The following is a 44,061-nucleotide window of genomic DNA, read 5'->3' as shown; positions in this document are numbered from 1 at the left end:
GTAGAAATTGCAGAATTGGAGCGGTTGCAGCTGGCATATATCGAAAAAACAAAGTCAATCCGTGTCGCGGTGCGACGCGCCTATCGTGAGGTGGCAAATGCCAGAGAACGGGCGGAAATCGAAGAAACACGCGTGAGAATCTTTGAGCAAAGGTTACGAACCATAGAACGCGTGCTGGATGAAGTCACGGTTGAAATACCGGGGTATCAAAATATGACTTATAACGATGCGTTTCAAACACAAGCGCAATTTACAGAAGCACAACGTGTCTTTTACCAAGCACGTCGAGATTATGCCAAGGCAAAGGAACAACTTCGAGAAACAATGCAATGGATCGAATAACAATCAGCAGTCAGTCGTCAGGGGTATTTGATAGGGGTATTTCTGCGTATTTCCCCAGGTTTTCTACGTATTCCACGAAAAGCCTCTTCACCGACAGCCATAAACAAGGAGAAAAATATGAGAAGTGCTTTAACAATACACGCTGAACTCGACAATTTCGATGAGCAGGAACTTGTTGCGCGTGCCCAGAACGGCGATACAGAGGCGTTTAACCCACTCGTGTACAAATATCAGCAAAAAATCTATAATCTGATTTACCGCAAGGTTCGTGACCGTGAGACAGCAAAAGACCTCTGCCAAGAGGTGTTCTTGAAGGCGTGGCAGGCACTGCCCAACTTCAAGGGGCAATCCGTATTTTACAGTTGGCTTTACCAGATTGCTATCAATCGTAGCATTGATTTTCTCCGTAAACGTAATAGACAACGTGTTATAGGATTCGAGGAATTACCTCAGAACGCAGATGATACACTCCAAATGACCGAGGTGCAACCTCCGCCTTGTGTACTTCTCGAAAAGAAAGAACTCGAACACATTATCCGTAAAGCTACCGACCAGCTGCCTCTTAGTCAACGCACCGCTTTTTGCCTGCGTTACTGGGACGGACTTCCGATAAAAGAGATTGCATCACGTTTGGGTAAGTCGGAGAACACCGTTAAAACATACCTATACCACGCACGTCGGAAACTCCAGCACCTGCTGCTTCCCTATCTGCAAAACGAACCTCTTGCATGGTACACGAAAACTTGAACCCAAAGGTGTCTACTAAAGCTAAATCTCTTGGAGACAACGTCTGATGTAAGGCACATCGTCCACCCATAAACCATCAACACCACCCGCTTTCTGCGGCGAGACTGCCCAAGCGACATCTTTCGCCGTCTGAATGAATCCAGCATCCACAAAAATACCGTTTGCCCGGAGTTCCTTGACTTGGCGCGCAACAGTCTGCGTGAACGTGTTATAAAGCCCGAAGTGATTAATCCCGCTCCAACCTAAGATGATGCGGTCTACATCAATAGCAGCCGCTGCCTTGCGGAAGTTCGCTGCTGGATTAATGAGAATCGCGCTTGTCTGCAACCTCGACTCTAAACGTTTCGCCTCTACAAGCAGATGCTTTCGGAAGTAAAATGTGAGAATATTGACAAGATGAACGACCTCAAAGTGGCGGATCCGTTCTATGATGATTGGAAGTAGTTCTGGTGTGTCCGTCTTCGGCTCAACGAAACACGGCATTTGGTTTTCTCGTGCGAAACGGAGTGCGTCGTCAAGGTGGGCAACAGGTTCATTAGATGCCTCCATCGTGAGTTGCTGTACCTCTTGCCAAGTGAGATCACTCAGGGATCTGGAACACCCTGTAGCTTCCCGAATACTGTGTCGGTTGAAGCCAACGTGAATTAGGACAGGTTGCTTATCTTGGGTAAGACAGACATCACACTCATATCCATCAGCACCATCCGCCAATGCCTGCCTGAAGGAAGCAAGGGTGTTTTCGGGTGCACGCCCCATGCCGCCTCGATGTGCGAAAAGCCGAATGTCCATTTTTTAATTTTTCCCTGCGGTTCGGTCAGATGGATTGGATATTGATGTCCTATTCCGTTTTATGCCACATTCGCTCAAAATTATCTTGGGGGGCAAAACCTAAGATGCGTTTTGTTTTGACATTCGAGAACTGCTGATGCGGTAAATCTGCGAAGATATTGAAAATCTCGCAGCGTGACGGGAGATCTTCCAAATCAATCTCTAAACCCAGTCGGAAGGCTTCTCCTGCATCCCGCCAACTGACAGAAAACGGATTGAGATCGGTGCCTTCCGCTGAATCTTCGTGTTCCCGGAAACTAAGGAACAGATAACAGAGAACATAGATGTCGTAATGTTCAGTGAAGACTTTACAGATTTCCTGTCCTAACCCCTTAGTCAACGGATAGAGTCCGGTGCTTGTGTGTGGTGGAACATCCGGATTAATCTCGTAATCGTAGGTGGTATAGTCATCGCCTTGGATAGTGAAATGGGGTCCCGTGTTAATAACGCGACGGATACCATGTTCGACAGCGGCGCGCATCGTATTGTAACATCCACGCGTGCTCACATCGAAAGCCAGCTGCCGATCGTGTCGTAGGACGGAGCAATTGAGAATCGCGTCCATCCCTTCAGCTGCTCGCAGAACCTGATCCAGTGAACCGACATCGATGTGCATCGATTCATGCTTCGTTTCAATGTCGTTGATGTCTGTGACGCGCAAAGTATAGTAAGGCTCCAACGCCTTGACGACATGCGGTCCAAGATACCCGTTACCCCCTAAAATAAGAACTTTCATTTTTTAATTTTTCCTTGCGGTTCGCTCAGATAGGATTTCGGATTGACGTTCCTTTGCGTAGAGTCGCCCTCCAAATGTAAAGCAAAGACAAATTATGCCATTTAAGGCATAATTTCATTACGGGCTACAATTTCGGTTCAGGAACGGCATGGAAGACTACCTATCGGCTATGGTACGAATTGCGGATTGAACTGCAGATGCCCTTTGGCTTTCCCGATGGAAAAACGGGAGCCAGGAAACTCTGACTGGATGTGAAAGATTCGCCACGGCGAGGAAGATTCAAGTGCTCCTTGAAAGGCGGTGACAGCATCGTTCATCTCAAGCCACATTGAATCCGGTTCGGCGGTTACGGCAGCATCTACAGTACCGAGATTACCGAGGCGAAGGCACGTCACATTGAGCTTGCCCTCGCGACCGAATTCTCTACACGTGAACTCGCCAAGATGCTTTGAAAGCACGAAACTATCGACAGATGGACGAGGTCGCCAACTCTCTGTAACCGTCCAGTCTTCACCATGTTGCTCAAAAAGGCGGAGTGTGCTTGCGTAAATGGCATGTTTTACGCCTTCTTCCGATGCTGCCATCAGTAGGTTATAAGTGCAACGCGTCTGATAATCGATAGCGTAATTGTCGGGTTGGTCAGCTTCGGAAACCAGGAGATCAGACGGTATCTCGGCGATGTGGATAATGGTATCTATGCCGCGCACCAGTTCGTTGGTTGACTCGTCGTGTCCAAGTTCGCTTTGCACGAACGTTCCTTCAACAGTGTCAACGGGATACAACTCTGTCAAGCGGAGTGTGTGTTCTTCCGCCAATGCTCCCGCTACGTTGCGTGCCAGTTCAGAACCAGCGGAGGTAATCAAGATGTTCATATTTTTAATTCTTCCTTTCGGTTCTACAAAGCTTCTCGAATTTTTGCTGCAATGTTGCCGATTTCCTCCATATCCCCTTCACTCGGTCGCCAGGGTAACCGGAGCGGGTCGCCTTCCCATCGCGGGACGAGGTGGAGATGGAAATGAAAAACGGTCTGAAACCCTGCGGCTTCATTCGACTGAACGAGATTAAGCCCATCAGTGTTCAATGCCGCTCGGATCGCGTTTGCGAGCGGAATCGAGGCTTGCATAATTTTACTGCCTATTTCTACAGGGATATCATAGATATTTCGATAGTGTTGCTTTGGTATAATGAGGGTATGCCCCGGGTTTGCGGGGGCAATATCCATAAAAGCCAAGACGTGTTCATCTTCATACACTGTTGTTGCCGGAATGTTACCAGCAACAATGGAACAAAAGATACAATCCATTTTTTATTTCCTTACGTTTTTTTAATTATTCCTCGCAGTTAAACAATGTCGGTGTTTTGCTTGGGGGTTTCCCTAAGAACTTTAGCATGCCTTTCTTATATCCGCTCTCCAAATGTAAAGCAAAGACAAATTATGCCATTTAAGGCATAATTTCATTACGAACTACGCATTTTGAATTAAAAAATAGAAGCGTTGCAAAGAATGAGTCTCTTTATTATTTTAGCAAATTCGGCACAGAAAATCAATTGGAAACTTGTCCTCCAAAACGCAGAATTGTGATATACTGATTTACCAGAAAACGAGAAAAAACAGTCAAAGATAAAAACAAAGGAGAACCAAAATGAAACGGATTTTCGCCCTTCCAGTCATAACACTGCTCGGTATTTTTGCCAGTTTTCTCCTCTTCGGGTGTGCCAGTAGACATATCAAGACTGAGACATCCGAAATACGCTCTGAAGATGGCAACACTGCCCATCTGTCTACAGATAAAAATGTAAAGGCGCAGCCCACCAAAGAAGATTTCACTACCGGGTCCAATCCGTCCAAGAACCATCCAGATAACATTCGTCTGCATAACCGACTTATCAAGCAGTTTGGGGACATCCCGCAAGTCCACACTTATATCCGACTCAAGCAAAAACTGGAGCGTGGCATCGGGCTTAGCATTGATGAGGCAATAGAACTCTACACTGCAGAAGTCTACCTCTATCCTACGCCTGCCGCAAAGGAGATGTTAAAAGACCTGAAATCCGACAAAAAGCGATACGAAAGACTCGGAATCCCAGCAGATGTACCCGTATTGACAGACACCCCGCCAAAAGAAAACTTACCGCCGCCAGATTTTGTGCTCGTTAACCCTTTCACGGACAACCCAGATAATCCAAGTCCCCACAATCCATTGATAAGGAAATTCGGGGATATTCCAGAAGTTCGCACCTATATGCGACTCAAACAAAAATTTTACAGCGGCATTGGGTTTAACATTGATGAGGCAATAGAACTCTACACTGCAGAAGCATCCCTCTATCCGTCAGATGCCACAAAAGCAAACTTAAAAAGGTGGAAAAAGGACAAAGAGCGATACGAAAGACTGGGGATCTCAATGGACCGACCTGTATTGAGGTACACCGGGGAGACATCCTATAGCAACGGCAGAATAACAACTATTCTCCCTGATGGCAGCAAAACCATATACGATTTCCGTGCGGAAGGAGATCGTATAGAGGTCCCATCGCAAGCAGAATCCACTTACACAGACGATGCAAGCGATGAAAAATCCCGATAGATGCAAAATTTTGCTGGCGAGATTTTAAACCTCGCCAGCGGGAAAAAGGAATCTAATTTTACTTCAGCATCCTAACGATATGTCTTAAATCCAGCCTCCACACGCGTTTTACGATAGAGGTTTAGCACATCACCCTCAACGCGGGCAGTCGCTTGTCTGCCATCGCTGAAGGTCACCTGAAATTGTGTATCGGAGTCCTGTGAGATCGTCTCTGGTTTCGGTAAGGGAATATCCTTCTGTTCCGCCCACTCTTGAATCAATTTCGTGAGGGAATCTGCGTCACTCGGTGCGAATTTTGCGTCCTTCAATTCAATACTGAAAGCTGGCACACTCTTCTTGACATAATTAAACCAACGCGCCGTCCGTAGAAACGGCACGAGCGCCTGCAATGCTTCAGCAGTGCCAATCCGAGCCAATGCCTCCGAAGAGAATCCACGCACATACGCCGACTCGCTCATCAATGCCTCCCACAATGCCGGGATAGCTTCCGTCGCATCTGGTCCAATACGAGTCAACGCCTGCGCCGCAAAGAACGCTAAATCCGTGTCTTCGCGATCTTCCAGGACCTCTAACAACGCCGGGACTGTTTTCGACACTGGCACTTTAATCATCCCCAATGCCGAGGTTGCATGCCGTCGCACCTCTTCCGATTCATCCGTTAATAACGCAATAAGTCCATCAACCGCCTCTGCTGCGACAGGCCCCATCTCGCCTAATGCATACGCTGCTGAAGCGCGCACGTTCTCGCGTTTGTCCTGTAGAGCCGTTATGAGTTCAGACACAGCTGGCGTACCCGTTGCCGCGAGTCCATGCGCGGCATCACAGATATGGAGAATCGGCTCCATATCAAACGCCTCTTTCTCTGAATCAAGCGCATCAACGAGGGGTTTAACAGCCGGTTCACCGATCGCACCAAGCGCATAGATGGCGTTCCGACGGACAGGTTCATAACTATCTTTGAGGGCATCGACCAGTGCGGGGACAGCCTCCGCAGCAACTGTTCGCACTGTTTTAGAGCAAGTTTCGGCTTGCAAGGGACGCCAAAAACCCAATTCGTTGGCGGCTTTCATACGCTCGTTCGGATCATCTGCTTTCAATGCCGCAACCGCTGATGCTACATCTATCGTGGTATTTGGACGGTCAGTGTCATATAGATCGGTCTTGCCGGACATCCAATTCCAGATATACGTCCAGAGGATCTCCGCATCGTAAGGAACGTGGTTAACTTCAGGGGGTTGCCACAGAGAGGTTTCACTGTTCCATGAAGGTGCCGTCGGCTGCTCAGTGCGCATGAAGACGAATTTCATCCCGTAGCGATTCAGAGGAACATAGTTCTGCAGGAACGAATGCACCATATCAAAGTGCATAATCCACACCGTGCCGAGTTCACCGGACATCGGAACCAGATTACGATTCAGGAAACCCTCAGAAAGCAGTCGCGTCCCGTTTCCACCTTCTGCATGTATCTCGTGCCGTTGACGTTCGCCATCCAACATAAATTCTCGGATGTATTGCGTCCCCGGAATGATACAGGTCGGTCCTTGTTCAGCGAGACACGGTTGCGGATAATAGAAGAGAATCGCCCAGCGAGGTGTTCGATGCCGTGGTCGCTTCCCACCGGCGTGTCCATCTTTATGCAGCGGCATCATCAACCGCTCTTCGCCATCTTCCTTCCCGCTCGGTGCACTTCCTAAAAAATTGGGGTGGCAATGCCGATGCGGGTGCATGACATACCCGTTCCCCAAAATGCTGGTGAGCGCACCGCGCACCTCTGGAGATTCCAAGACTACCTGAAGTTCTGGCACCACCGGTAAAATGTTATTGAGTGGGTTGTGTTGCCTATCGCCTCGGAAATCCGTCGCTCCTTCAAAGAGTTCATCGGTTTTATCATAGATGGTCTCGTGGATGTGTGTCGGCACGTCAGCGGTAACGTTGACATACCCATTCACAATAAAGTGGCGAATCTGTTCATCATTTAGAAGCTTCTGATTTTTAATTTTTCCTTGCGGTTCGGTCAGCTGGATCTCGCTTATCAAGAGCCTTCCCGTATATCCGCCCTCCACTTCGTTACGGGCTGCGTATCAAGAACCTGCGCGTAATGGAGCGCAGTCAGATGCCCAAAAAATAAAAATTTTTAATACCACGCCGCCTTATTAACGACGTTCTGCAACGGTGCACCCTCGGCGAACCGACGTGCATTTTCCAAGAGAATTTCAAACCGTCGTGCTGGAAGGTTCTCCGCGTCTTTTACAGCGATGTGTGGCGTTATCAACACATTGGGCAGATGCCACAACGGACTTTCAGCAGGTAAAGGCTCAATTTCAAATACATCCAAGCCGCATCCGGCGATAATCTCCCGCTCAAGTGCCTCAACAAGGTCGGCGAGTTTCGTCGTCTTACCGCGTCCGATATTAATGAAGTAAGCCGTCTGTTTCATCCGCGCGAAGCGATCTTTGTGCCACATTCCCTCGGTTTCAGGTGTATGTGGGGTTGTGGTTATCACAAAATCGGCGAGCGGGAGGAGTGCGTCAAGTTCCACGGGTTCGTGCTTCTCTACAAAAGGCACTTCATATTCCCATCTCGGATCGACACCGACCACCTTCATCCGGAATTGATCGCAAAGTCGCGCGGTTTCATGCCCGATACCGCCAACCCCAACGATTAACGCCGTCGCTTGTGCGAGGTCGATGTATCCACTTTTGCGTGCATCTTTCTCCCAAACACCTTCATGTTGTGCATCCATATAATAAGGTAGCCCACGAGAAAGCGCAAGCACAAACATCATGATATGCTGCGCAATATGGTCATTGTAAATACCACGTGGGTTACAGGCGACGACGGGATGCTCGATCAACGCTGGATAATAATAGCCTGGAAAAGGACCTGCAGCAGGGTTCTGTAGCCATCGCAGGCTTTTCGCCAAGGGTAATTGTTCCGGTGACACCCACCCATAGACAGCATCTGCATCGGGGAGGTGTTCGTTCACTGCCTCGTCTGTCTCCGGTAAAACGATAGTGTACGCGGGCAATTCATTTTCGAGACGTTCAGCCCATTCGCGTAATTCCGCGTCCTGTGGTGGCATGATTATAAGCTTTGGCACGGGTTCTGTCCTTTCTGTAAATTTTATGTCTAAGATATGCCCATTTTAGCACAGTGGTATCAGAAAATCAAGACCTATTCTACTAAAAAACGCTTGAATGTCCATAGGATCTGAATATAATAGAGTCATTAGCAACCAATGAAAAATTATAAGTTAAAATACTGAGAAACCATTATGTCCTCGCCACTCAAAATCGACTTTGACAAAGGCACCCTCATCTTACAGAACGTTCCAGAGGTCCTCCAAACACGATTGCCAAACATCCGCTGGGACGAACGCACACTCACCTTCCGTGCGCCCGCCTACCGCTACCGGCATATCGTTTCGCAACTGCGCGCACACGACATCGCGTATCAGGACACAGCACGAGAGTTTACAGTCAGCCCCTTCACACATCAAAAATCAATGTCCCCTTATCCTTACCAGACCGAGGCAATAGACGCATGGCACGCCAACGGCAAACGCGGCGTAGTGACTCTCCCCACCGGTGCAGGTAAAACCTTTATCGCGATTCTGCTTATCGCTGACACGCAGCGTCCTACACTCGTACATGTGCCAACAATCGACTTAATGCACCAGTGGTGCTCCGTGTTGAAAGAACACTTCGGACAAGAGGTAGGACTTTATGGGGGTGGCTATCACGAACTGAAAGATCTCACTGTAACGACGTATCAATCCGCTGTCATGCACGCACCATATTACGGAAATCGATTCGGCTTCGCCATTTTCGACGAATGCCACCACCTACCGAGCGATCAATATCAGTATGCAGCAATCAGCAGCATTGCCCCTTTTCGATTGGGATTGACAGCCACACCGGAACGCGTTGATGGGAAAGAAAGCCGACTCTATGCGCTCGTTGGCGAACCCTGTTACGATATAAAGGTACAAGAACTCTCTGGGAAAACGCTCTCCGAGTATAGGGTTGTCACCATAGCCGTTGACATGGAAGACACAGAGCGGGTTCAGTACGAAGAAGCCCGTCGCACCTATTTAGACTTCCTCAAACAGGAGCGCATTAATATGGGGTCCCCGCGCGGCTGGCACCATTTTCTCTGGAAAACCTCTCAAACAGAGGAAGGACGTGCCGTCTTTAAAGCGTATCTCGCCCAAAAACAACTCAGTTTTGCTTCAACTACAAAACAGGAATGGGTCTGGAAACTCATTCAGAGGCACAGTGGCGATCGGATCCTCATTTTTACACAAGACAACCATACGGCGTATCAACTTGGCACGCGTTTCTTTCTACCGGTGCTAACACATCAGACGAAACCCAAGGAACGGAATGATTTTTTGAACAAGTTTCGCGATGGCACCTATTCCATCCTCGTCACCTCAAAAGTCCTAAACGAAGGTGTAGATGTCCCGGAAGCGAATGTTGGCATCATCGTCTCAGGAAGTGGAAGCGTTCGAGAACACGTTCAACGATTAGGGCGCATCCTCCGCAAGCAGGAAGGCAAACAGGCAGTGCTTTACGAACTCATCTCCAAACAGACCAGCGAACATTTTGTTAACAAGCGACGCAGACAACACCACGCTTACCAGCCTTCTAAAAGGTATAATTAAAAAATGCTCACCAAAGACCTACTCCGTTACAAAACTCAAAACGGGCAAATTCATCCACAATTCATAAAGCCTACCGATACGAAATTATTGGCAATTGCTGAGCAATTGATCGCAGTTTTTGAAGAATCACCAGATAAGCCACGCGCGACGCTTTTAGAGACCAGCAAGCACATCATTGATAGCACAGCGGGACCGCTCATAATCAAACGCGGATTTGAAAAACTCCTGTTAGATCGGACAGAGTTTGATACTACGCCCAACGAAGAACTCATTGCGTTTCGACAAAAATTCTTCACGGAGACGAGCCGCTTGCTTTCACAAGAACAGTTTGAAAATTACACAGATTATGCACAAGCCGCGTGCGCGCTTGCAGGAGAATGTAAAGTGTTAGGGACGACAGAAGAGTCGCGACCAGAGGTCGCTCCGATAGAAGTGGAGAATCTGACTGCTAAACTCTATGCAGACCTACCGAGTTGCCAACCCGTTTTGGCATTCAAGACGCTTTCTGCTGAACATTTGCTCCACCGTTATAACGCCGCACAGGTTCAAGGGTTGCTTCTCCACAGCAACAGTCTCACGCTAAAACTCGCTGACTCCCTGACAGCCGAACTTCGTCAACTGTTCAAGTATCTCAGATTCAACCAGCTCCTTTCCACAATCCAGAAAGAGAAAACCGAAAACAACGAAGTCTATCAGATTACGGTGGACGGACCGCTCAATCTCTTTTATAAAACAAAACGGTACGGCATGAATTTGGCGAATTTTTTCCTTGCGGTGCTGCATCAACCCAAATGGGAACTTACAGCGGAGATCCAGTTCCGAAATAAACAGGGTTATGGATTATCGCTCAACGAATCGTGTGGCGTTAAACCGATTTCACGACAGTTCCTCGCCTATATCCCTGAAGATATCCAACTCTTCCAGACGATGCTCTGTAACAAAACCGATGACTGGCAGATCCGTCCCGGAAGTCAGTTCATCCCTTTACCGGGGGACTTCTACTGCTTTCCAGACTATCAACTCGTTCACAAAAGCGGTGTAGAAACCGTCATTGAATTATTTCATCCATGGCATCAAGGACACCTCATTGCGCGACTTAACACCCTCGCTGAACAGACGGATGTGTCCCTTATCCTCGGTGTCTCAAAGGAGTTGGAAAAAAAACCACTTATCGCGGAAGCACTCGCAGCATCTACATATTTCTCGCAGTTCGGCTTCACATTTCGAGATGTCCCAACTATACGTACCTTGCTCCCGATCCTGAACGCACTTGTGTAACCCAACAAAGCATAGTGCCCAAAAAATGTGACATTCTATCACTGATGTGGTATCCTTAACGGGAGAAACTCGTAAATCCTTAGCACCAAAACTTTCCGCAAAAAGAAGAACGCATCATGGACACCGGAACACTAAATCCCAACCTTATCGCTGCACCCCATGAGGTCGAACTTTCAGCAAAACGGCTTGCATGTATTTCTACGACTTCGCAAAAGTTTATTGACGAAAAGGGACTCGCGGGTGCGGTCACGGTTGTAGCACGGCGTGGTAAAATCGCATACTTCGAGGCATTCGGCACGATGGACCTTGAAGCGGATAAGTCGATGCAAAGAGATACCATCTTCCGTATCTATTCAATGACCAAGCCGATCGCCGCTGCTGCAGTCATGATGCTCTGTGAGGCAGGAAAACTGCATTTGGATGCCCCAGTTTCAGTCTACCTACCAGAATTAGGTGGACTGAAAGTAGGAGCGGATACAGATGGAGAATTACTCACATGGGTTGAAGCGGATCGGGACATGACTGTTTGTGATCTGATGCGCCACACCGCCGGACTGCCCGGTGCTGCCCGATACATGGCAGGACAAACACCGATCGACAAACGCTATCGCGAGGCGGGGCTACACCTCCTGCATGAATGCGATCTGCAAGAAATGGTCGAGAGGCTTGGTAGGATTCCGTTGTTGTACCAACCCGGAACAAAATGGCACTATAGCATCGCCGCAGATGTTTTGGGAAGATTGATTGAAGTAACTTCCGGTCAGCCTTTTGATGCGTTTTTAGCAGAACGGATCTTTCAACCGTTAGGTATGCATGATACCGGTTTTTATGTGCCGAAGGAAAAAATAGAGCGTTTCGCAAGTATGTCCGGTCCAAAACCGGAGGGAGGTTTGCAAACCATTGATGCCCCGGAGGGTGGAACGGGTCATATATCCAAAAACAGTTTTACACAGAAACCGAAATTCTTATCTGCCGGTGGCGGCTTGGTCTCTACCGCTACTGATTTTGCTCGCTTTTGTCTGATGCTCTCAGACAAAGGTGTACTTGAAGGCGAACGGTTGATGACATCGGAATCTGTCGAATTGATGACGCGCAACCATTTACCAGAACATTTGATACCGCTCGATAAAAAACCGGATGAACGTTATGCTGGACTCGGTTTCGGATTAGGGGTCTCGGTTCGCGTCAAGCAAACCAACTGGATACCGGCTTCACAAATCGGTGAATACGGCTGGATTGGCGGTGCAAGCACCGAATTCTGGATTTCACCGCGAGATGAATTGGTGGTAATCACCCTTGCCCAGCATATCCCGTTTTCCGAATTGAGTCAAACCCTTAAGCCTCTCATCTACGCAGCGATCTCAAAGGAATAGTTTTTGGCAAAAATGAAACGCTCAAAGTGTCTTGGAATCCTTTTTTACTGATAACTAATATCTGATAACCTATACCTACAACATGATTATCAAAAATAACCCTGAACACGTCAGTACAAATCAGATAGTGCTGTTTCCGTTTGACGACTACAGCATCCCGTTTCAACACGGTGTCCGTTTACAACTTGTGCCTTATAGAGCTGGAGTCGATCGGACGCGAATTGTGGTGTCTCCGGGTCCGCCCGGCGCGCCAGACAGTGCCTGCGTCATCTACTACGGGTCTGTTCACCGCGTCGGCGACGAACTCTATATGTGGTATCTCGGACACGGAGACGACGAAAGTTGGCACCAAAGGGTGTGTTTCGCAAAAAGCCGTGATGGATACAACTGGGAGAAACCGGAACTCGGACTGGTAGCATATAACGGCTCCACTCAAAACAATCTCGTCGATATACAGGATGGACAATACCATATTCAGGCGTGTGTGGTGTATTATGAGCCAGACGACCCCGATCCGACACGTCGGTTCAAAGCTATTATTGAGACCTCGAAATATTCCCCAAAATTCGCAGTCATGTTCAGTGAAGACGGACTTCAATGGCGCGAAGCGGAACGGCACCCGAATCCACCCTCCTGTGAGATGTCCGGTGTTACGAAATTCAACGGATGCTACTATCTGAGCGCGCACGGTGGAAGCCATATCGGTCCCACACGGCAGATGGTGATGTATGCGTCCTACGATTTTGAACATTGGATCGAGGCATCGTGCTTAGGGTTCAGGAGGGGCAATATCCCACCAAGATCTGTAGTGTCCGGGGCACACCAAGGGGAACAGGTCCATCTCGGTGCGGCACTCTGGAATCGTGGGAATGTGATTCTCGGTTTTTATGGGCAGTGGCACGGACCGGAAAATAACGATCGTCGGCACGTGACGATGGATCTCGGTTTGGTTGTCAGCAACGACGCTCTGCATTATCGCGAACCGATTCCAGATTTTCAGATGGTAGAAGCGGCAGAAGACGATTTTGAGCATCTCCCAACACCGATGAATTTCAAACACGCCGCACTTATGCAGGGACAAGGCTTTGAGAACGTTGGTGATGAAACGCTTTTCTGGTATGCCCCGTGGCCAGAGCAACTGAGTAACGGTGTCCGGATCGCAACGTGGAAACGCGATCGGCTCGGCTATTTCCAAGCGGCAGATATGCGTCGAAAAACAGATGAACCTCACCACGTAATTTCGGCACCCATTGACCTTGAAGGACAGTCTTGCACGGTGGCACTGAATGTCGAAGGTTTATCGGAATACAGTCAGGTTACACTCGACATCTTAGACGAGCGTTTTCAACCCATCGAAGGGTATACCAGAGAAGACTGCCTCCCCCTCACATCGGGTTTTCATCAGACGGTGGCATGGAAAAACGGGAAACAGATTGACGGGAGGCATGGTCCAATCCGAATTAGGCTGAATTACGTCGGAATCCGTCCAGAAGACCCAAAAGTCTATGCCATCTACGTGGAAAAATCGGAGACCCCTTGATTCCAATCTTATCTTCTGCTAAAATTTAACGGAAAGATGGAGGAAAATTATGGCTCTTCTATATGGACTGAACAAACTACCCCTGAGTGGGTTAATGTTAATTACAGGTTTGATGCTTTGTTTCACTGCATGCGGTCCGAAAGCGATTCCTTATTCACAAAGCACAGACGCACCTGAACCGAACTCCGTTGCCGTCGCACACTATAATTGGGGCATGGCGTATGCCAACGATGGCGACTTTGGACAAGCCATCATGGAACTCAGCTTGGCAATCGAAAATGAACCCGGGTGGGTAATGCCATTTTTCACATTAGGCGTTGTCTATGGAAATTTAGGGGAACTCGACAAAGCGATTCAAGCATGGGAGCGCGCCACTCAGTTAGATGCTGACTTCGCGAAGGCACATTACAACCTCGCTGTTGCCTATTCACATAGGGCAGAGAAAGGTCTCTCAATTGCCTCGTTGCGTGAGGCAATTCGCGTGGACAAGGCAGCACTTTCCGCCGCGAAAACCGAACCTGCATTTGACCACATTCGTAACTCTCCAGAATTTCAAGAATTAGAGAAAGACACTGAATCCAATTAGCAAGACCTCAGCGACAAAATATGGCACGCTACACAACCCTTTCACCTACAGAACTCGACCGCATCGTTTCACAATATCTGATTGGCACGGCACTGAAACTCGAGGAGATTCCCGGCGGATTTGGGAACAGCAACTTTAAACTGACGACCACAGACGGGGAATTTCTGCTTAAAATCTGTGATGAAAAAGATTCGATAGAACTCAACATGCAAATTACGCTGTTGCAACATCTCCACCAACATGCGTATCCGACGGTATATCCCATTCCAACGAAAGACCAGAAACACCTCACACAGGAGACATTCGGCAGTGTGATGCTTTATCCGTTCCTGCAAGGGGAACAACCAGAATCCTCACCAGGGACGTTGGCACAACTCGGTGAGGCGTTGGCAAAACTGCATTGCACTCCACCAATCGCCGGGCTGCCCCGTTTCGCAATGGGGATTTCACAAATGATCCCCTTTTTCGAGGAGATCCACGGCACGCCATTCGCCACGCATCCTTTCGTTGAATCGTTGAAATCGCAATTGGAGTCGATGGAACCACAACTCAACGCGCCACTCCCGATGGGGCTTCTACACGGAGACCTTTTTTTGGATAATGCCCTTTTCGACGGCGATCAGATGGTTGCGATTCTCGATTTTGAGGAAGGATGTTATGACACATTACTGATCGATGTTGGAATGACGCTTATTGGTTGTTGTTACACACCAGAGAATCAACTAAATCTTGAAGCTGCCCAGCGATTTTTAGACGCTTACAATGCCTTGCGTCCGTTGACAGAAAATGAGCGGCAGTGTTTAGATTGTTTTGTTCACTATGCCGCCCTCTCCATAGCTTTCTGGCGATTCAGGCAATTTAATATCCGTCGTCCAGACCCACATCGCGCCAATACATATCAGGAAATGATTACCCGTAGTGCTCAATTTAAACTTCGTGATACCACCCACTACCTAAAGGTAGGAGCTTCGGCTTCATAGCAGTTGGTTATAGGTGTTAGAGATGCAATCCAAAACCGTAGCCCGTAATGAAATTAGGTCTCCTTAAATGGCATAATTTGTCTTTGCTTTACATTTGGAGGGTGGATTTGAGAAACGTGCTTCAAAGTCCTAACGCACCTCGTTTCTCCGCAAGGTAAAATTAAAACATGTCTTTAATACGATTAGAAAACGTCACCAAATTGTACGATCCAGACCTGATCCTCGACGATATTTCGGTTTCAATTGAGCATGGAGATCGACTCGGATTAATTGGCCGTAACGGAACCGGAAAAACAACGTTACTTAAAATTATAAACGGTTTGCTTGCTAATTTTAAAGGGAAAGTTATTTCCGCGAAGGGACTGCGTATCGGCTACCTCAGTCAAGAACCGGATCTCGCACGTGACTGCACTTTAAGACAAGAGATGCTCAAAGTTTTTGAAAAACGGCGGGCACTTGAAGACAAGATGCTTCTACTCGCAGAGGAGATGGAAACAGAAGAAGCACCAAACCTTTTAGCATCTTACGCTCGGATTCAAGAACAGCACGAACGACTTGGCGGTTACGATTATGAACACGAGATTAATCGTATCCTCGGCGGCTTAGGTTTTAGTGAACTGGACTTCAATCTCCCGATTGGTGTCCTCAGTGGTGGACAGAAAAGCCGAGCAACACTCGCGAAACTACTCCTCGAAAAGCCAGATATACTACTTTTTGACGAACCCACGAATCATCTTGACATCAACGGGATTGAGTGGCTCGAAAACTATCTCAACGTCGAATACAACGGAGCAGTCCTCGTTGTCTCACACGATCGGTACTTCTTAGATAAGGTCGTCCGCAAGGTTTGGGAACTCGAAGAACACCAGATAAAAATTTATCGTGGAAACTACTCCAAGTACGTCGAAACAAAAAGGGTTGAACAATTAGTCGCAGAACGATCATTCAAAAAACAACGGGCGTTCATTGAACACGAAGAGGACTTTATTCGCCGCAACATGGCGGGGCAACGCACACGAGAGGCACAAGGTAGACAGAAAAAACTGAACCGTTTGGAAAGGGTCGAAAAACCGAAATCCGATGCGGCCACTCTCAGCCTCAGTTTCACGCCGGAAACTCGTGGTGGAAATGACATCCTCCGATGCCAAAATGTTGGCAAAGCATTTGGTGACAAGGTCATTTTCGCGGATTTGAATTGTGAGGTATACCGTCGCGATGTTATCGGAATTATCGGGGCAAACGGCACCGGAAAAACAACGTTCTTCCGAATGATGTTAGGTGATGAAACACCAACCGAGGGGGAAATGTGGGTAGGTCCTACGCTCAAATTTGGGTACTATGCACAAGAATTAGAGGGACTTAACCCGGACAACGAAATTATTGACGAAATCTCTGCACTCCGACCAAAGCATACACAAGGCGAAATACGTAGTTTCTTGAGTAAGTTTCTATTTTCAGGTGATGATGTGTTCAAAAGGATCGGGAACCTAAGCGGAGGAGAGCAGAGTCGCGTACTACTCGCGAAGTTGCTATTAGCGAATGCGAATGTTCTACTTCTTGATGAACCAACGAACCATCTCGACATCCCAGCACGTGAGGCATTGGAAGCAGCACTGGCGGAATACCCAGCAACGCTTTTTATCATTTCTCATGATCGGTATTTGCTAAACAACCTCGCAACAAAATTGTTAATTTTTGACGGTAAACCCGGTGGGACTGCGGAACTTTTCAAAGGCAACTATGCCGAGTACGCGGCACAGCAGCAACTTCGGAAGTCACGCGATCACGATCATCGCGATGGCGTGCTTCCGACAGCATCTCAAGTGAATCAACCGACCCAAAATAACCAAGAAACGCAACACACCCAAACTAACGCACCGAAACCTAAGTCGAAATCGAAACGAAAGCGGAAAATGAAGGCACAGCGTCTCGTCGGCAGTAACTAAAACTGCTAATTTTGTGAAAAATGCAGAGAATTTTAGCAAAAATCCCGAGTTTAGATGAAAAAACACTGAAGTTTACTATTTCTTTGCGGTTTAACTTGACATCTGGAGAAAGTCGGTGTATAATTATTTCATCGCATACGACGGAAAATGTATCCAATATAGGATATAATAACTTTTTGTGATTTAACAGGGGCTTGAAAGCAACACCCTACACCGCCGACCTTCACTCAACAGTAAGTTTGGCTTGAAAGTACCGCCAAAAAATGTCTAAAGACCAGGAATTCCATAATGAAATTGATGTCGTGATGCGTGTGATGCGTCATGCACAAGCGGCCGTCAAATCCAGGTTTATTCAGGAAGTCGTCCCGAATCGGCTGACGATTGTCCAGTTTAACGCTCTCCAACATCTTCATTGGTATGGGCGTGAGGCTGGTATGTCAGTGAGTGAACTCGGCGAGCACTTGGGTCTTGCCCATAATACAACATCCGCCTTAGTCAGTCGTCTTGAACGGCACGGTTGGGTCGTCCGTCGTAAATGTGATGAGGATCGGAGACGTGCGCGGATTAGACTCACGCCACAGTCTGAACAACTTTTCCGAGAGGGTGTCGCACACGCGACAAACTTTTGGGAAAGCACTTTTGGACAATTATCCCCACAAGAGCAAGAAAACCTGATTGAAAGCCTAAAACGGTTGAAACAGGTGATGGCGAAGCCGGTGTGGCCAAGTTATTCACAGTTACACCCACGAGACGCAGACCATCTACAAAAACGGTTTGAAGCCGATCTGGATGAACTTGCACAAGCAAAACTCAAACTTGTCGGGATGCGTTTGATTCTCGCACAAATCGCCGAAAAACGCAATGAACATGAACTCGCAGCGTACTTGAACCAAGCTGCGTCTGAGGAGATACGCCATACGAACCAACTGTTGGCAATGCTTGGACATGGTGAGAATTTCGAGAGACTCCTCTCATCACTCATCCACGAAGATACCCTCGTCTATGAAGAATTGTTATCGTTGCTCGAGACGAATTCCAATACCGAAGAAGACGAGGACTTAATCGTCCTACAACAGATGGTTCAAGACAGTCAGAGATATAAACGTTGGTTTCGCAGTGTCCATAAACAAACGAATCAGTGATTTCCATTTTGTCAATGACCATTTGCGTTTCTGATGACGGTTTAGCGACGTTTGTATAGCAGACTTCGCTGAAAGCATAGAAACCACTTTCCCGGTCAATGACGCTCAGAGGAGAAAATGCAATCCCAAAGCCCAGAAAGCATCCCTCCAGAATGTAACGAGGATGTTGAACTAATTGAGCGATTTCAACAAGGCGACACCGCCGCATTTGATATGCTCTTTACCCGCTACCAAAAACGCACCTATCGTTTGGTACAACGCTTCGTCCCAAACCCTGAAGACGCATCGGACCTGACACAAGACGCTTTTATACGCGCATATCAAGGATTAGGCGATTTCAAGAGCCAGTGTCAGTTTTACAGTTGGCTTTACCGAATCACGGTGAATCTCTGTATCGATTTCCTACGGAAAAAAGCGAGATCGGAAGTACTCTTGTACGATATCGACGAATCCGAGGAACTGCCGATGTCCAATATCCCAGATCCGCGCTCAGAATCCCCAGCAAAAGCAATCGAAAATAAGGAGTTGAGAGCCCATATTCGGAAAGCAGTCCGTCGGCTACCGCCAAAACAGCGGCAAATCTTTATTTTACGACATTGGGACGGGTTATCGCTTAAAGATATTGCGGCTACCGTTGGACGATCCGATGGAACAGTCAAAGCCCACCTGCTCCATGCGCATCGTAATCTTCGAAAACACCTCAGTCCTTACCTGCGAGAAACAGACACCTAAGAACAAACAAAGGGATGCGCGCTTATCCAGCGTGCATACCTTTACGATGTAGGTAAGGCAAAAGGTTTCAAAACACCCTCATGTGGACGACAGTATTCGACATATTTTAAGCGTCTGCTGTTTCATCTGCGAAGAGTGCTTCAACGAAATCCGCACCTGCGAAATCCCGCAAATCGTCGAGTTTCTCACCAATACCGATGAGTTTGACAGGCGCGCCGATTTCCGAATTCACCGCAATGACGATCCCCCCTTTCGCAGTGCCATCAAGTTTTGTAACGACTACCCCTGTAATTGGCACCGCATCATTAAAAATTTTCGCCTGCATTAGGGCATTTTGACCAACCGTCCCATCAACGACAAGCAGTACCTCATGCGGGGCACCGATGTGCGCTCGTCCCATCACACGTCCAATCTTCGACAATTCATCCATCAGCGGTTTTTTGGTATGTAGTCTGCCAGCAGTGTCTACAATGAGTACATCCGCATCGCGATGCTTCGCCGCGTGAATTGCATCGAAAATGACAGAGGCGGGTTCAGCATTTTCGCCGCCTCGAATAAGTTCTGCACCAGCACGTTCACACCAAATACCAAGTTGATCTTCCGCTGCTGCACGGAACGTATCACCCGCGGCAACAAGCACGCTGTGCCCATTCGTAGTAAAGCGCCTGGCAAGTTTGCCAATCGTCGTCGTTTTGCCCGCACCGTTCACACCCAATACTAAAATCGTATACGGTTTCTCATCCTTAATTTCCAACGGTATATCCTCTCCAAGCAAATTGAGAATTTCCGATTTTAGGACGGATGCCAACTCTGAAGAATCGCTTAACCCCTCTGACTTCACCCTTTCTCTGACGTTATCCATTAAAGTCAAGGTGGTATCAACGCCTACATCTGACTGGATTAAAATCTCCTCGATTTCTTCCATCAAATCCTCGTCAATTCTTCTTCCAACCCGCAGGATTCCTGATAATTGGGACAGGAACTGGTCCCGGGTTTTCGTTAACCCCGATTTGAGCCGATCAAACCAGTTCCTCTGTTCATCTACCGCATCGGATTCATCGTGGCTTTTATCACTACCTTTGAACAAATTTCTGAGCATTATCTTTCTTTTTCTCTCCTTATTTTGTGTCTTTAACTTTCAGCAGAAACCTTGCCCGTCTCTTACCTATAATACAATAACGACAAGTAAAAAGGCAACCGAAAATTCGTATCAACACCCACAACAATAGAAAAAAAATATGCTGAGACATCATATCTTTTTAGGGGATAGGTTTCCAAAAAAGAGCGCGATGTGTCAGGGCGTGATGATTCCCTTGAACTTTCCATCATTTTCTTGTATACTAAATTGTATCGTTAAGATACGTTTTTCTTTCAACTATTAAAAACATAACCTTAAAAAATTAAGTTGGAAAAGGTGAGGTGTTTGATAGGGTGTCTCCTTAAGAGACCTCACCAACGAAATAAAAACGCATCTATACTTCATAAAAACTTCATAAAATGAGGAACTTATCATGAAAATGTACACACGAAACCTACTGGCTCTACTGGCGATAACACTACTCTTCACCGCCTGTGCCAGCGAAAAACAACTCGAAGAAATCATTGAACAATCCGAAGAAGAAACCACGAATTGGGAAGAATCTACCCACCCCGAAGAACCGGTAGTAGCACTCCCCGGTTTGCCCGATGATGTGGCAGGTTACACACAATGGCTTAAATTGAACGCAGAACCTATCCCTCCGCAGGGTGGCGGTGACCCACACAACGGGACAAAAAACGTTTACGTTAATCAAACACGAGACACCATTGCACCGAACGGGACCCAGCAGTTCCCATATCCGGATGGAAGTATCGTCGTAAAAGATGCAACTCGTCCAGGTAAGGATTATATCGGGCTTATCGCAATTATGCGGAAAAAGGCAGGCACTGACCCCGATCACAATGATTGGGAGTTCACTGAATACCTTCGAGACGCGCCAGACACTGAGTTCAGCCTCAAATTTCAAGGGCGTATCTGTTGGGGATGCCATGCCCAAGTCGAAGACATCGATTACGTTTTCACTGAACTTGAGTAAAAGATAAGGAGAATCTTTTGAATTCACACGACAACGACTGGGTGAGATATCTGAGTAATATCACTCCACTGCCAAGACCGTTGGATATATCCAGAGGGGCACCGTTGCTTCTATGGCTCGCGCTCATGGTTTCTGGTATCTCACTCAGTCTTTTTTTCCCAATCGTTGTAGAAGCACGCCCTGAGTTTGCAACCGAACTTGGGAAAGAGTGTAGCTTTTGTCATCTCGATCCGGCGGGTGGTGGACCCCGCAATCGGATCGGCGAAATTTTTGAAGAGAACTATTTTGAATTCCCCGAAGATTTCGATATGGAAGCCGTGACCGAAGAAGTCAAGGAGGTCGTCAAGCGACTCACAACTTCCCTTGACTTCCAGACCGCTTTTATCAAGACAACACATGTCAGTGAAGAAGGCAGCGAAGGGAGTGGGGCGATCGCTGGATGTAATTCATGCCACTCTTCGGTCGACAGATTTCTGCTCATGCAAGCAGAAGTAACATTCAACGCAGAAGCCTCTGAACATGTTCGGCTTACCCTTTCCAATAACGCAGGAACAACGATGAATGCATTTGCGACGGTAGATGCGATTCCAAAACACCTCTATGTCAAAATTGGACAATTTCGACTGCCATTCGCTATCAAACAGAAGGATCATAACATCGTTGTCCGAGAAGGATATGGGCTTGGTTCTAATAAACGGGATGTCGGCGTTGAAATCGGTGGAAGTGCTGGAAAGATTTTCTACAATGCAGCTTTCTTTAATGCCAGTACCTCCGTCGCGAAAGGCGGACTCGGAACCCTTGGTGCACAACTCGGACCGATTCGAGCGGGAGTGTCCGCAATACTTGAAAAACCGACCGAAGACTGGGAACGACTCATCGGTGCATTTCTCACAGCTTCCTACGCAGGTGTGAGTATCGAGGGTGAATTCAATTTTGGAAATAGCGGAGAGGTAGCCTCTTTCACACCGGATGCAGTTGATTCAAAAGGATACTACATCGGGGCAAAATATCGTATTCTTCCCCAATTCACCCTCGCCGGTCGATACGGTCTGTTTGACCCAGATCGAAGGGTTAAGGGAGATGCAAGCCAACGGGTCACACTCAGTGCACAGTACAATTTCATCGAAAACGGGGCAATTTCCCTCTTTTATTGGGTAAACCTTGCCAACGCTGACCGCAATGCCGACGACACCATTAAAGACAAAGGCACACTACGCCAACTCCAGGGGACAGACCAGATTATTTTGATGTCACGATTTTGGTTCTAAAGACGCCTACGTTGGCATCAAGATGCTCAATTCTATTCAGAACACGTTTTTGACTCAAACACCATCCAAAAATGCTTGACACATAGGGACGGATCCCTACATCCGTCCCTATGTGTTTATATTTACACATAAGGCCACCTAAAGACATCTTTTTCACCTTTCTCAGTAATGATCAAACTTGACTATTACACCTTAAACGGCTAACATAATAACTTAGACTGGATTGGCATAAAAATTGCTTGGAATTTAAGTATCTTTGCTCCTTTAATAAAGGTAAAATTAAAAAATGGCAGCCAAACTCTCCAAAAATCTTTCGGCGAAATTTGAAAGTCGAAATTTGCTCTTAAAAAGCTTAATCGGCGTGATCGGGCTGATGTCCTTACTCCTTGGTGCCTGTATCCTCTACATTGTACAGGGTAACGTGCGTGCCCAGACACGATACAGTGTCAAAACCTTTACGCCACAAGGTGAGGTTCCACAATGGGTCGATTTGTCGATTACGTTCTCGGAGGCGATTATTGATAAGTCGCGTGTCGGGACCGAAGTCCCAGCAGAAGCACTTCGGTTCACGCCAGCTGTCCAAGGGACTGCCCGTTGGATCGCACGCGATAGAGTCGGTTTCTTTTTAGATGCACCTTTAGCACCCTCCGCACAATACACCGTTCAACTCACACCAGAACTCAATCCATCTGAGACATTCCTCCTAACCGGACAAAAAGAATTTAAATTTGCTACCGATCCTTTCGCAGTGCAGCAAGCACGCATGGAATTTACCTCTGATGACACCCGTGAACACGCAACAGGTTTCGGTACGATAGCATTCAATTATCCCGTAACCATTGTCGATTTAAAAGCACACCTCTCTATTGAACTCGACGACGAAACAGAAATCCCCTATCAGATTGAAACCAATACAGCAACAGCGCGGACGGTAAGATTCGAGACAAAACGCATAAAACGTGGCAATGCAGACCGAGAGATAAAGATTAAAATTGAAAAAAGGTTCAAATGCACTGGCGGGAAAATAGGTTTAGAAAAAGCGAGTGTTACACCAGTAATACTCCGAGGGCGCGGGACACTCGGTGTAACATACTCCGACGTTTGGGAAAGTGATGGAACTCCCTATATCTCGGTGAGTTTCAGTGCACCGGTACTCAGTGATGCCATTGAGCCGTATATAGAACTGACTCCAACAGTAGCATATCAGGTGACATCCGATTACCGAAACGTGCAGATTCACGGCAACTTCAAACGGCGCACTACCTACACATTGAAGATCCGGCGGGGTCTAACAGCCCGAAACGATGCCGTTTTAAAACAAGATTACATGACGCGCCTCACAATCCCGGATATCCGACCCCAACTTCGGTTCCTCGGCGACGGTTTCTTCCTCGCGAGAAAAGGTCATCTGAACTTAGGCCTCGTAACAATTAATGTTAAACGCGTGAAACTCAACATCGAAAAAGTTTTCGCGAATAACCTTATCTATGTGTCGAAATTAGAACGATGGAGTCGTTGGAGCAGAAACTTAGGTAAACCCATTCATACAGAAGAACTTGATATCCCCTCGCAATTGAACGAGGAGGTAACAACACCTATTTCGTTGGAAGAATATCTCTCAGACGAACATGTTGGTATCTTCAAGGTTGTGGCACGAAACGCAGAGAGGGAGTGGGATAGCGCACATCAATGGGTGCTCATTACAGATTTGGGTATTACTGCCAAACGCATAGGGGATAGCCTATACGTTTGGGTGAAATCCCTCGCTACTGGATCGGCAATACCAACAGCGCGCGTCAAACTTATCAGCGATAATAACCAAACGCTACTCGAAGGAACAACCAACTGGGCAGGATATGTCGCGTTCACAGACATTGCGGAGAAAACTGAAGACTTCACACCCTTTATGGTCACCGTTGCGAAACAGGACGATCTCGCTTTCATTCAACTTAACCGACACGAAATTGCAACCGCAGATTTCAACATTGCAGGCTCTGCCTACTTGCAAAAAGGGTATGAAGCATTCCTCTACACAAGTCGGGGCGTCTATCGCCCCGGCGAAACCGTCCAACTTGCTGGAATTGTTCGAGGACCAAAGCAGGTAACACCACAACCGCTTCCCACGCGGATTGAAGTGATCTCCCCAAACGGCAGAATCATGCGAGAGTTAAGACTACAAACAAACAAAAGCGGTGCCTGCGATGTGCAAATTCCTATCCCTGATTACGCCTTGACTGGCAATTATATTGCCAAGATGCGGATCGCGGATCGGGTCGTTGGAAGAGTCCAATTCCAAGTTGAAGAATTTATGCCCGATCGGATAAAAGTCGCTGTAACAGCCGATAAGTCCACTTACAAACTTGGAGAGGAACTCGGCATTGAAGTGTCTGCTATTAATCTATTCGGTCCTCCAGCAGTAGGTCGCAAGGTGGAAGCCGCCTGTGAATTGGAAGCAGTTTCGTTTGTCAATTCAGCAGCCAGCGCAAGCGCAACACAATGGAACTCGTTTGTCTTTGGGAATACCCGCTCCAATTTTGAAAAACAAAGAATTGGGTTGGGAGAAGCTAAAACTGACGCATCAGGCAAAGCGTCCTATCAATTTACGATCCCTGAAACGTTGAAAGCACCTTCTCTCCTAAACGGTTCGCTGACAGCAACCGTCAGCGAACCCGGTGGCAGATCTGTCACCGCTTCTCACCGAGTTACGATTCACCCGTATTCGCATTACGTTGGGCTCCGACGAACAAAGACCGGGGATGTAAAAATTAACCAACCACTCCGATTCGACTACATCGCTGTTGACGATGCAATGGCAGTTGCCCCCGGAAGAGATTTAAAACTAAGTCTCCACAAAGTCCACTGGAACACAATACTCCGTCAGAACAATGCCGGGCGTTATGAGTACATATCTGAACCTCAAACAACGGAAGTGGAAACGGTCACATTAACTTCAGCAGAGACAGTGCAAACGGTGACCTTCACTCCCTCAGATTATGGTGAATACCGCGTCCGTCTCAAGGATATCGCCTCAACAGCGACTGCCGAACTCGGGTTTTACGTCAGCGGATGGGGAAACATCCCAGTTTCTATGGAACATCCGACTCGACTGGAATTAACGCTTAATAAGCCTGCTTATCGTCCGGGACAAACAGCAAAACTATATGTTAAAGCACCGTTTCCTGGCACACTCCTGCTGACTGTCGAACGGGAAAAGGTATTGAGTTACCGGACAATCGTGATGAAAAATAATACCACAACTTTATCAATCCCAGTCCGGTACGCCTATAGGCCAAACGTGTATCTCTCCGCGACGTTGACACGTGCCATTCCGATGGAAGGAACTGTGACTGATAAGAAATCGCCTCTTCCTGCGCGCGCGTTTGGGGTAATTCCACTAAAGATAGATGAAACTCGGAGGCGACTTTCAATCGAAATGTCGCTTAGTCAGACAAATGATGCTGGGGATATGCAGAAGATTCCACTTGTCAGTCGGCAAAGGAATATAGAGTCCGCAGAAGTCTCTCAGCCTGAAAATAGCGAAGTGACAGTACTACCGAATCGCGAAGCGACTATAGCGTTCCAAGTCCACGGTAGACGCTCTTGGCAAAAATATGATGTTTGTATCGCAGCTGTTGATGAAGGGATCCTCGCGTTAACCAACTTCAAAACACCTAACCCACACGACTACTTCTATCGACAGCGCGGGCTTAAGACGCGCTCCTTTGACTTGTATAGTGGGATCCTTCCCGAAATCGCAAATGTCACCGACAATTCAAGTACAGGCGGAGATGCGCTTACGGCACGGGACGCGGTACTACGGAAGCGATTGAGTACAGGCAGCATCCGGCGAGTAAAACCGATTTCACTCTGGTCCGGATTCGTGAAAACCGATCGAAACGGTCAAGGGTCTGTTCAATTCAAGATTCCACAGTTCAATGGGACCCTGAGGTTGATGGCAGTCGCATTCGCGGGCGGTGATTACGGCGGCACGGAAGCGCATCTAATTGTCCGTGAACCTATTGTCTTAACACCAACATTTCCACGATTCCTTGCAGGTGGTGATAAGGTTCGTGTACCGGTCACCCTCTATAACGGCACGGGCACTGAAGGAAAATTTACGGTCGATTTGCAAACATCAGGCGACGTTCGACTCCTTTCAGCAACGACTGTCAGCGATCAGCAATCAGGAATCAATGATCAGCAAGATCACCCCTCTACTGAAAGTCAACAGCCGCTGGTTTCCGATAGCCAATATGCAGTAGATAAACTCAGTATAGATCAGAAAGTCGACGCAGGCGCAGAAGCACAAGTTTTTTTCGATATTCTCGTTCAGGATGCAATCGGGGAAACCAATTTCAATCTTTCCGCGCACGGTAACACACAAACAACACAATTGGATGTAAAAATCCCACTGCGTTCCATCGCTCCACCTGTCACACAAAGTGGACAGGGAGTGGTCCGCGCAGGTGAACCTGTTGATTTTATTTTCCCGTCGAATTTCATACCAGATTCGTCAGAGTTTAGCCTCACGCTATCGCCGTTCCCAAACATCAGGTTCGCGGACAGTCTCCGCTACCTTATACGCTATCCACACGGTTGCTTGGAACAAACAACGAGCAAGGTTTTTTCACTGCTTTACTTTAGCGACTTGGCGCGAAGCGTCGAACCGATGCTGGCAGCAGAAGACGCAGTGGACCACTACATCACATCGGGCATCACGAAAATCGAAAGTATGTTGAAATCAGATGATCGTTTTGCTTATTGGCCCGGCGGCACTTACGTGAACCCATGGAGCAGTATCTATGCGTCCCACTTCCTCGTCGAGGCACGAAAGGCAGGCTATGAGGTATCAGACCGAGTTTACGACGCAATGGTGGAAGGTTTAAAAACAGAGGCGAAATTCTCACCAAACACGGAAGACGACTTCACAAGCTCGCTTGGGGAAGCACAAGAGATAAGAAAAAAGATTTCATTAGCCACCTATGCCGCTTACGTCTTAGCTGCTGCCGGACATCCCGATCGAGGCACGATGCACTATCTCAAAAACAGAGGCTTGAGCGGACTCAGTGATTATAGCCACTTTCAACTCGCAGGAGCGTTCGCTCTCAGCGGCGAACTGGAAACCGCTCTGTCAATGCTACCGGTGTCAGTATCACCTAATTTTAATAAGGGTAACGGACAACGCGAGACAGGCGGAACGCTTGATTCTCCCATTCGAGCCCAAGCCATCATGTTAGACGTTCTCGCTGAAGTTAACGAAAACCACCCGTCAATCCCAATGCTTGTCCAAAATCTAAGTGAGGCAGCATCTGCGGGGAACCGATGGGCAACAACACAAGAAAACGCTTTTGCGTTTCTGGCACTCGGCAAGATCCTGAAGAAACAGATGGATAAAAATTACACCGGTACCCTGACACTTAATGATGAACATTTCGTCGACTTTGACGCAACGGAGACCCGCTATACCGATAAAGCATGGGATGGGACGCGCGTTCAACTCTCTGTCAAAGGTGAGGGCAGTTGCTACTATTATTGGAGCGCGTTTGGTATCCAACGCGATTCCTTCATTGAAGAATATGAACACGAACTACAAGTCCGCAGACGCTATTTTAACAAAGACGGCGAAGAACGGACAGGCACCTTCGCACACGGGGAACTGATCATCGCTGAGGTAAACGTCAAAGCCCTCACAGCCAATCTTGAAAACGTTGTTGTCGTTGATATGTTACCTACAGGATTCGAAATTGAGAATCCGCGGTTAGAATCCCGAGCAGGTATTTCATGGCTGAAAGCACAGGATTTCAAACCGGATTACATTGATATTCGTGATGACAGGCTCATCTTCTTCGGCACGTTTCCACGCCAACGTGAACGTAAATTCTATTACGCGTTACGCGCCGTCACACAAGGCGAATTCACCTTACCCCCCATTGTCGCCGAGGCGATGTACGATACAACAAAATCCGCTGTAACGGGTAGTATGCGTATTACAGTGGCTGCAGAATAATGAATAGTTTTCAGTTTTCAGTTTTCAGTTTTCAGTTAAGAGGTGTTTTTGCTTGGGCGTTTCCCCCTCGTTTAACAAACCCCTCCGACAACCGACAACCACTCTTCCGGAAACTGATAACTGTAATGCTACCTTTTTTGTTAATTCTCATTCTTTTGATGCTCGCAAACTGGTGTTTTCCGCTACCCAAAGCACGTCTCCATCCACCGGTATCTCAGATTGTATTGGACAGAAACGGCGAGTGGCTTCGAGCATTTTTAGCCGACGATGGCATGTGGCGAATAGCAACCAGCAGTCAGCAACCAGCAATCAGCAAACTGACGGCTGAAAGGATTGGGCAGCAACCCGTGCCGATGGCTGATAGCCACTTACCAAAAAACCCCTTTACTGATAGCCGACGGCTGATGGCTGATAGCCACTTACTACACCAAGCAATACTCACATCGGAAGATAGGTGGTTTTACTATCACTATGGCATCAACCCTGTGTCAATTGCAACAGCCATCTATGACAACTTGAAAGCAGGTGAAGTGGTGCGCGGTGGTTCGACCATCACCATGCAACTCGCTCGACTGATGGAACCCAAGGCGCGTAACATTCCGAACAAACTCATTGAGATGTTCCGTGCACTTCAACTCGAACATACCTATTCCAAATCAGAGATTTTAACGTTTTATTTCAATATGCTCCCGTATGGTGGGAATATCGTCGGGACAGCAGCAGCCTCGCGGTTCTACTTCAACAAACCCCAGCACACACTTAGTCTTGGTGAAGCCGCACTTCTCGCTGCCATTCCGAACGCCCCAGAACGTTTGCGACCTGACAGGTTCCCAGAAAACGCACGAAAGGCACGCGAAAAAGTCTTGAACCGTCTTCTTGCACATCGACAAATTTCCGAACAGCAATGGCAGGAGGCACTCCAAGAACCGATCCCGCACAAACGCTACCCACTTCCATTCAAAGCACCACATCTCTCACGCATGTTGGTTAAACATGCAAAATCAACAACAACAAATGGCAGGGTATACACGACCATAGACGCGAAGGTTCAGGAGACAGCGGTACGCATCCTTAACGAATATCTTGTGGATGCAGAGCGCAAACCGAGTTTGCGCGGATCCCATAGCACCAGCACAGGCGCAATCATCGTCATGGATACCCAAAACCGCCATGTCTTAGCAATGGTAGGTTCCCACGATTTTTTCGATCGGAGCGCATTAGGACAGATAAATGGGACGCTCGCACCGCGTTCTCCCGGTTCTGCCCTCAAACCTTTCGTCTATGCCCTCGCAATGGAAGAGGGCTTGATTACACCAGAAACATTGTTATTCGATGTCCCTGTTACCTACGCTGGCTATACGCCAGTGAACTACAATGGGAAATATAACGGTTATGTCACTACCCGTCAGGCATTGGCACGTTCCCTCAATGTTCCTGCCGTTAATCTTAATGCGCGCTTGAAAAACGTCACTCTACACGCCTTCCTCAAACAGGCTGGTATCTCTACACTCGCGCCTGCCCAAAAGTACGGACTTTCTATGGTTCTCGGCGGATGCGAAGTAAATCTGCTTGAATTAACAACACTTTACGCTGGATTGGCAAATATGGGAGAATTTGGACCTTATCAATTAACGCTCCCAAGAAATAGCAGTCAGGCACAAGAAGGATCTGAACGTTTAATACCTCTTAACCGACGGTTTCCGACAGCCGAAAGCGAGCGCAGCGAACGCCCCGAAAACTATTTCTCGCAACGTTTACTTCAAAAAGAGACAAGTTTCATCATAACGGAAATGCTAACAAACTCACAACTGCCTACCAACACGGTTAAAAATCCAGAAGCCTTTGAAAGGACAATGAATCTACCGAAGATTGCATGGAAGACGGGGACTTCTTATGGACACCGAGATGCATGGTGCATCGGGTACTCGCCGACATTAACAATTGGTGTATGGCTCGGTAATTTCGATGGAAAGGGGACTCCACTGCTGAGCGGTACAGATGCAGCAACTCCGATTCTCTTCGCGCTCTTCACTGCCTTGACAGGGCAGGACACACACCGCTGGTTTACTAAGCCGGAACAACTGAAAACACGACAAATATGTGCCCTGAGTGGCGCGCCGATTTCACCGCACTGTCCGATCCATAAAGAGGATGTGTATATCCCGGGCATCTCGTCTGTAGCGGTTTGCGCGATTCATAAACGCATCTATGTCGATGAAACGACAGGATACAGTCTCTGCTCCCATTGTCGTAAGAATAGCCGTCAGCCGTCAGCAACCAGCAGTCAGAAAGATAGCCAATACACTGAAAGCCACGCTACAACTCGCACCTCATTTAACGAAGCACAAGCAAAAATATTTGAAGAGTGGCCCGCTGATGCGGCGACTTGGTTGGCAGAGAATGGTTTTGCTGTATCTGTCCTGCCGGAGCATAATCCTTTGTGTACCGGCACAATCGCGGGGAACGCTCCGGTTATTTTATCTCCAGCAGAAGATACTATCTATTACATTCGGGAAGGGGTGCCACTGGAAAACCAAAAGATTCGATTGATCGCCTCGGCTTCGAGTCGGACACAGGATCTGTTCTGGTTTTTGGATGGCGAGTTAATTTTTCAAGGGAGCGCAGGACAACAATACTGGCTTACGCCTGCCAGAGGGAAACATGTGTTAACTTGTGTGGATGCGGAGGGTCGCTCAGCAACCCGTCCGCTCCATATCTCATTAATTCGGTAGACATGTTTGGTAAGACGCTTAAAACCTGATTCCATCAGAACCGGATTTAAGCTTACCCCACGTCGTTGTCAACTTACCTTCCGCTTGCACCGCAAGGGTTTTTTCCATACTATCTTTGACATCGTCAGCAGTAAACGCGACACTCCACATCTTAAATTCGTCAATCATACCGTTGAAGAAGTTGGCGTTACCCTGACTCGCTGCGATACACATACCTTCGGTACCGAAATCCATGCGGGCATCTCCACCGGCTTCCGTTTCGTTATCAAGCTCCCCGTTAATATACATCCACCCAGTCTTTTTGGTTTGCGTCCCGACGAAGTAGTACCATTCCGGTTCAAACGCCTTATAATTCGTGTGTATCGGTAATTCCACACCTTGCGTCGCAAAGTAGTACCCGAATAAAATGCCACCACGGTTGAATGTAATATGAGGCCGCCCACCACCATTCAAACGATAAAGCAGATCAATCCTGCCGCCACCTTCAATTTTCTCGTCCGGTTTGAACCAGAATTCGATCGTCATCTCCTTGGGTTGATCAATCTTGAGCGGATCGAAGTTAACACTTCCACCCTTGAACTGGAGTGCCTGACCTGACACACCCTCTACCCATTTCGCGTTCTTTATATCACCAACGAATCCATTCGGCGAAACATCTTCCGTCGTGTTCCCTTTACCTTCATCAAAAGGTAGATAGATAAGTAAATCTTTGTCCGGATCAACTGCATGCGCGAGTACACAACTCATCAAAAACGCTACAGCCGTCATAAGATATGCTAATTTTTTCATCTTTATCTCCTGTGAAAGCATCACCTTCACATTTTCCTCCAATTTTTTAATGACCGACTGCTATTTCGGGGATTTCAGTTTTCCCCATGTCGTTGTTAATTTACCGGTCGGTTCAACCGATAAAACCTCTGGTAGGTAATAATTAACGATGAATTCACCCATAATCGCGCCCCACGAGACACCCGGATGCGGCACATCACCCACATAGGTCTGGACGAAGATGCCGAGGCGGCCGCCGGTGTCTTTGTTGTATAGCACAGCCGGTTCAACCCGCGGATCTTGATCATCATTCTCAGCAAGCGCGATCTCCAACTCCCAGGGACTTCCTTCGTAATCCTCAAGATGGAACGGATAAGAGGTGTTATACTTTTTCAGACTCGGTATGAGGTCTTTGCCTTCCTGTGTCGGGGTCATTTCAACTGGAGCGCCCTGCCAAGCGTCTGGACCTTTACCCTGCCATACGAATGCTTCTGGAACGTCGACGACATTGGGTAATGCAGCTTGTCCGTTCGTTTCATCGGGTCCTTCCGACGTATAAAAGGTATATTCACCCGTATTGAAAACCGTGTTGCCGGCATCAAGGAACTCTTCAAGAAGCGAGCCATCAGGTTTCGCATTACCAATCGGATAAATCGTTGATGGAGTAATACCTGTCAGAATCAGAGTATTCCCACCACCTTCTGTGTGTGCCTTGACCCAATCTGCTAATCCCTTAATATCCTTGGGGTCAAAAGCCGTTAGGTTTACCTTATTATCAATAATCTTAATCAAGGCATCAATTTCCTCTTGGGCACCTTTGGGATCTTCACGCGCCCAAGGATGTGAGTCCGTATGAACCGCAAAATTGAAATTGGCTTCAACCTGCGTAGAAATCAAAACTGTAAAAAAAAGAATAACCAGTCTCTTCATTGTCTTTCTCCTATATGTTGTAGGCGGGCACGGAACCCGCCTCGCGTTTATCTACTTTTCAATTCACCCCACAGTGTCGTTAATTTGTCAGCAGGTTCCACTGCCGTTGGTGGGATGCCCTCACCATTAATCTCAACATATTCATACGCAACGGTTGAATCCCTGCCCCCTAAGCCCGGACGCCCTTTATCATAGGTTTTATCCTGGTTTTCAACCATCAGTTCTCCATCAATGTAGGTTCTGAGAGTTTCGCCTTCTGTTTCAAAAACAATTGTATATGCATCGCCACCTTTGGTGTCTTTGGAATCGGGACGTTTCGGACGCGGACCACCGGTAATCTCATTCCCAGCACCGCCTTGAAACATGAAAAGCGAGGTGGTATGCGAGTTATAGCTGATTTCCATGAAATAGAAATCCACTGCTGGTTCCTGCGTCCGAACGAACAGATGGAAATAGGGGCCATCAATTTTTCGTGCCTTAACTTCCATTCGGTAATCCGTCCAGTTTTCTTCCCCAAAGTAGATGCCTGAATTCTGTCCACCGACAACGGTAAGTTCAAGCATACCGTCTTTCACCTTCGCAGTTGCCTGCGGTCCCAACTCCCAATCCGCAATCTCCTTGTCACTATCAAACTCATAACGAATCGCCTCTGCGGTGTGCCCAATTAGCAGAAAGCCTAAGCAAATGCACGCGTAAATCCATTGGATATTCAACTTTCTCATGAGAGATTCTCCTTAGATTTATAGCCGGAGTATCGAATCGCCGCCTTCTGCGCCAAGCAGATATAGGATGCTCGCGGTCATTACAAAGTGGATGTGTCACGTTACCTTCGTTACAATTATTTTACATAAACATGTCAGAACTGTCAACCTTAAATTAGGGTCATTTAGTTTTAAGCAATTATGGGACTTTGGGTGGATCCGGTGCGGTTAGGAAACCGCACCTACCGGGCCAGGGCATCCAAAATTCTCCTAAAAATGGCGAACTAAATGACCCTAACCTTAAATAGATTGAAATACAGAGACTCACCCGCGAATCGCCGCAATTGTTAGACACCCCCACCCCACGATAAATGCCAACCCACCGATCGGAGTGACCGCGCCAAGCCATCGAATACCCGTGAGACTAAGGATATAGAGACTGCCTGAAAAAATCAAGATACCTGCGAAAAAACACCATCCCGACGCAGTCGTGAGTTGGTTCTGCCACTGCGATACCGCCCACGCCGCAGCAATCATCCCCAGACTGTGATACATCTGATATCGAACTGCTACTTCAAACGTCTCAAGCATCTCTGGTGAAAGTTTTGATCGCAACGCATGTGCCCCAAATGCTCCAAAAACAACACCCAGTAGACTCAGACCTGAACCGAACGCAAAGAAAATATTTTGCATGGATGCCTCCTTTTTAATTCCAGTCAGCAATCAGCAAGAGCCTCTGATGAACTAACTTCTAACACCAACACGTTGATAGCCGATATGCTGTGCTTTTTGAGTTCCACTATGATTCATGAGTCTCTTCATTATAACTTAAATCACACATCTCACGACAGATGTTTTCGCGGAAGAATGACATCGAAATAAATATTTTCTTGACATTTTTGCCATATTGTGCTAAGATTTAGTTTTAAACGGCGTAGCTCGCTCTATTCCGTCTATTCCGTGTGGTTAAAAGTAAAAGGAGAAATTTTTGGACGTATGAAACAATACAGAACAGACCAGATCCGAAACATTGCAATTATCGCGCATTCAGGAGCAGGCAAAACATCACTCGTTGAAGCAATGCTTTACAACAGCGGTGCTATTGAGCGAATGGGTGCCGTCGATAGTGGAACTTCTGTAGCTGACTATGCCGCTGACGAGATTGAACGTAAAACAACCCTCAACTGTTCAGTTTGTATTGCAGAATGGGAAGGACATAAACTAAATCTGATTGATACCCCGGGTGCAGAAGACTTTTACGGCGACCTCCACAGCGTACTCCGAGCCGTTGACGCTGTTGTCGTCGTTGTCGATGCAACAACCGGTGTCGAAGGTGGAACCGAAAAGGTGTGGGAGGTAGCGGACAAATACGAATTGCCACGCCTCATCTTTATCAATAAGATGGATAAAGAGAACGCCAGCTTTGAAAACGCACTCTCGACCATTGAAGACATTTTAGAGACTCGGGCGGTCCCTACTCAACTCCCGATCGGTAAAGAGGACCAGTTTGCCGGTGTCGTCGATGTCATACAGATGGCGGCTTATTTGCAACCCGATGGAAACAAACGCGCTGCAAAAGCTGAGATACCTGCAGACTTGGAAACAGAGGCTGAAGAAACCCGCGAAGCACTCGTTGAAGTCGCTGCAGAAAGCGACGATGAACTCATTGAGAAGTTTTTTGAAGCTGAACTATCGGACGAAGAGATTCAGAACGGTTTACAACTTGGGATTTTCGAGAATCAGTTTACCCCTGTGCTTTGTGGTGCTGCCTTGAACAATATCGGCGTGCAACAATTGATGGATACACTGTTGACGGGCTGTCCATCTCCGGTTGACGTAGGCGCGGTCACATCTGCAGAGAATGAAGCGGACAGTCGCGAACCATCACCGGATGCACCGATGTCCGCCGTTGTATTCAAATCAATTGCCGACCCGTTTGCGGGGCAATTGAGTTTCTTTCGTGTCTACTCCGGCATATTACAAGGGGATACTCAGGTCAGTAATTCGACGCGAGGACAAATTGAACGTCTCGGAAAAACGGCGTTCATGAACGGTAAGGAGGCGATCAGCACACCACAAGTAGAAGCAGGAGACATCGGCGCGCTCACGAAACTTGCGGCGACCCAGACCGGGGATACGCTCTGCGACAGAGATACCCCCATCCAGCTGACAGGTGTTGATTTCCCAAACTCCGTCATCTCCTATGCCATACACCCAACGCGTGAAGGCGACGATGAAAAGTTAATGACATCACTCACACGGATGTCCGAAGAAGATCCGACGTTCAGGATTGAGCGGAACGAAGTTACGAAACAACTTCTCATCTCTGGGCTCGGAGACTTGCACATTAATATTAATCGGGAACGAATGGCAGACAAATTCGGAGTCGAGACCGCACTTTCACCGCCAAAAGTGCCCTATCGGGAAACAATTCGTAGGAGAGTCCAAGGCGTCCAAGGCAGACACAAACGCCAATCCGGTGGAAGAGGGCAGTTCGGCGATGTCACGATTAATCTCGCCCCTTTGCAACGCGGTGATGGTTTTGAGTTTGTTAACAACATTGTTGGGGGTGCGATACCGCGCAACTATATCCCAGCTGTCGAAAAAGGCATCCGCGAGAGAATGGACAGAGGTTTGCTTGCAGGTTTCCCAATCGTCGATATCCAAATTGATCTCTATGATGGTAAATACCACCCTGTTGATTCTTCGGATATGGCGTTCCAGATCGCTGGCTCTATCGCCTTTGCCGCCGCTGCCGAAGAATCAGATCCGTGTTTGCTCGAACCGGTAATGAGCGTCGATATCACGGTGCCCGAACAGTTCATGGGAAGCATTATCGGCGACCTGAACGGACGACGTGGACAGGTAATGGGTGTTGAACAGATGGGGAGAAAGCAGGTTATCCAAGCAAACGTTCCGCTTTCGGAGATGCTCCGGTATTCCATCGATCTTAAGTCGATGACGAGTGCCCGTGGTACCTTCACGATGGAATTCTCGCATTACGAAATCACCCCGGACGATGTTGCACAGAAGGTAATCGCTGCGTCGAAAACCGAAGAGGAAGAGTAGACTATCGGAAAGCCGTCGTCGGTGTCCCTTCTCTCTGCTTGTAGGTGCGTCGCTGACGCAACACTTACTGCTTTCCCAACAGAAACGAAACGCCCCAGAGCGTGTATACCGACAAAACATAAACCCGCTGCTGATTTGTATCAACAGTGGGTTTATGTTTAAATCTAATGTTCGCGATTAACTATCCAAATGGAAGACCGCCATCTTTAATTCGGTCATCTCTTCTATGGCGTATTTCGGACCCTCTTTGCCCATACCGCTCTCTTTGACGCCACCATACGGCATCAGATCTGCACGCCACTGCGTGCCCCAGTTCACCATCAAGTTGCCAGATTCGACCTCACGCACAAACTTCATTGCCCAATCGACGTTCTGTGTGAAGATTGCGGCACTCAGCCCGTAGTTTGTATCGTTGGCAAGGGCGATCGCCTCGTCAATATCGTTGACGCGCGTCACACCGACAGCCGGTCCGAAGACCTCATCACAGGAGATTTTCATCTCCGGCTTGACGTTGGCAAGGATAGCAGGCGTAACGAATTGGTCCTGCTTATCTCCACCGGTGAGGAGCTCTGCCCCATCAGAGACTGCCTCTTGAATCCATTCGGCAACACGTGTGGCATCTCCTTCTCGAATCATCGGCCCCATCCGTGTCCCTTCTGCGAGAGGATCACCGGTGTTGATTTGAGCGACTTCGGCTTCAAACGCATCTAAGAAATCACCGTAGATTTTCTCATGTGCGATGACACGCTGCGTTGAGATACAGACCTGTCCGGCATTAGAATAACCGGATGCCGCTGCTGCACGAGCGACCTTTTCGGGATCCGCATCGGGCATGACGATGAGCGGCGAATTCGAGCCGAGTTCCATCGTGACACGCTTCAATCCTGCGACCTTGCAGATATGCTCGCCGACATCACGGCTACCGGTAAAGGTAATTTTTCGGACGCGCCGGTCTGCACAAAGGGTGTCCCCGATTTCGCCACCGGGTCCCGTCACACACTGAATCGCCTCAGGCGGTGTCCCGGCTTCCAAAAAGAGTTCCACCAGTTTTAGAGCGGAGAGCGGTGTGTCCGTCGCAGGTTTGATGATAATAGCGTTTCCACCGGCGATCGGTAATGGGAAATTGAAGGGACTGATGCCAGCCACAATACCGCACGGCATGCGTACTGTAAAGCCGAGTTTGCCTTGGACACCCGGTGCGCCTTCAAGGGGAATCGTTTCACCGGTTAATCGTTTTGCTTCCTCCGCAGAGAGGGCAATAATCTCGGAGGCGCGTGTCGCTTCAATCGTCGCCTCGGCGAGGATTTTACCTTCCTCACGGGTGATAACCTCGGCAAGTTCGCCCGCCCGTTCCACCATCAAATCCGCAACTTTACGCAGGATCTCGTAGCGTTCATAGCCGGTCATCCCCGCCATGATCTTTGCGCCGCGTTCTGCCGTCTGAATAGCGGTTTCAACGTCGTTTGCGTCCCCTCTCGGAACAGTATCAACGACCGAACCATCAAAGGGGCTAAGTACGTCAATTTTATCGGATTTATCAATCCATTCTCCACCTACGTGCATTTGCATAATGCATCTTCTCCGTTTCTGCTTCAGCACACGGATGTGCCTATACTTATTTTTTTCTTTTTAGTAGAGCCCAAGTTGTTGCCAATTTACCAGCAGCATCAACGGCGGCATAATCAGCTAACCCATTCTCCATAACATCGTTGAGTTCATCTTCAGAGAGTGCTTCCGTGAAGAAACCTACCTCATCAAAGAGTCCTGTTGCAGCAACGTTGCCGGGACGCGCGCCGATCCAGATAGGCGACTTACTCGTATCCAATGTGCCACCGCTCGGTTCCTCGCCCTCCAATTTCCCATCAACGAACATCTGAACGTTTTTACCGTCATAGATTTTGGCGATATGGTGCCACTCCCCATCAGCAACAATGGTCTTACCCTCAATCCGCCCAACCTTGCCTTTGACATGCCACATAAACACGGGATAGTCAGCATCGTGGATCCATATATCCAGATGGCGGACATCCTTTGGTTCGGGCCAGACATCCCCATTTCGCCAAACAACGTATTGCCATGAGGCGGCTTCCAACTTAACCCACGCGATAAATGTGTAAGGATCGGAATTGAAAACATCGTCGTGATCGACGCGGACGTAACTATCACCTTTGCCGGGGAATTTCAAAGCACCCCCGAATTTGCCTTCATCCACCCACTCAAGCGTGCCCTTAATCTCACCATCGTGTCCACTGACAATGTCTTTAACAACCTTTCCACCATTCTCCTCAAAGAGCCAAGCACTCGCCAAACCGAGTTTCGCGGCTTGCGCAGAAATACCGAAGCCCATCGCGAGGATGAGCGAACTCACAATAACTGTTAAAGCCTGTGCTCGACTGGCAGCAAATATTTTCATTTTTTTCTCCTCAAGTACGACAATTATCAAGCGCGTCCTCGTCCAATTCAACCCCTAATCCGGGTTTATCTGGAACCGTTGCGTATCCATCAACAAGCGGAATCGTTGAAGGTGTAACAAGGTCAAAAGCGCGCAAAGCATTTAGTGTAATCCCTGGCATGGTTGCATTTGGCATCACTGCGGCAAGATGCATAACGTAGCAGGTCGTCATACCGAGTCCAACAATTTGTATCCATACCGGAAGATGGGCAGCGTTTGAAATAATCGCCTCTCGTATAGCATTGGCAGGGCGTGAGTCTGGGTAAGCGATAATAAATGAATCGTTCATATTTGCCCGTATTGCTTCGATTGGATCGGGGTTGCCGAAGTGAATTGTTATGGGCATATCGGTGTGTCGCTTGATCTCTTGGTATCCATCAATATCGGCTTGTGGAATCGGCGTTTCAAATGACTCTATATTGTAACCTTGAAGTTGACGTGCAACTTCGAGGGTCCGCTCCGGGGTTTCAAACGAATCATTTGCATCAACGCGGAGTCGATAATCATCTGGCACAACACCCGCGATTGCTTCTACCTGCTCAAGCACTTCAAACCACGGCCGGGCTTTGATTTTGTGGAGCCGGTAGCCGAGCGCATAAGCGTGTTGTGCTTCTGCCGCCCACTCTTCCGGGGTCATATCGATCGACCAGTAAGCGAATTGCGTTTTGTCGTGAACCTTTTCACCTAAAAGTCGATGCACCGGCACGCCGAGTGCCTTCCCCATAATGTCGTAAAAAGCCTGTTGAAGAGGGGTCGGTGCCCAGCCATTCATAAACTCAAACGGATTTCTACCGACATAACGTTGAACAACTTCATCCGCCTGAGACGCCCCATCGCCAATCCCAACGAGTCCTACATCGGTGTGTACCTTGTAGACGTAATCAATCTGGTAAAGATTACGACGCGTCATGAGTTCATAAATGCCTTCATGATACGGCACTCTCACTTCGATAACGTCAATCTGGGTAATCTTCATAAGTGCCTCCACATCTCCTCATAGGGGTCTCTTCGCGTTATTTAAGCACGAGTGTCACCGTGAATTATTCATCACGTCGGATCCAACTGACGACATCTTCTGCCTCACCTGTCCCACCTTCAACGCCATCACTTCCGAAAGAGATGAGATCGTACCCGTAACGGTCGTGGTTACCAGGGCGAACATAGACATACGGATTTCCCCATGGATCTTCCGTGATCGGGATTTGAATATAAGGCTCTATCCAGTTTATAGGTCTTGGTGGTGCTTCAGGCATCTCCCAAAGTGCCTTCAATCCCTGTTCAGTTGAAGGATAATCACCGTTATCTTTAGCATACCTATCAAGAGCAATACCAAGCGTTTCAATGTCTTCAGCGGCTTGTGCCTGTAAAGCCCGTCCCGCCTGTCCGAGCAACCGAGGTGCCAAAAGAACTGCCCCAATAATTCCGAGAACGATGACGACAACTAAGATTTGTATTGATGTTAATCCTGCTTGTTTAAAATCGATTGATTTCACGTATTTTCCTCCGCTAACCTGACATAGCAAATTGGCTATCGACTTTCAACTATCAGTCGGGGTACTTTCAGTTTTCTGAAACGCTCGAATCAAACAGCAGACTGACGGTCATTCAAAAAGTTCTGAACCGACAGCCGAAAGCCGACTGCTGACAGCCATTTTTTAAGTGTATCACATCTCCTGAATTGTGTCAATTTTAAAATCCCTTGACACCCTTTGCAACACGCCATATAATTTACTATAGACGCTCATCTGCCTGTCCACCCTAAGAATAAGTTGGCGACGGTCTGGGCGCGAATGAAACATCGGTAAACTTCAGGATTGAGCAGAATATGATCACGATTATGACGCATGAACAATCACGAAAATGTAATTCCTAAATTTATAGAATAGTGGAGGAATTCGGGCATGACGAAAACGGTTTGCATTGTCGGCACAATGGACACGAAGGGTTTGGAATTCTCGTTTATCAAAACACAGATAGAATCAACCGGCACCGCAACGTGTGTTATTAATACGGGTATATTGGGAGAACCCCAATTAACGCCGGACGTTTCTGCGGATGAAGTCGCACAAGCGGGCGGTTCGTCTCTCCAGGCTTTGAGAGATGAAGGCGACCGAGGTAACAGTGTCGCTGTGATGGCGCAAGGTGCAGCTGCGCTCGTTGCTGAAAAACAGGCAGCAGGCGAAATTGACGGGATCATCTCACTCGGTGGTTCCGCAGGAACGACCATCGGCACGACGGCGATGCAGGCAGTCCCAGTAGGTGTCCCGAAAATTATGGTGTCAACCTTAGCATCGGGTGACACGAGTCCGTATGTCCAATCCAAAGACATAAGTATGATGTATTCTGTTGTGGACATCGCTGGCATTAACAGGTTGTCACGGCAGATTCTTGCCAACGCCGCTGGTGCGATCGTCGGGATGGTGAATGCGGAAGTCCCTGCGGCGATAGTAGACAAGCCTTTAATCGCCGCGACGATGTTCGGTGTGACAACACCATGCGTCACAAAAGCGATGGAAATCCTTGAAGCCGCTGGTTATGAAGTCCTCGTCTTTCACGCAACGGGTACCGGTGGACAAGCGATGGAAGATCTCGTCAAAGGCGGTTTTCTCGCTGGCGTGTTAGACGCGACAACAACAGAACTTGCTGACGAATTGGTGGGTGGGATACTCAGTGCGGGTCCCGATCGGTTGGAAGCTGCCGGAGAATCTGGACTGCCACAAGTTGTCGCCCCAGGTGCACTGGACATGGTGAATTTCGGTCCCCCTGACACAGTGCCAGAGCAGTTCAGCGATCGGTTGTTTTACCAGCACAATCCGACTGTGACCCTGATGCGGACAACCGCTGAAGAAACCGCTGAACTTGGACGCATCATGGCTCGTAAACTCAACGAGGCACAGGGACCTACAACAGTTATCATTCCAACTCAGGGCGTATCGGCGATCGACAAAACAGGACAACCCTTTGACTCTCCGGAAGCACGCACCGCATGGAGTGAGAATCTGAAGGCGCATATCGGCAGCAACGTCACAGTTATTGAGATGGACGCTCACATCAATGACGACGAGTTCGCAACAAAACTCGTAGAAATACTGTTAGCGAGTATTGAGTAATTGTAGCGTCTGCACAGAACCACAAGGAGTAATTGTCAGTTCTTGGTTAAGAGGTTTTCATCCAACACCACAGAGGTCTTCTTCGGATAGCCTCAAAACCGATAGCCCGTAATGTAATGGAGGGCGGTTCTACGTGAAAAACCTCAACCTACAAATCACCCGACCGAACCGCAAGGAAAAATTAAAAGATGGCAAAAACCTATAGGACACTTACCCAAGAAGATATTAACCACTTCATTGAGAAGGGACATGTTATCCTGAAAGACTGCTTTCCGCGCGAGTTGGCAGAAGAATGGCAAGCCTTCGCTTTTAAGCGACTCGGTTATGATCCAGACGATCCAACGACTTGGGAGGAACCGCGCGTTCATCTGCCTTCCATGAACAGGGTACTGATTGAGGACGTTGCACCGAGGGCGTGGGATGCCATCTGTGATCTACTCGGCGATGAAGACAGGATTGTCAATTTTTGGGGCGATTCTAAACCCGGGTGGAGTGATGGTTTTATTATTAACTTCGGGTTAGGCGCGGACACACCATGGCAACCACCTTCACCAGAAGTCGGTGGATGGCATAAAGATGGTGATTTCTTCCGTCATTTCTTAGATAGCCCGGAACAGGGCTTGCTCACAATCGTCGTCTGGTCGGATATCTATCCCCAGAGTGGCGGAACGTTTGTGGCGTGCGATTCGGTCCAGCATGTTGCACAGCGGTTGTATGAACATCCAGAAGGATTGTTGCCGGGCGGGTTTGGCGGACTCATTGACAAATGCAAAGATTTTGTAGAAATCACGGGAAATGCAGGCGATGTCGTGCTGCTGCATCCGTTCATCTTGCACGCTGCTTCGCAGAATCCTTCCGGACGCGCCCGTTTCATCACGAATCCGCCAGTTTCCCTCAAGGAACCGATGAATTTCAATCGTGAGAATCCAGACGATTTCTCACCTGTGGAGTTAGGGGTGCTGCACGGATTAGGGAAAAACCGTCTCGATTTCAAACCAACGGCACAGCGAGAACGTTTAGTCCCAGAACGCGTCAAACGTCAGCAGAAGATGCTCGAAGAGCAGAAAAAGCGACTCGAAGCCGATTCCAGTAGGTAAATTAGGCATCAAACTGGTGTCGGCTCTGATGACAGGCTGTGCCTTTACCCCGAATCACATCCGCTTGTTGCCATGTATCAACAGCACTGCAAATAGCATCACTCTCACCGAAGTGCTGTTGCAACTCGGATTTCGTAAACCAGTCGTACCCATCGTTTGCGAGGGCATCAATGTCTAAGTTTTCATCGGAAAATCCGTAGACACGACAAATACCATCTTCCTCCTCAATATCCTCAATATAGGACATCCAAGAGACATCTAAACCGAGTTGGATTTGGGTGAGTTCTTGAAGTGAGCCGATCCGTGCACCGACATCCCAACCAACACCTTTCTCCTCTTCCCAACCTTCGCCGCCGGGCAACTCCCAA

35 protein-coding genes are annotated in these 44,061 nt (G+C 48.0%); 19 read left to right on the top strand and 16 right to left on the bottom strand.

Features of this window, described 5'->3' with window-relative positions:
- The coding region (locus J4G07_06855; GenBank protein ID MCE2413707.1) for a hypothetical protein at positions 1-342 on the top strand (342 nt) is incomplete at its 5' end.
- A gap of 117 nt (positions 343-459) precedes the next feature.
- On the top strand, positions 460-1,089 hold the full coding sequence (locus J4G07_06850) for a sigma-70 family RNA polymerase sigma factor (GenBank protein MCE2413706.1): 630 nt from the start codon (positions 460-462) through the stop codon (positions 1,087-1,089).
- 21 nt (positions 1,090-1,110) lie between these two features.
- Here J4G07_06850 and J4G07_06845 read toward each other — a convergent pair whose 3' ends face one another.
- From J4G07_06845 to J4G07_06830, 4 genes are all read right to left on the bottom strand, one after another.
- Positions 1,111-1,878, bottom strand: a complete 768-nt coding sequence (locus J4G07_06845; protein ID MCE2413705.1) for a hypothetical protein — start codon at positions 1,876-1,878, stop codon at positions 1,111-1,113.
- A gap of 49 nt (positions 1,879-1,927) precedes the next feature.
- Positions 1,928-2,653, bottom strand: coding sequence for an NAD(P)-dependent oxidoreductase (locus J4G07_06840; GenBank protein MCE2413704.1), 726 nt, complete (start codon positions 2,651-2,653; stop codon positions 1,928-1,930).
- 167 nt (positions 2,654-2,820) lie between these two features.
- On the bottom strand, positions 2,821-3,525 hold the full coding sequence (locus J4G07_06835; GenBank protein MCE2413703.1) for an NAD(P)-dependent oxidoreductase: 705 nt from the start codon (positions 3,523-3,525) through the stop codon (positions 2,821-2,823).
- Positions 3,526-3,548: 23 nt separating this feature from the next.
- Entirely contained in the window at positions 3,549-3,956 is a 408-nt protein-coding gene (locus J4G07_06830; protein ID MCE2413702.1) for an HIT family protein, read from the bottom strand.
- Between the two features lie 340 nt (positions 3,957-4,296).
- Between J4G07_06830 and J4G07_06825 the strand changes: the two genes are divergently transcribed.
- The gene (locus J4G07_06825; GenBank protein ID MCE2413701.1) at positions 4,297-5,241 is read left to right on the top strand and encodes a hypothetical protein; all 945 of its coding nucleotides are present in this window, start codon (positions 4,297-4,299) and stop codon (positions 5,239-5,241) included.
- Between the two features lie 71 nt (positions 5,242-5,312).
- Here J4G07_06825 and J4G07_06820 read toward each other — a convergent pair whose 3' ends face one another.
- Entirely contained in the window at positions 5,313-7,277 is a 1,965-nt protein-coding gene (locus J4G07_06820; protein ID MCE2413700.1) for a HEAT repeat domain-containing protein, read from the bottom strand.
- 98 nt (positions 7,278-7,375) lie between these two features.
- The gene (locus tag J4G07_06815; GenBank protein ID MCE2413699.1) at positions 7,376-8,323 is read right to left on the bottom strand and encodes a D-2-hydroxyacid dehydrogenase; all 948 of its coding nucleotides are present in this window, start codon (positions 8,321-8,323) and stop codon (positions 7,376-7,378) included.
- 192 nt (positions 8,324-8,515) lie between these two features.
- Between J4G07_06815 and J4G07_06810 the strand changes: the two genes are divergently transcribed.
- From J4G07_06810 to J4G07_06770, 9 genes are all read left to right on the top strand, one after another.
- Entirely contained in the window at positions 8,516-9,907 is a 1,392-nt protein-coding gene (locus J4G07_06810; GenBank protein ID MCE2413698.1) for a DEAD/DEAH box helicase family protein, read from the top strand.
- Between the two features lie 3 nt (positions 9,908-9,910).
- A complete protein-coding gene (locus J4G07_06805) occupies positions 9,911-11,185 on the top strand; it encodes a DUF790 family protein (protein MCE2413697.1) in 1,275 nt (424 codons plus the stop codon).
- A gap of 116 nt (positions 11,186-11,301) precedes the next feature.
- Positions 11,302-12,558, top strand: coding sequence for a beta-lactamase family protein (locus tag J4G07_06800; GenBank protein ID MCE2413696.1), 1,257 nt, complete (start codon positions 11,302-11,304; stop codon positions 12,556-12,558).
- Between the two features lie 82 nt (positions 12,559-12,640).
- Positions 12,641-14,098, top strand: a complete 1,458-nt coding sequence (locus tag J4G07_06795; GenBank protein MCE2413695.1) for a hypothetical protein — start codon at positions 12,641-12,643, stop codon at positions 14,096-14,098.
- Positions 14,099-14,147: 49 nt separating this feature from the next.
- Complete coding sequence (locus J4G07_06790) at positions 14,148-14,684, top strand: tetratricopeptide repeat protein (GenBank protein MCE2413694.1); 537 nt, start codon at positions 14,148-14,150, stop codon at positions 14,682-14,684.
- A 20-nt stretch (positions 14,685-14,704) separates the two neighbouring features.
- Positions 14,705-15,664, top strand: coding sequence for a homoserine kinase (locus J4G07_06785; GenBank protein ID MCE2413693.1), 960 nt, complete (start codon positions 14,705-14,707; stop codon positions 15,662-15,664).
- 167 nt (positions 15,665-15,831) lie between these two features.
- Positions 15,832-17,610 (top strand): ABC-F family ATP-binding cassette domain-containing protein, encoded by a 1,779-nt coding sequence (locus J4G07_06780; GenBank protein MCE2413692.1) that lies wholly within the window; start codon positions 15,832-15,834, stop codon positions 17,608-17,610.
- Between the two features lie 263 nt (positions 17,611-17,873).
- A complete protein-coding gene (locus J4G07_06775) occupies positions 17,874-18,752 on the top strand; it encodes a MarR family transcriptional regulator (GenBank protein ID MCE2413691.1) in 879 nt (292 codons plus the stop codon).
- Between the two features lie 117 nt (positions 18,753-18,869).
- Positions 18,870-19,484 (top strand): sigma-70 family RNA polymerase sigma factor, encoded by a 615-nt coding sequence (locus J4G07_06770; protein ID MCE2413690.1) that lies wholly within the window; start codon positions 18,870-18,872, stop codon positions 19,482-19,484.
- Between the two features lie 106 nt (positions 19,485-19,590).
- Here J4G07_06770 and ftsY read toward each other — a convergent pair whose 3' ends face one another.
- Positions 19,591-20,583, bottom strand: a complete 993-nt coding sequence (gene ftsY, locus J4G07_06765) for a signal recognition particle-docking protein FtsY (GenBank protein ID MCE2413689.1) — start codon at positions 20,581-20,583, stop codon at positions 19,591-19,593.
- Between the two features lie 412 nt (positions 20,584-20,995).
- On the opposite strand from ftsY, the gene J4G07_06760 reads away from it, so the two are divergent.
- From J4G07_06760 to pbpC, 4 genes are all read left to right on the top strand, one after another.
- Positions 20,996-21,559 (top strand): cytochrome P460 family protein, encoded by a 564-nt coding sequence (locus tag J4G07_06760; GenBank protein MCE2413688.1) that lies wholly within the window; start codon positions 20,996-20,998, stop codon positions 21,557-21,559.
- A 17-nt stretch (positions 21,560-21,576) separates the two neighbouring features.
- Positions 21,577-22,827 carry a hypothetical protein gene (locus tag J4G07_06755; GenBank protein MCE2413687.1) on the top strand — a complete coding sequence of 417 codons (1,251 nt, stop codon included), beginning with the start codon at positions 21,577-21,579 and terminating at the stop codon, positions 22,825-22,827.
- Between the two features lie 286 nt (positions 22,828-23,113).
- Complete coding sequence (locus tag J4G07_06750) at positions 23,114-28,834, top strand: alpha-2-macroglobulin family protein (protein MCE2413686.1); 5,721 nt, start codon at positions 23,114-23,116, stop codon at positions 28,832-28,834.
- Positions 28,835-28,959: 125 nt separating this feature from the next.
- Positions 28,960-31,566, top strand: a complete 2,607-nt coding sequence (gene pbpC / locus J4G07_06745) for a penicillin-binding protein 1C (protein ID MCE2413685.1) — start codon at positions 28,960-28,962, stop codon at positions 31,564-31,566.
- A gap of 18 nt (positions 31,567-31,584) precedes the next feature.
- On the opposite strand, the gene J4G07_06740 is transcribed toward pbpC, so the two are convergent.
- From J4G07_06740 to J4G07_06725, 4 genes are all read right to left on the bottom strand, one after another.
- Positions 31,585-32,355: a LamG domain-containing protein gene (locus J4G07_06740; GenBank protein MCE2413684.1), complete on the bottom strand. Its 771-nt coding sequence runs from the start codon at positions 32,353-32,355 to the stop codon at positions 31,585-31,587.
- 60 nt (positions 32,356-32,415) lie between these two features.
- Positions 32,416-33,264: a hypothetical protein gene (locus J4G07_06735; GenBank protein ID MCE2413683.1), complete on the bottom strand. Its 849-nt coding sequence runs from the start codon at positions 33,262-33,264 to the stop codon at positions 32,416-32,418.
- A gap of 47 nt (positions 33,265-33,311) precedes the next feature.
- Complete coding sequence (locus tag J4G07_06730; protein MCE2413682.1) at positions 33,312-33,986, bottom strand: DUF1080 domain-containing protein; 675 nt, start codon at positions 33,984-33,986, stop codon at positions 33,312-33,314.
- Positions 33,987-34,289: 303 nt separating this feature from the next.
- Positions 34,290-34,658, bottom strand: coding sequence for a DUF423 domain-containing protein (locus J4G07_06725; GenBank protein MCE2413681.1), 369 nt, complete (start codon positions 34,656-34,658; stop codon positions 34,290-34,292).
- Between the two features lie 303 nt (positions 34,659-34,961).
- On the opposite strand from J4G07_06725, the gene fusA reads away from it, so the two are divergent.
- Complete coding sequence (gene fusA, locus J4G07_06720; protein ID MCE2413680.1) at positions 34,962-37,034, top strand: elongation factor G; 2,073 nt, start codon at positions 34,962-34,964, stop codon at positions 37,032-37,034.
- Between the two features lie 177 nt (positions 37,035-37,211).
- Here the strand turns inward: fusA and J4G07_06715 are convergent, their stop codons facing one another.
- From J4G07_06715 to gspG, 4 genes are all read right to left on the bottom strand, one after another.
- Entirely contained in the window at positions 37,212-38,603 is a 1,392-nt protein-coding gene (locus tag J4G07_06715) for an aldehyde dehydrogenase family protein (GenBank protein MCE2413679.1), read from the bottom strand.
- 46 nt (positions 38,604-38,649) lie between these two features.
- On the bottom strand, positions 38,650-39,447 hold the full coding sequence (locus J4G07_06710; GenBank protein ID MCE2413678.1) for a LamG domain-containing protein: 798 nt from the start codon (positions 39,445-39,447) through the stop codon (positions 38,650-38,652).
- A 10-nt stretch (positions 39,448-39,457) separates the two neighbouring features.
- Positions 39,458-40,462 carry a hypothetical protein gene (locus J4G07_06705; GenBank protein ID MCE2413677.1) on the bottom strand — a complete coding sequence of 335 codons (1,005 nt, stop codon included), beginning with the start codon at positions 40,460-40,462 and terminating at the stop codon, positions 39,458-39,460.
- Between the two features lie 64 nt (positions 40,463-40,526).
- Complete coding sequence (gspG, locus tag J4G07_06700) at positions 40,527-40,979, bottom strand: type II secretion system major pseudopilin GspG (protein ID MCE2413676.1); 453 nt, start codon at positions 40,977-40,979, stop codon at positions 40,527-40,529.
- Between the two features lie 408 nt (positions 40,980-41,387).
- Between gspG and J4G07_06695 the strand changes: the two genes are divergently transcribed.
- Both J4G07_06695 and J4G07_06690 read left to right on the top strand, forming a co-directional pair.
- Positions 41,388-42,596, top strand: a complete 1,209-nt coding sequence (locus tag J4G07_06695) for a Tm-1-like ATP-binding domain-containing protein (GenBank protein MCE2413675.1) — start codon at positions 41,388-41,390, stop codon at positions 42,594-42,596.
- Between the two features lie 188 nt (positions 42,597-42,784).
- Positions 42,785-43,693: a phytanoyl-CoA dioxygenase family protein gene (locus tag J4G07_06690; protein MCE2413674.1), complete on the top strand. Its 909-nt coding sequence runs from the start codon at positions 42,785-42,787 to the stop codon at positions 43,691-43,693.
- Position 43,694: 1 nt separating this feature from the next.
- Here the strand turns inward: J4G07_06690 and J4G07_06685 are convergent.
- Positions 43,695-44,061: hypothetical protein (locus J4G07_06685; protein MCE2413673.1), on the bottom strand; the 367-nt coding region annotated here is incomplete at its 5' end.

Source organism: Candidatus Poribacteria bacterium (assembly GCA_021295715.1).
GTDB lineage: Bacteria > Poribacteria > WGA-4E > WGA-4E > WGA-3G > WGA-3G.
The sequence above is the reverse complement of the archived record's forward strand: the minus strand, read 5'-3'. Positions and strand labels throughout refer to the sequence as shown.

What these genes read in the sequence shown, in the direction of transcription:
- ftsY (MCE2413689.1), bottom strand. Translation starts at nt 20,583, where the DNA reads ATGCTCAGAAATTTGTTCAAAGGTAGTGATAAAAGCCACGATGAATCC.
- pbpC (MCE2413685.1), top strand. Translation starts at nt 28,960, where the DNA reads ATGCTACCTTTTTTGTTAATTCTCATTCTTTTGATGCTCGCAAACTGG.
- fusA (MCE2413680.1), top strand. Translation starts at nt 34,962, where the DNA reads ATGAAACAATACAGAACAGACCAGATCCGAAACATTGCAATTATCGCG.
- J4G07_06715 (MCE2413679.1), bottom strand. Translation starts at nt 38,603, where the DNA reads ATGCAAATGCACGTAGGTGGAGAATGGATTGATAAATCCGATAAAATT.
- J4G07_06825 (MCE2413701.1), top strand. Translation starts at nt 4,297, where the DNA reads ATGAAACGGATTTTCGCCCTTCCAGTCATAACACTGCTCGGTATTTTT.
- J4G07_06845 (MCE2413705.1), bottom strand. Translation starts at nt 1,878, where the DNA reads ATGGACATTCGGCTTTTCGCACATCGAGGCGGCATGGGGCGTGCACCC.
- J4G07_06805 (MCE2413697.1), top strand. Translation starts at nt 9,911, where the DNA reads ATGCTCACCAAAGACCTACTCCGTTACAAAACTCAAAACGGGCAAATT.
- J4G07_06790 (MCE2413694.1), top strand. Translation starts at nt 14,148, where the DNA reads ATGGCTCTTCTATATGGACTGAACAAACTACCCCTGAGTGGGTTAATG.
- J4G07_06795 (MCE2413695.1), top strand. Translation starts at nt 12,641, where the DNA reads ATGATTATCAAAAATAACCCTGAACACGTCAGTACAAATCAGATAGTG.
- J4G07_06835 (MCE2413703.1), bottom strand. Translation starts at nt 3,525, where the DNA reads ATGAACATCTTGATTACCTCCGCTGGTTCTGAACTGGCACGCAACGTA.
- J4G07_06770 (MCE2413690.1), top strand. Translation starts at nt 18,870, where the DNA reads ATGCAATCCCAAAGCCCAGAAAGCATCCCTCCAGAATGTAACGAGGAT.
- J4G07_06785 (MCE2413693.1), top strand. Translation starts at nt 14,705, where the DNA reads ATGGCACGCTACACAACCCTTTCACCTACAGAACTCGACCGCATCGTT.
- J4G07_06710 (MCE2413678.1), bottom strand. Translation starts at nt 39,447, where the DNA reads ATGAAAATATTTGCTGCCAGTCGAGCACAGGCTTTAACAGTTATTGTG.
- J4G07_06735 (MCE2413683.1), bottom strand. Translation starts at nt 33,264, where the DNA reads ATGAAGAGACTGGTTATTCTTTTTTTTACAGTTTTGATTTCTACGCAG.
- J4G07_06740 (MCE2413684.1), bottom strand. Translation starts at nt 32,355, where the DNA reads ATGAAAAAATTAGCATATCTTATGACGGCTGTAGCGTTTTTGATGAGT.
- J4G07_06690 (MCE2413674.1), top strand. Translation starts at nt 42,785, where the DNA reads ATGGCAAAAACCTATAGGACACTTACCCAAGAAGATATTAACCACTTC.
- J4G07_06750 (MCE2413686.1), top strand. Translation starts at nt 23,114, where the DNA reads ATGGCAGCCAAACTCTCCAAAAATCTTTCGGCGAAATTTGAAAGTCGA.
- J4G07_06830 (MCE2413702.1), bottom strand. Translation starts at nt 3,956, where the DNA reads ATGGATTGTATCTTTTGTTCCATTGTTGCTGGTAACATTCCGGCAACA.
- J4G07_06810 (MCE2413698.1), top strand. Translation starts at nt 8,516, where the DNA reads ATGTCCTCGCCACTCAAAATCGACTTTGACAAAGGCACCCTCATCTTA.
- J4G07_06695 (MCE2413675.1), top strand. Translation starts at nt 41,388, where the DNA reads ATGACGAAAACGGTTTGCATTGTCGGCACAATGGACACGAAGGGTTTG.
- J4G07_06780 (MCE2413692.1), top strand. Translation starts at nt 15,832, where the DNA reads ATGTCTTTAATACGATTAGAAAACGTCACCAAATTGTACGATCCAGAC.
- J4G07_06800 (MCE2413696.1), top strand. Translation starts at nt 11,302, where the DNA reads ATGGACACCGGAACACTAAATCCCAACCTTATCGCTGCACCCCATGAG.
- J4G07_06775 (MCE2413691.1), top strand. Translation starts at nt 17,874, where the DNA reads ATGTCTAAAGACCAGGAATTCCATAATGAAATTGATGTCGTGATGCGT.
- J4G07_06725 (MCE2413681.1), bottom strand. Translation starts at nt 34,658, where the DNA reads ATGCAAAATATTTTCTTTGCGTTCGGTTCAGGTCTGAGTCTACTGGGT.
- J4G07_06840 (MCE2413704.1), bottom strand. Translation starts at nt 2,653, where the DNA reads ATGAAAGTTCTTATTTTAGGGGGTAACGGGTATCTTGGACCGCATGTC.
- J4G07_06760 (MCE2413688.1), top strand. Translation starts at nt 20,996, where the DNA reads ATGAAAATGTACACACGAAACCTACTGGCTCTACTGGCGATAACACTA.
- J4G07_06705 (MCE2413677.1), bottom strand. Translation starts at nt 40,462, where the DNA reads ATGAAGATTACCCAGATTGACGTTATCGAAGTGAGAGTGCCGTATCAT.
- J4G07_06730 (MCE2413682.1), bottom strand. Translation starts at nt 33,986, where the DNA reads ATGAGAAAGTTGAATATCCAATGGATTTACGCGTGCATTTGCTTAGGC.
- J4G07_06815 (MCE2413699.1), bottom strand. Translation starts at nt 8,323, where the DNA reads ATGCCACCACAGGACGCGGAATTACGCGAATGGGCTGAACGTCTCGAA.
- J4G07_06850 (MCE2413706.1), top strand. Translation starts at nt 460, where the DNA reads ATGAGAAGTGCTTTAACAATACACGCTGAACTCGACAATTTCGATGAG.